The organism is Companilactobacillus farciminis KCTC 3681 = DSM 20184, from assembly GCF_002706745.1.
Taxonomy (GTDB): Bacteria; Bacillota; Bacilli; order Lactobacillales; family Lactobacillaceae; genus Companilactobacillus; species Companilactobacillus farciminis.
In genome coordinates this window covers 749,727-807,397 of record NZ_CP017702.1, presented here as the reverse complement: position 1 = coordinate 807,397, position 57,671 = coordinate 749,727, and the positions used below count along the sequence as shown (strand labels likewise).

The window sequence follows — 57,671 nt, the reverse complement described above, 5'->3', positions numbered from 1 at the left end:
CATACCAAAGACAACGGCCGTCAATAATCCTGGAGTAGCAGCTCGTAAAATAACCTTATGAATCGTTTGCCATCTAGTAGCCCCTAAAGCTAAAGAAGCTTCTCGATAATATCTTGGAACTGCTCTTAATGCATCGACTGACATCGAAGTAATCGTTGGCAAGATCATAACGAATAGAACAAATGATCCAGCTAAGATACCAAAACCACTACCACCAGCAATTTTTCTTACAAAAGGTACCACAATCGTCAAACCGATAAATCCATAAACAACTGAAGGGATACCTACTAATAATTCAATCACAGGTTGTAAAATTTTGCGCCCCCATTTAGGCGAAATTTCTGTCATAAACAAAGCAGCCGCAATCGCAAACGGCGTACCGATTAGAGCCGCAATCAAGGTTACTGCAAATGATCCGACAATCATCGGTGCAGCTCCTACAATTGGATGTCCAGCACTATCGAGCTTATTTGGAGCCCAAACAGAATGAGTTAGAAAATCAATTGGATTCACGCCGTCTTTAATAAAGATCAAAACCCCACGTGATGCGATAAAACCAATAATTGTAACCACTAATAAGACAATAACGGCAGTAAAACTGAAAGATATAATCTTACCGCGTGTTTCACGTTTAGCGGAAACAGACTTTTTCGTTAAGCTTTCTTTGATTGGATCTTTCAAATTACTTTACCCCCTTTGAAACGGGCGTAACATTGCCCTTATAATCCTTTTGATACTTCATTTCATTAATTGGAACATAGTTCATTTTCTTAACAACTTTATTTTGAATTTCATCTGTCATAATGAACTCAAGAAACTCTTTAGTCATAGCAGTTGGTTGACCATTCGTATACAAATGCTCGTATGACCAAATCTTCCACTTATTGTTTTCAATATTTTTAATCGTCGGCGCAATGCCATTGATATTGACAGTCTTAACCGCATCGTTTAAATAAGGCATAGCCAAATAACTGATTGAACCAGCCGTATTGTTGACGATTTGACGAACCATCCCGCTGGAATCTTGTTCTTGTGAGCGGACAAATGGTGCACCATTCATAACGTCACTTTCGAAGGCAGCTCTAGTCCCACTACCGTCAGCACGGTTGATAATCGTAATCTTCAAATCTTGACCACCAACTTGTTTCCAGTTAGTTATTTCACCAGAGAAAATCTCACGTAATTGCTTGATCGTCAGTGACTTAACTTTGACGTCTTTATTAACGATTGGAATCATTCCAACTGCAGCTATACGATGATCAACAAGTTTGCTAGCATCAATACCTTTTTTCTGTTCTGCATACAGATCAGAATTACCGATATTTACGGCACCTTGTTGAATCTGGCTGAGTCCTGTACCGGTTCCTCCACCTTGGACGTTAACGTATCTATTGGGGTTACTCTTTGAAAATTCTTCCCCCGCTAGTTCCACTAACGGTTGAGCAGCTGAAGAACCAACTGCTGTAATAGTCTCTTGGCTTGAAGTGCCTTTGCAACCACTCAAAACAAAAATAATTGGAATCATAATTGCAAATAATGCAACAAGTCTCTTTTTCAATGTTCTCACCTCTATCCGACTAGAATAATACACAATTGTATATTTTTTGTATAAAAAAAAGCTGTAACAAAATAAAATATTTTGTTGCAGCAATTTTATTAAAGTGGTACATCGACTGTAAACGTTGTCCCTAATCCCTTATTAGACTCGATTCTGATATCTCCGTCCAATGTATCAAGGGTCTCTTTAACGATAGCCAATCCTAACCCAGTTCCACCGGTTTCCAGACTTCTGGAACGATCAACTCGGTAAAATCTCTCAAAAATTCTACCTTGATCTTCTTCGGAGATTCCAATTCCGGTATCTTTGATCACGAATTTGATGCGATTTTCAATTTCATCGTGGTGAACTTCCAAATCAATCTCCCCATTTTCTTTATTGTAAGAAATAGCGTTCTTGATCAAGTTACGGAAGATGAGGTTGATTTTTTCTTTATTGATAGTTACTTCAGGGTTGCCGAAGTATTGTTGTTTAACGGTTAAATTGTGTTTCTTAATAGCAATTGACTGACAATCTAAAATTCTATCGATATCGTCATGCAAATTGATCGTATCAGCTTTTTGGGTGTCACGTTTGACCTTAGACAACGACAAGATATCTTGAATCAAATCTGACAAACGAACGCTTTCGCTGTGAATGATTTCCAAGAAATGCTCTAACTTCTTAGGATCATCTTTAGCACCGTTGAGCAGTGTCTCTGAGAAGCCTTCAATTGAAGTTACTGGTGTCTTCAATTCATGACTGACATTGTTAACGAAATCCACTTGCATGCGTTCTATCTGACGACTCTGTGTTAAATCGTACAAGATAACTAGGACTTGTTGTTCGTAGTCTTCTCGTGAGTGAACCAAACGAATAACATTGGCATCGACGAATTTTTGCGAATTACCAACTAATTGAATTTCACGATGGTGATTCTTATTTTTCTTCAATGTATGTTCAATCATTCGACTCAAGCTATAAGTCTTTACATCTTCAATGAATGGATGAATCTCATTAGAAATATTCTCGTCCAATAAGCTAGACATCGCTTGATTGTGCAATAAGACATCCCCTTGGGAATTCAACAGCATGACCCCAATTGGCAAATGTCCTACTAAACCACGAAAACGTCTCTCACGAAGTCTTACATCATCACGCAATTCATTGATATCCATACTGATCTTATTAGTTTGTTCAACCAAGCTGTACAATTCATCAGTTGGCGACAAAATCAAAGAAGACATTTCCTTATCTTTTCTAACTCGACGTAAATTCTCAGTCACATTTTGAATATCGGCACTCAATTGTTGACGTTTGCGGTAATAGAACAAAATTACTGAGTCAGTGATCAAGAAATACATCAACGTAACAATCACAAAAGTCATTGGACTTTGACTCCAAAAACGATTGTACGTCTTAGCTACAATGTGACGGCTTGAACTCGACATGAAATACATCGTTCTAGTGGAAAAAGTCTTATCCGTAACGTAATTCTTACCTGGTGTCGTACGACCGTTGTGGTACATGTCATAAGCCTTTTTTTGCATCGTCGTATTCTCTTGACTAGCATCGACATAATTCAAACCGGCAATTCTCGCTGCATCTGCGGGTTCGTGGTTTTTCTTGAGTTCTTTATAGGAGATGGTTTCTTCTGTAAACATATTGTTTTGAGAATCCGCCAAAATACTGTCGGAGAAAGTAACCAAAATCAAAAATATTGCAACAGAAATCAAAATGGCAACTATTGGTCCAATTCTTTTCTTCATATTGTCATACCTCTAAAATATAACCGAATCCATGCACGGTCTTTATTATTTGTGGGTTCTTTGTATCCTGTTCAATTTTATCACGAAGGTGGCTAATTTGAATATCGACCATTCTCATTTGTGAATTAGAGTTAATACCCCAGACATTATCGAAAATTTGTTCTCGAGAAACGACAATACCTTTGTTTCTAATCAAAAACTCCAATAGTTCGTATTCTTTTTTAGTTAGCGAGATTTCCTTGCCATCTAAAATAAGTCCTTTGACATCAGTATTCAATTCAAAGGTTTTACTCTTCTGCTCTCCTGAAGTTCGACGCAAAACTACTTCGATTCGAGCTAATAATTCCTTAATGCTAAAGGGTTTAGTGACGTAATCATCTGCACCACTGACTAACCCTTCAATCTTGTTATCTTCTGAATCTACAGCTGTTAAAAAAATAACTGGCGTTAGATTACCGGATTTACGCATTTTTTTCAAAACTTCAATTCCACTCATTTTGGGCAGCATTTGGTCTAATAGCATCAAATCAAAAGTTTGCTCATTCACTTTGTCAAAGGCTTCTTGACCGTCTTTTGCAGTGGATACTTGATAATCGTTACTTTCCAAGTTATATTCGATCAACTCTAAAATCGAAGGTTCATCATCGACAACTAAGATTTTTTTCTTCATTTTTATTTGGCTCCTTGTAATTTCCATTGGAGATAAGCATAAATAAATGGATCTAAATCACCATCCATAACGCCTTGACCATTGCTAGTGGAGTAATTTGAGCGATGATCTTTGACCATAGTATATGGATGAAATACATAAGAACGAATTTGTGAACCCCAACCAATATCTAGTTGTTCACCTTGAATCTCAGCATGTTTCTTAGCACGTTCTTCCTCTTCTCTTTGGAACAACTTAGCTTTCAACATGTTCATAGCTGTTTCTCTATTTTGCAATTGCGAACGTTGAGCTTGTGAACTGACGACGATTCCGGTTGGCAAATGAGTAATTCTAACCGCTGAAGAAGTCTTATTGATATGTTGACCACCAGCACCAGAGGATCTAAATACATCTACTCGTAAGTCATCATCATTAATATCAACGTGAATACTATCATCCAATTCAGGCATTACGTCAACTGATGCAAAAGAAGTGTGCCGACGACCAGCAGAATCGAACGGAGATATTCTAACTAATCGATGAACTCCTCGTTCAGAACGCAATAAGCCATAGGCATTCTTTCCACGGATCATCATAGAAACACTCTTGATTCCAGCTTCATCACCCGGCTGATAGTCTTCAATTTCAACAGAGAAATGGTGTTGCTCGGCCCATCTTTGATACATTCTCAAAAGCATTGAACCCCAATCTTGTGATTCGGTTCCACCAGCACCAGGATGAATTTCTAAGATTGCATTGTGAGAATCGTACGGTTCAGCTAATAACATCATTAACTCATAAGAACGCAACTTTTCGGCCAATTTAGACGAATCGTCTTCTAATTGTTGCATCAAATCGTCTTCTGGGTCTTCTTGATAAAGTTCGGCCAAAACTTGCAGATTTTCCAAACCTTCGCTTAATTCTTTAAAATTATCGAACTTATCTTTTAGAGAATTAGTTTCATCAATTAATTTTTGAGCTTTCTCATGATCATCCCAAAAACCATTCTCAGTCATCTGATGCTCATTATCAGCAATGCTTTCTTCAAGGTTCTCTAAGTCAAAGAGACCCCCTGAACTGCTTTATTTTGTCTTCCATCTCGGAAATTTTATTTTTAATTTCACCAAATTCCATAACGTCACCTATAAAAAAAGCCGGCCATTTGGCCCGCTTTTATCTTTCCATATTTTGTCTGATTTCGGCCTTCATGAATAGTCTTGTAACATCATATTCAATATCTGAAACCATTTCTTCAAACATACGATATCCTTCTTCTTGATACTCAACCAGAGGATTCAATTGTCCATAACCACGTAGACCAATTGATTGACGTAGTTGATCCATGGCATCGATATGATCAGTCCAATGTTCATCAACAACTCTAAGTATAACAACTTTTTCAAATTCTAGCATTTGTGAAGGATCACCAAGTTGTTGCTTCTTTTGTTCGTAATTCTTGTGAACAAAGTCCATCAAATACTTAACGATTTCTTCAGGTTTCTTAAGTTGTAAATCAACTACACTCATTTCCTTGTCGCTAACTAAAGCGGCTTTGGCAAAATCAGCGATAGCTTCTAGTTCCCAATCTTCTTCTTTTCCTTGAGTATGAACATCAACTTGTGCCTTGATAGTTCTTTCAATCATAGGAAGCAATACTCGATCAAGATCTTTGTCTTCGTTGATAACTTCCATACGCTCTTTATAGATAACTTCACGTTGTTCACGCATAACATCATCATATTGAAGAGTATTCTTACGTGTATCGTAGTTATTACCTTCAACACGTTTTTGAGCAGATTCAACTTGACGAGTCATCATCTTACTTTGGATAACAGCATCGTCATCTTCAATCTTCAAAGCCTTTAGAACACGCTTGATTCGATCAGAACCGAAACGCTTCATCAAGTCATCTTCTAGTGACATGTAGAATTGTGTTACACCAGGATCACCTTGACGACCAGAACGTCCACGCAACTGATTATCGATACGACGTGATTCGTGACGTTCAGTACCAATAACACATAGACCACCTAGTTCTCTAACGCCAGGTCCAAGTTTGATATCAGTACCACGACCAGCCATATTAGTAGCAATCGTAACGGCACCACGTTGACCAGCGTTCATAACGATTTCAGCTTCTTTGGCGTGGTTCTTCGCATTCAAGACAGCATGTGGAATACCTTCTTTATCCAATAACTTAGATAGGTATTCTGAAGATTCAACCGCAACAGTACCAACTAGTAGTGGTTGACCTTTGGCATGACGAGCTTTGATTTCACGAACAACTGCCGCAAACTTACTCTTCAATGTTGGATATAAGACATCTTCTTTATCGTCACGGATAACTGGTTTGTTAGTAGGAATTGAAATAACTTCCATGTTATAGATTTCTCTAAATTCTTCTGCTTCAGTCTTAGCAGTACCAGTCATACCAGCTAATTTGTCGTACATACGGAAGAAGTTTTGGTAAGTGATGTTGGCCATAGTCTTAGTTTCATCTTGGATCTCTACGCCTTCTTTAGCTTCAATAGCTTGGTGTAGTCCATCAGAATAACGACGACCATCCATTACACGACCAGTAAATTGATCAACGATTTTTACTTCGCCTTCTTGAACCACATAGTCGATGTTCAAACTCATAATGTAATTAGCACGCAAAGCTTGATCCAAATGGTGATTCAAAACGGTGTTATCAATATCATAAAGATTATCAAGACCGAAGTAATCTTCAGCTTTTCTAATTCCTGTTTCTGTCAAACTGATTGATTTAGTAGGCCAGTCGATCTTGTAATCATCTTTTTCAAGAGTTTTGGCAAAACGGTCAGCACGAACGTACATTGCAGTTGATTTTTCAGCCGCACCAGAAATGATCAAAGGAGTTCTTGCCTCATCAATTAAGATTGAATCAACTTCATCGACGATAGCATAGTGAAGTGGTCTTTGAACCATTTGTTCTTTGTAAACAACCATGTTGTCACGCAAATAATCAAAACCAAGTTCACTGTTAGTTGAATAAGTAATGTCACAGTTATAGGCATCACGTTTTTCTTCAGAACTCATACTGTTGATGTTTAAACCAACTGTTAAACCTAGCCAATTGTACAATTCACCCATTTGCTTAGCATCACGGCCAGACAAGTATTCGTTAACTGTAACAACGTGTACACCTTTACCTTCAAGGGCATTCAAGTATACAGGCAATGTAGCTGTCAAAGTTTTACCTTCACCAGTTTTCATTTCAGCAATATTACCTTCATGCAAAGTAATACCACCAATCAATTGAACTCTAAATGGATAGAGTCCTAAAACTCTTTTAGCACCTTCACGGGCAGTAGCAAAAGCTTCAGGTAAAATATCATCTAGTGTTTCACCTTTAGCTAGTCTTTCTTTGAATTGTGGAGTCTTAGCTTTTAGATCGTCATCTGATAGCTTGCTGTATTCATCAGCGTAGCTTTCAATCTTATCGGCAATCTTGCCCATACGTTTGACTTCTCTTTTATCACTTTCGACCCATTTTCTTAGTGGATTTGCCATATTAATATATCTCTCCTAAGTGTTATAAACATACTCTTAATAGTAGCATTAATTTTTAAACTTTTAAACTTAATATCAATTAAACAGACTTTTCAGGATTACAATGATACACCATTTATGGACCTTTTTGTGTTAAGAAAGCTTTACAATTCAACTGAAGGCAACAAAAAAGCCGAGATGTCAATTCACCTCAGCTTAAAAATTATTTTTATTCGTTAGTTTCAATTAGACCATATTTACCATCGTTACGTTTATAAACGATGCTTGCCCCATTTGTTTCTGAATCCTCAAAGATAAAGAATTCATGGCCTAACATTTCCATTTGTAGAACAGCTTCTTCAGCATCCATTGGTTTCAATGATAAACGCTTTGTTCTAACAATTTGTGATTTGTCCTCTTCTGTATCCTTTGGTGTAATGTCATCTAAAGGAAGATCCTTCAAACTGCCGCCCTCGCGACTCTTGCGATTTACACGTGTCTTGAATTTCTTTACTTGTCTTTCTAGCTTGTCGACAACTAAATCGATTCCGGCATACAAATCATCATTTACTTCCTCAGCTCTCAATGTGATGTATGGTAGTGGAATTGTTACTTCAACCTTTGTACCTTTTGAAGGGTATGTTTTCAAGTTTACATGAGCAATTGGGTTGCTTCCATCACTAAAGTATTTTTCCATTTTGGAAAGTCTTTTTTCGACATATTCGCGAATTGATGAAGTTACTTCGATATTTTCACCACGTACATTAATAGTTAACATAATAATCTCTCCTTCCGACGATAGGAAATTAAAGAGTGTCCTTACATCTCTTTAATGTAATTATAATATTCTTACGCCTATATGACAACGTTTTCACTACCTAGATAATGAAAATGTTGAAATATTCGTAAAGCCAGCTTGCAAAAACATATCATGACTATGCATTAAAGTCCGTCCAGTCGTATAGATATCATCTAGTATCAAGATACTTTGATTTCTTTGAATCTGTTCTAATGCTGGTAAAGGATAAAAAGTCTGTGGAGTCTGCAGCCTCTCCAAACGATTTTTTTGTGCTTGTGGTTTGTCAGCATCTACTTTTGCAAAAAGTTTTTTCAAATCAAAAATATCTTTATATAATTCATAAACTGGATCAAAACCTCGGGCTTGAAGATGACTCGGGCTAGCAGGAATGTATGTAACTACATCAAAAGAGTGTTGCAAAGACCATCTCTTTATATCTTGATAAAATAATCGTGCTAACAAGACATCTCCATATCTCTTATACAGCTTGAAGTAGCTGTGTATGAACTGATTATACTCGAACAAAGCTTGATGGCAATTGATTATCCGATATTTCTTTTCCCACATCAGACAATCGCGACAAATTGTCCCAATATCGGGCTTATCACAACGTGGACAGTTATTGCGTCCTATTAGTGGTGCCAGCTGACTTCGACATAGTTGACAAATATAATTTGGTATCTTAGCTTTAAACAAAAATATTTCTGATATTTTTAAATTATTATTTATTTCCAAACCACAATTAAGGCATTTCATTTCTTAGCCTGCCAATTTAAGTATTTGATTTCTCTACAAGCCAAACGAATCTGTTCTGTATAGTATTGATAGTAAAAATGAACTTCATCGTCGTAGGAATCCTTTCCTCGTCCAGCCCGTCCAGCTATTTGAATCAAAGTCGTCTTGGTAAATTCTTTTGCCTGTGCTTCTAAAACTATCACGGTAATTTTTTTGAAAGTAACTCCTCGCTCCAAAATTGTCGTTGTCAAAATTGCTTGAACCTTTTGGTCACGAAATTGTTGAACTTTTTCCAAACGTTGTTTATCCTTGGAACTCACATCGACAAAGGTTAATGTTGGATATAATTTCTTTAATTGTTTCGCAAAGGATTTCATAATTGGAATTTGTGGAAAAAATAACATAAAACGTTGTTTATTATGAATCATTTGATTTATTTTATAACGCAGTTGTGGATTAATACCTAAAAAATTTATTTTTTTGAATAATAAATGACACTGTGGCTCTGGGAGTGGATGACCGTGAAATCTTTGATACAATTTACTCAAGGTGATCTTTTCTTGGCGGACATCCTGCAATAATTCTTTGGGTGGCGTGGCTGACAAATAAACGATCATACCGTCAGTTTTTTTAGCTTTATAGATGGCCTTATGAAGCATTTCATTACCTGCCAAGGGATACGAATCCACTTCATCGATTATCAAAACGTCAAAACCTTGCTCAAAACGGATCAACTGATGAACTGTCATAATGGCAATTTGCGTCAAATGATACTTCTCCGCACTTTTACCGTGAAAAAGACCTACTGAAGTATTAGGAAAAACTGCTTGGATCCGTGGAAACAATTCAATACAAACATCAACTCGAGGTGAACACATCGCTACTCGCTGGCCTGCTATTAACACTTGCTCAATCAAAGGAAAAATCATTTCCATTTTGCCAGCACCAGTTACTGCCCAAACTAAATGATCTTGTTTATTTTGAAAAGCAATTAAAAGCTCTCTAACGCCTTTTCGTTGATTTGCAGTTAATTGTCCATTCCATTGCAGATATTGATTCTGAGCTGGATAAGAGATGTCTGTCGGGGTAATTATCAGCTTATCGTCTACCTGAATTTTTCCTAAATTAATGCAATGCCGACAGTACTGAAAATCAATTGGCAATTTTTTGATTCCCATCAGGCAACGTCGACAAAATAATTTATTGTCCTTTCTAAAAGTTGCATCACATAACTTACCACCTAGTGTTTGTAACTCGTTTAAGTCTTCATTATTCAAACTAGTCGTATTGAGTACACGACCACCTAAGTATTCATTTATTTTATTCATACAAAAAATTACGCAAAGGAGTCACTATTTTTGGAAAATTATAAAACAATCGCCCAAACTGGCAGTCACGAAAAAGATATCAAAAAATCACGTTTCATCGCCCACATTGCACAAGTCTTTTCTGAAGCCGAGGCCAATGAATTTATCAAAAAAATTCGTCAACAAGAAGCGGGTGCTACTCACAACTGTACAGCCTTTATCGTCAAAGAAAATGTCCTGATCGAACGGATGTCTGATGATGGTGAACCTAGTGGTACTGCCGGTTCTCCTATCTTGAATGTTCTTCAGCAACAAAACTTACAAAATGTGGCTGTTGTCGTCACAAGATACTTCGGTGGTATTAAATTAGGTGCTGGTGGCTTAATCAGAGCCTACTCTTCAACCACTGCTGAAGCAGTCAAAGAAATTGGATTAGTCGAAAATCGCATTCAACAAGGTTTTGAATTAACAATTCCTTATCATTTGTTCGACAAGTTTGATAACTACGCTAAAAATGAGAAAATCAATTTGGAAAACAATCAATTCACAGCTGACGTTAAATGCGAAATATATTTGGATTTGAACATTGTTGAAGAAGCTGTTCAAAACATCAAAGACTTATTCCAAAATCAAATTCAACTAAAAGAAACTCAAAAGACTTACAAACAAGTTCCAATTGAAGCCAACTAAAAATCCGATTCGAGTAAATTTCGAATCGGATTTTTTTAATATTTTCCTGTTTGAACGGTAAAAACTGGACTGTCATTACCCTTTCCTTGATAATCCTTTTGACCTTCTTTGTACATCTGATACATTTGTCGATATTCACTATAATCTTGGAACATATTATTTCGAATAGACTTAGGTATCGAATCCCAATCGACAAAGTTAATTTTTGAAACGTAACTACCGCGATGTCTTACCATTGCATAAGTTTTGTCCTTAGGTGCCAAGCCACCGTAAAAAGTCAAAAACGATGAATTTCCCCAAGCATCATCAGTCACGACCATATTTTTGTATGGTGAACCTAAAATCTTTTTGGTTTTACCATGAGAATCCTTCATGGTCTCATAATCCGAAGCAATGGCAGTCTTTTCAGTCGGCAAAGCTGCATAACCTATTTTAGTTTCTAACAGAGGGTTAAATCGGTCAACCGTAGCATTTTTGTATTGATACGTTGATAGAAAAAATCCACCACCTATCAAGATGACTCCCACCACTAAAACAGCAATCAACCATTTTTTGTAAACTCGCTTTAACTTTAAATCCTTATCAATTTTCTCCACCGTTTCAAAGTCTCCTTTTAAAAATTCATCTAAGGAAATTTCCAAAATGGAGCTTAAATTGATCAACAACGAAATATCCGGATAAGTTCTCCCCGTTTCCCAACTTGAGATCGTCTTGTCGGAAACATTTAATTTCAAGGCTAATTCTCGTTGCGTTAAATTCTTTTGCTTGCGATACTTCTTTAATTGTTCACTTAATTCCATTTTGAATTCTCCTCGGTTTCAATTTAAAGGGATATAAGTATATATACTACCTACAAGCGGTGGAACTCAATCTTTATCGGGTCTTTGATTTGTGGAAATACTCTAGAGACAAAAAAAGCAGGCGCTATAACGGCGCTTGCTAATCTTTCTTTTCCATTCGTTTAACAAATCTTTGAATTGCTCGTAACAATGGCTGGCGATCATCACCAAGTAATCCAATCGATTCAATAAATAATTCCAAACCAATCAAAACGCCTATCGTCAATAAAATACTTCCCCACAAGGTTGATAGTGGATAAAGCAATGATATAAAGGCGAAAACTAATGATAATCCATAAATTACCAAAACAGTTTGACGATGCGACAATCCCAATTGCATCAAACGGTGGTGCAAATGGTGCTTATCAGCTTGCATAATTGGCTTTTTATTCAATAATCTTCTTAAAATTGCATAAACAGTATCTGTAATTGGCACACCCATAATAACGACTGGCATCAGCAAACTAATAAAAGTTACGTTTTTTAATCCCTTTAAAGAGAATACCGCCATCATAAAACCAATAAAGAGTGAACCAGTATCACCTAGAAAAATACTGGCCGGATGGAAATTATGAGGCAAGAAACCAATCAATGCCGCTACCATCGCAAAAATCCAAATTGCTACGTAGACGTTAGTCATATTCAAGAAGAAATATGCCATAACTCCCATAGTAAACAGCGCAATGATTGAAACCCCCGTCGCCAAACCATCCAGTCCATCAATTAAGTTGACCGCATTAGTGATGGCAATAATCCAAATGATAGTAATTGGCAAACTCCACCAACCCAATTGGAATGAGCCAAAAATCGGTAACGTGACCTCATTCATTCTGATTCCAGCTAAGAAGTAAATCACTAAAGCAGCAGCCAGTATTCCAGCCAACTTGGCCTTAGGTGATAATTCTCTGATATCATCAATGATCCCCGTCAAAATAATGATACATTCAGCTAAGAAAACGCTAAACAACTCATGAGTAGGAAATTGTTCGCGCAATAACACAAACGTCGAGAAATTAAACGCAATAAAAATAGCCAGTCCACCCATCGTGGGCATTGGCTTAATATTTACTCGCCGAGCATTTGGTTTATCCACAGCTCCTAAAATATAGGCTAATTTCACTACGAAAGGAGTTATTGCAGCCGATAGGATCATCGTCAAAAATAATTTTACTATTACATTAAACATAACCGACATTTTAGAAAAACTCACTTTCCATTAATAGAACAATTATACAATACCAGACCCACAATCTAAAAGAAAATAAAAAAAGAGCGTATCTTTTGATACACCCCTCAATAATTATTATTTTGCTAATTCAACTTTTCTGACTTCACGAACAACTGTAACTTTAATATGTCCTGGATATTCAAGGTTATCTTCAATCTCACCTTTAATATCTCGAGCCAAAATTGCAGCTTGGTCGTCAGAAATTTGTTCAGGTTTGACCATGACACGAATCTCGTGACCAGCCTGAATGGCATAACTGTGATCAACACCTTCATGCTTATCGGAAATTTCTTCCAATTTTTCAAGACGGTGAATGTAATTTTCCATCGATTCTGATCTAGCACCAGGACGCGATGCGGAAATTGCATCAGCCGCTGCAACGATTGTTGCAATTAATGATGTTGGTTCAACATCCCCATGATGTGAAGCAATCGTATTAACGACTACTTCTGGCTCTTTATACTTAGTTGCGATATCCACACCTATTTCTACGTGGGAACCGTCAACTTCACGATCGATAGCTTTACCGATATCGTGTAATAAACCTGCTCGTTTTGCTAACATAACATCTTCACCCAATTCTGAAGCCATTACAGCGGATAATTTAGCGACTTCAATTGAGTGATTCAAAACATTTTGACCATAACTTGTACGATATTCCATACGTCCAATAATCTTGATTAAATCAGGATTCATCGAGCTGATGCCCAAACTATAAACCGTTTGTTCACCGACTTCACGAATGTGATCATCCATTTCTTTTCTAGCTTTATCGACCATTTCTTCGATACGAGCTGGATGAATTCTTCCATCTTCAATCAATTTCTCCAAGGCCATACGAGCAATTTCTCGTCTGACCGGATCATAAGCACTTAATGCAACTGCTTCTGGAGTATCGTCAATTATCAAGTCAACCCCCGTTAACGCTTCGATAGTCCGGATATTTCTACCCTCGCGACCGATGATTCTCCCCTTCATGTCTTCATTAGGCAATGTAACGGTTGTAACGGTCGATTCTGAGACAGTATCAGCTGCACTTCTTTGAATTGCCGCAACGATCAAAGCTTTAGCATCCTTTTCTGAAGTTTGCTTAGCTTGTTCGTCACTTTCCTTAATCATTTTGGCACGTTCATGAACCAATTCTTTATTTAATTTATCAAGAATGATTTTTCTCGCTTGTTCACGAGTCAAGTTACTTACTCTTACCAGCTCCGCTTGCTGTTCTTCAAGAGTTTTAGTCAATTGTTTAGCTTTTTCATCAAGTTTTTGTTGGCGCGCTGTAAGATTATTCTCATTATGCTCGATATTGTCCTCACGTTTTTCAAGCGTTTGGTCTTTTTTATCCAAAATGTCTTGTCTTTCAAGCACACGATTCTCTTGTTTCTGAATATCTTTACGACGTTCCTTCAATTCATCTTCTTGTTTCTCACGATATTGATGAATTTCATCTTTTGCTTCAAGCAATGTTTCTTTCTTCAAAGACTTAGCGGCCTTTTTAGCATCAGAAACAATGTCTTCAGCAGTTTGTTTAGCTTGTGAAAGTTTTTTCTCATAGGAGTCTTTACAGAGAGCATATCCGAAAAGGACACCCACAATTAATGTTACTAGAGCGAAAGAGAAGGTTATGATAGCAGGATACATGCCATCACCTCCATATTTGCTTTTAAAAATGTGTTTGTAAAAATTTTAAATGTTGCAGATTATTACATACAACTTAATATTATAGAATAAATATCGCCTGTCAACCAACTAAAAAGAAAAAAAGAGACACAATTGGCCTCTTTCTCTTATTTATTTTCTTTTTTATCAGTGTCGAGATTCAAATCTAGAGCTTCGTCACCTTTTTTGGTCGACTTCTCATCTTTTTTTGAATCTTTACTCTTATCGTCTTTGGCATCGTCAGAAGTTTCTTCATCCTCTGGCTTGCCATCCATACCATAAGCGGCACGAACCTTTTGCTTGATTTCTTCCATCTTGTCAGGATTATTTGCTAGATAAGTCTTGGCATTTTCACGACCTTGGCCGATTCGTTCATCACCGTATGAGTACCATGAACCACTCTTATCGATAATGTCCTTATCAACAGCCATGTCGACTAACTCACCAGTTTGAGAAATACCATGACCATACATAATATCTACCAAAGCAATCTTGAATGGTGGAGCAACCTTGTTCTTAACAACTTTGATCTTAGTACGGTTACCAATTACATCTGTACCGTCTTTAATCTGTTCAGCACGACGTACTTCTAGTCTAATCGTTGAATAAAACTTCAAAGCACGACCACCAGGAGTAGTTTCTGGATTACCGAACATAATACCAACTTTTTCACGGATTTGATTAATGAAAAGTGCAATCGTCTTAGTCTTGTTGATTGAACCAGACAATTTACGCAAAGCTTGTGACATCAATCGAGCTTGAAGACCAACGTGGGAATCTCCCATTTCACCTTCAATTTCAGCACGTGGAACCAAAGCAGCAACTGAATCGACAACGACGATATCGACCGCACCACTAGATACCAAAGCATCAGCAATCTCTAATCCTTGTTCACCTGTATCGGGTTGTGACAACAATAGGTCATCAATATTAACACCCAAGGCAGTTGCATAAGCGGGGTCCATGGCATTTTCAGCATCAATATATGCTGCAGTACCACCTTGCTTTTGAACTTCAGCAACGGCATGTAATGCAACGGTTGTTTTACCAGAACTTTCAGGTCCATAAATTTCTACGATTCTTCCGCGTGGGAAGCCACCGACACCCAATGCATTATCAAGTGCAAGTGAACCACTAGAAACAGTTGAGATCTGAGTATTTAAATCGTCACCCATTCTCATAATGGCACCCTTACCAAAATCCTTTTCAATCTTCTTTAAGGCTACATCCAAAGCCTTTTGTCGTTCATCTTTAGCCAAATTGCTTTCCTCCTAATGCATTCATCACTAGTTATATTATTAGTAATTCATCAAAAAAGCAAGAAAAAAGCGAACAAATGTTTGTTCGTTATATTATTTCTTGAACGAGAGCAAATCCGCAAAGGACTGACTTTTCACGGATTGCTTGACGCGACCCAGAAAAATGAAATTCTTTAACAATTTTTTCGTTATTTGTACGATTATAAGCACTAATAAAGACTGTTCCCACGGGGTTTCCCTCCAATGGATCAGGACCGGCAACACCTGTGAAACCGACACCGATATCAGCTTCGACTTTTTCTGCAGACAATTTGGCCATTGCCAAAGCTACTGGTCCGCTGACGACGGTATTATCTTCAATCAATTGCGGATCCATCCCCAATAACTTCACCTTGATAGAATCAGCATAAGTGACGAAGCCACCATCGAAGACGTTCGAAGCACCTGGAATTGTCGCAACAGTCGCTTGAAACATTCCAGCGGTTAAACTTTCTGCCGCAGTAATCTTCAAATGAGTCTGCTTCAACAAATTAACCGTCTGCTTAGGAAAGTCTTTAAAGTCTTCTGGAATTCCCTCTTCAAAGTCTAATTGTTCAATCGTCTTTAAAAAATCTATCTCTTTTTTCATTGCTCTCTCTTTCAAATTACGTATTAAGATTTGAAAATATCTTTACTTTGAATAAAGTAATCAGCACCTGAATAAATAGTGAAAATCAAACAGATATATAAGAAAATTTCTCCAATTGGAATATTGATAGCGGAGAAGAAAATATTGTGCATCAATAAGAAAATGATAGCTAACATTTGAGTTGTAGTCTTGATCTTACCAGGCATTTGAGCAGCCATGACCTTACCACCAACTTCCAAAACGATAGTTCTTAAACCAGTAACAGCCAATTCACGACAAACGATAATCGCAACGACCCAAGCTGGAGCCATTTTGAAGCTAACTAAGAAAATAAATGCTGTCATAACGAGCATTTTGTCAGCTAAGGTATCGGCAAACTTACCGAAGTTGGATACTAAATGATACTTACGAGCAATCTTACCATCCAACAAGTCTGTCAATGAGGCAACGATGAAGACAACCGTTGCTAAAACATGATTGACTGGAATCAAATCATTGGCGACGTAAATATCACCTAAGCCGCTCCAATTAAAGGCTAATAAAATAATAAAGACCGGAATTAAAATAATCCGTAACATGGTTAATTTATTTGGTACATTCCAAACCATTGAAAAATCCTCCAAGAATACTAATTTTGACAAAATAATGGTGCCTACCCATAAAGATTAGACACCATTATTTTATTTTTCAATATTAAATGTCAAAGTTTTAACGATTGTGTCGCCACTTTGTGATTTAGACAAGTCAACGTCCTTACCATCGATCGTAACCTTAGTATTATTAACGTTACCCGTTTGAATAGTGAAAGTCGTTGTGTCGCTAGGAACAGTAGTTTCTTTCTTTTCATCAGCACTAAGAGCTTGTTGCCAAGTAGTGTTGTCGCCTTCCTTGAATTGAATCCAAGCTTGACCGTTGCTACCTTCAACAACAACTTTTAGTCCATCACTTGGGGCGTTTGTGATCGTATATGTCCCTTCAGTGTCAGACTCCTTAACAGCTGTCTCTTTAGACTTAGTTTCAGTCTTCTTAGCAGCCTTCTTCTTAGTTGTCTTCTTGGCTTTTTTAGTTGTTTGTTCAGTATTATCCTTTGGAATCGTTACACTTGATGAGCTTTGGTTTCTGTGAATCATACCAAAAGCGATTACCCCAATAATAACGACAACTATAATACCAACGACAATTTGAGGAATATAGTTACCCAAGTTAGAGAAGAAAGAATTTGATTCTTCCTTGATACTTCTAGTCTTAGTCTCTTCAGGAGCAGTTTCTTGCGTAGGTTGTGCATTAGGAATATCAGACTTGTATTCTTCCAACAAGTCATCACTTGAAATACCAACAGCATCAGAATATTGCTTGATGAAAGCTCTGACATAGAAATCACCAGGAAGATGATCAAATTGACCTTCTTCAATAGCAATCAAATACCTTTTTTGAATTTTTGTGATTTGTTGTAAATCATCAATTGTGTATCCTTTTTTGATACGAGCATTTCTTAATTTTTGGCCAATTTCGTCCATTATTTACCACCGATTAACTAATTTTTCTAAGTATAACATATATTATTATCTAACTACTAGCGAGCTTACAGCAACCAACCGCCTGCAAAATAAATTGTTTGTCCCGTTAAATAATTTGATTTGATATTAACCAAATAACTAACCAAATCAGCTATTTCATCAGGATTTGCTAATCTATCTGCTGGAATTTCATCTTTAACGTTTTCAAGATCCTCGTTAGAAAATTCTTGAGTATTCATTTTTGTATTGACGGCACCAGGAGCAACGACATTTACGGAAATCCCTAAGGAAGCTACTTCTTTAGCATACGCATCCGCAAATGACGACATCGCTCCTTTGACGGTACTATATACCACTTCCATCGCCGAACCAATTTTTCCATAAATTGACCCAATAAAAACGATTCGTCCATGATGTGTCTTTGCTAACTTGTCTTGTAATGCCTGCAAAATCAAGATAGGCAACTTCACATGGATATTCCACAAAGAATCGATTTCTTTTTCGGAAATATCAACTAACAGCTTATAGTAAGTATTACCTTGAGCAAAGACTATCGCATCCAGTCCAAAAATCTGACTAGTCAATTGTTCAACTGAATCTTGTTCCATATTGAACTTAATAGGAATAAAATCCTGTTTTGGATATTTTTCCACAAGCTCGGTGCGTAACTTTTCAATCCGTTCGCGGTTTTTGTTGTAGTGCAAATATAATGACCAGCCTTTTTGAGCTAGCTTCTTAGCACTACTTGCGCCAATGTCACCGGAACTTCCCATAACTAATGCATACATAGTTTACTTCCTACTTGGTAAAAGATTGTAATAAGTGCTGTTATTATCTTTTAAAAATTTCTCTGCAATCATTAAGACATCATCTTTTTTGATTGAATCAATCAAATTGATCAATTCTAAATAATCGACGTCATAAAAATAAAGTTCAGCCATCTGATTAGCAATCGCCTCAGGTGAGTTTTGAGCAAACAAGTAAGAACCGATCGCATCACGTTTAATTCTTTCAAATTTGGTATCTGTTAGAACTTCTTTTAATGAGTTATAAGATAAGTGATTACGTAGATATGCTTGAAATTTTTCAGGATCATTATTTGACCCACTAATTATGATAAAACAATAGTTATTTTCTGCAACTACATTATAAGAAAAACTATCATCAATTAGACCTGAATTACTCATTTCTTGATAATTTTTAGAAGATTCCCCTATCAAAGTCTCCATAATCATATTTAATTCAAATTGTTTCTTTACTAAATCGTACCCAGACATTTCTGTATCGATTCTGATTCCATAGGCGCTACGGGCTTGACTAATGTCCATCGTCTCAAAGCCACCTTGACCAATTGGTTGAAATTGACGATTAACTTTTTGCAACGGCGTATCGATTTGATGAAAATTAGAATTCTCAACAATCTTTTCAACTTTTTCAAAATCTACATCACCAACTAAAACTAAGTTCATATTATCCGGACGATAATTTTGTTGATATGTAGCTAATAAGTTTTCACGATTGATTTGTTGCAATGACTCGCTTGATCCGGCAATGTCTTCTGCAATCGGATCATTGGGATATAGTTGGCCAAGAATCCTTTGTTCTAGGACCCATTCGGGCATATCGAGATACATTTGAATTTCTTGATCAATGATGCCACGCTCAGAAGCAACATTTTTATCGGTAAAGTATGGATTCTGAATTAAATCTAACAAGATTTTCAAATTATCATAAGGATTGTCTAAGGTTTGGAACAAATAAGCAGTCTTTGTGTAACTAGTGTAGGCATTGGAATTAGCACCATATTGGGCAAATTTTTCCGACACGTCATAGTTAGGCTTAGCAAACAATTTATGTTCAATAAAATGAGCAATCCCAGCTGGCAATGTTCCCTGCTTCGTTTTCGTATCTACTGATCCAAAATTGGCCATCGCCAAACCATAAACTTGGTTAAAGCCAGACATTGGTACGACAGTAATCTGTAAACCATTATTTAATTTCTTTGTTTGTTTTTCTAACTTCTCAGTCATTTGAATCTCCAATCAACTGATATTGTGCAATAGCATGCAAATTGTTGGCTACGCTAGCAATATGTTCACGATCTAAATTATCTAATTCCGTTTGAAATTGTTCATCGCTCAAAAGTGTTTTAGGATAAACAGTTTCCCAAATACTGCGCATGATGTAGTACTGAATCGAATCAGTTGCTATCTTTCGTCTTGTCACCATGACTTTTTGGGCGTGTTCAACTTGATTATCGCTAAACTTACCATTTTTAATGAACTCAATTTGCTGGTTGATCAAGTCCAACGCCTTTTGAACTGAATCAGCATCTAATCCAGCTTGAATCGTAACCAAATGACTCAAAGGCTGATAGGTACTGGAGACCGAATAAGCTAAACTATTTTTTTCTCGGACTTGTTGGAACAATTGTGATTGATCATCGCCACCCAAAATCAAGTTCATGATCTGAGGTGCCAAACGATTGAACTTTTTAGATACACCTTCAGTTGCGTAGGCTAAAGCAATTCGACTCTGATTAAGATGCTTATGTTCAATTTTTTCAGCTGGATTGGTAATTAATTGATTGAACTTATCGAATTCAATTTTCAAATCTAGACGTTCATTATTCATTTGAGTATAAAAGCCACTAGTTAAAATATCTTCAGCAAATTTTTCTTCATCGACATTTCCAACAACATTGATCACAACGGTATCGTTTTTAATCACATCTCGATACATTTTTAACAATTGTTCATTAGTTAAAGCATTCAATTGGTCAATATTTCCAAAAATTGGTACCTGACGATCAGGATTGTTTTGATAAATCAACTTAGTTAATCCAAGTGTACTGACTAAATCCTGATTATCTTGAATAGAAACCAAATTAGACATCAAATTGCGTTTTTCTGTGTCAAAGGCAATTTGATCAAACTTCTGTCCCATTAAATTTAGTTTAAAAATTATTTCATTCAACAATTCTAGGTTGTCTTTAATTTGTGTTTGACCATCAATCAAAAACTTAGGATCAGCAAATTCAATGCTGAAAGCTAAGTCATTAAAATTCAACAGATTACGCGTAAAGACATTGATCTCTGAACCATACAACTCCATCTCACGGTCATTTATCGATCGAAAACTAGGATAATTAGCCGTTGAATTGGACATAACGTTAGCCAATAGACGACGACTAGTAGTTTCTTCTTTCTTCAAAGGACGAAGAAAATCAACTTGAATTTTAATAGTTCGGAATTTTTTGATTGGATTTATGTTTAAGAAAATATTCTTTGCTAATGTTTTTCTCAATTTTTCACCTGATTTTTTCTTATTGTTTCTAATTGTTCGGGAGTAATCAATACCTTCCGTGGCTTACTACCCTCTGAAGGCCCCACGATGCCCTTATTTTCCATCTCATCGACCATTCTTGCAGCTCGATTATAACCGATAGCGAATCTTCTTTGAAGCATGGAAACACTGGCTGACTGTCCTTTAACTATCATATCGACTGCATCATCCCAGTATTCATCTTCTGGCTTATCACTGTCGCTAGCACCTTCTTCGATATCAGTAGGAATCATTTCTTCATCATAGTGCGCTTCTTGTTGTTCACTAACAAATTTCACAACATTTTCAACCTCTGATTCGGAAATATAAGCTCCCTGAAGTCGAACTGGCTTACTCTTCCCGATTGGTTGGAAAAGCATATCGCCACGTCCTAAGAGCTTCTCTGCCCCCACTGAGTCCAAAATAGTTCTAGAGTCGACCCCACTGGAAACGGCAAAGGCCATTCTTGATGGAATATTAGCTTTGATCAGACCAGTAATAACATCAACTGACGGACGTTGCGTAGCGATAATGATATGCAATCCAGCCGCACGTGCCATTTGAGCTAAACGAACGATTGCAGCTTCAACTTCATGTCCAGCTACCATCATCAAGTCAGACAATTCATCAACGATAACGACAATAAACGGTAATCGTTCCATCTTGTCTTCGTCAGCTGCTGTTTCATTGAACTTATCAACGTCGGCGTTATACTCGCCAATATTACGATGACTAGTTTCCGCAAACAATTTATAACGGCGTTCCATTTCTTTAACAGCTTTTTGTAACGCTCCAGCAGCTCGTCTAGCATCAGTAACTACTGGAATTAATAAATGCGGAATACCGTTATAAACGTTTAATTCAACCATCTTCGGATCAATCAAAATCAATTTAACTTCGTTGGGTTTAGCCTTCATCAAAATACCCGTAATAATCGTATTGATAGCTACAGACTTACCACTACCAGTGGAACCGGCAATCAACAAATGGGGCATTTTAGTAATATTTGCTTCAATAATGTTACCAGAAACATCCTTACCAAGTGGAACAACTAACGGATGCGTTTTATCCTTTTGATTCTCGGTAATATCTTTAAAGGAAACTGTTGAAATCGTCTTATTAGGTACTTCGATACCAACAAATGGTTTCCCGGGGATTGGCGCTTCAATACGAATATCTTTGGCAGCCAAGGCTAAAGCTAAGTCATCTGCTAAATTGACAATTTTACTTACCTTAACGCCGACTGCTGGTTGAACTTCATATTTTGTAATAGTTGGTCCCAAACTAGCTTTCTTAACTTCAACATCGACTCCAAAACTCTTGAAAGTCTGACGTAACTTGTCTTTATTTTCTTCAATCAAATGAACTTCTGAAGTCTGATCAGTCTGTGGTACTTGTTTCAACAAATCGACTGAAGGCAACACGTAGCCGTCATTATTAACTGACTCAGCTTTCTTGTAACCGACTGGATCTGGCAAATCTTTATCCTTCGTGCCATCGATTCCATATGGTTTCGAGACTACTGTAGCTTCTGAAACTGGTTTTGTTGGAGGCTTTGGTGCCCCTTCAATTTCAAAGTCATCTGGCAGATCTTCTTTTTTATCCTCAGCAAAACTATTGAAGCCATCCTCAGTTTTATTGTCATCTCTTACTATTGGAGTAGGCTTTTTAGGCTTATCAGAGTTAAGCGAAACCTTCTGGGTCTTCTTTTGATCAACATAATTACTGTAATGACCAACTAAAACATCCTTAATTTTTAGAGCCAGATGCTTTAAAGAAACTAAAATATCAGTCGTTACAACCGAAACTTGTTTCATCGTAACGTTTAATAACATCAAAATTCCAATAAAAATAATTAAAGCAGTAACAAAATACGTTCCCACACTTGAAAACATCGGCATGAAGAAACTGTATAGATACGAACCTATCATCCCTCCACCGACTGATCCATCGACATCAACTTGCGTTATATCGGCGGACAAAGTATTCCATGTGACGAGATTATAATTGTGATATAGCGACATACTGGAAAAGAAAATGCCGTGTAAAATTATTAATGTTCCTAAATAAACAAACAAAAAACCAAAATTTCGTTTGGGCGACAACAATGGGAATCGCCCAGTAGCAATGATGAACGCCGCTACAACGATACTGATAATCAATAATACTGGATAACTATCCCCGACAAAAATCCGATAAATATTATCGAAAGTCTTACCAACGAGACCAAACTTGAATAAGCCTAGAATCGCCAAGATTATCCACACTAAACTGACTAGAGATCTAATCAGCCGTGAATTATCAACGGTTTTTTTACTCTTTCTAGGCCTTGAACTTGCCTTTTTTTTAACCATAAGTACCTCACATGAATTTAAAAGTAATCATCTAAAATTATACCTTTTTTGAACATTAAAAAAAACAGCCCGCAAGGACTGTTTATTTATCTTCTTCATTATTAGGCTTGATTTCAGCATCTTTAGTAAAGTTCAATGAAACACCATGGTTCAACGTTACGCTAGTAACTTGATAAGTTAATGTTTCAATGTACTCAACTGCTGAACGAGAAATCTGTTGAACTTGCTTGCCATCTAGGTCTTCTGCTTCACCGTGGAAACCTACTGGTTGAACTACTTGTCCGACTAATCCTGAAACCTTAAAAGGAGCATCTTTCATATGAATTTCAAAAGGAATAACAACTTGGAAAATCTTTCCTTCGTCCTCATTCATAGGTTGCCCGTTCTCATCTTTAAATTCAGGATGCTCAATACTAATATTTAAAGTACTCTTCTCATCAGCACTTGGTGATTCAACATCGTAATGAAATGCTTGAACACTAACTGCACCTTTATTAATTTTCATAGCTTTTCTCCTAATCTAATTTATCATGTTCATAATGATGACTTAATTCTAAACCAGCAAAATGTTGTTGACGTACGGCTTCGTAAATAACCAAAGCTGCACTGTTAGATAAGTTCAATGCACGAATATTATCACTCATCGGAATTCTCAAACATTTTTCAGGATTACGACGCATGAAATCCTCTGGCAAACCAGTTGTTTCTTTACCGAACAAGAAATAATGGTCAACTGAAGTATCTGAAAAATCTTGATCACTGTAAATCTTATCTGAGAACTTTGTAATTAAGTATAGATACTTATCATCAGGAATTGATTGCAAAAAATCATCTAAATCATCGTGATAAGTAATGTCAACCTTTTCCCAGTAATCTAAACCAGCACGTTTCATGTGAGCATCGTCAGTATTGAAACCTAAAGGTCTGATCAAATGTAATTTAGTGTTAGTTCCTGCACAAGTTCTAGCGATGTTACCAGTATTAGCTGGCATCAATGGTTCGTAAAGCGCAATATGGTTCGTCATTATTTAATCTCCTTTTACATAAACAAAAAGCGCATGACCTCGGTGAACATCACAGCAAGGACATGCGCTAGTATAGCCTCTTGTTTACTTGCTTTTGTCAAAATCACTTCTGAGAAAAACAAATAACCCCAAAACTCATAAAACATTATATACGATTTGTACGGTCTAGACAATGGTTTTTGAATTATTTGTGATTTTTCTTCGAAGTTTCTGTATCTTTTGCAGGTGTCGTTTCATCAAGTGGTTCAACATCTTCTTCATCGTACCAAGAAGAATTACGTTTGAACCAATTGAAGATTCTTGTACAAATAATCTTTAAAATAGCAAAGATTGGTATACCAGCAATCATCCCTATTAAACCGTACAATCCAGCTGAAACTAATAAAACTAGAATTGTCGTTACAGGATGCATTTGCATCTTATTACCAACAATAATCGGTGAAATAACACGTGTTTCTATCGTCTGCTCGACAGCAAAGACGATCAATACTTTTATAACCATTGATGGAGCAATGAAAGCCGCAATGACCAGTGATGGAATCAATGCTAGAGCTGAACCAATATAAGGAATCAAGTTTAAAATTCCGGCAACGATACCTAAAATCAAGGCATATCGCTGACCAATGATCAGATACCCAACAAAGAACATGACCGCAACCCAGAAGGCTACCGTCAACTGACCAGTAATGTAGGAACTCAAAGCCTGACTGATTTCTGAAAGCATATCGCTAACTGACTTCTTCAAACGATTAGGAACGAATTTAACGACTGACACTTTAAACTTCTTATCGTCCTTTAACATAAAGAACAAGATAAATGGCGCCGTCAATAAAATCATGACAACATTCGTCAAGACACTTACTGCTGAACTTAAGTTATTCATCGTTTGTGGCAAAACATGACTCATAGACTTCTCAAAATTCTTCGTGATACTGGCATTAGTTGCAGCTAAACGTTCCTTAACCAGGTGAAGCTTAGGGTCAGAGAACATATTCTGCAAACTCTTATTCAATGAATCCCAGTACTGTGGCCAATTTTTGACTAATGAATCAATTTGGCTTTGTACGAAGGGAATCAGAGACATAACGCCCCAAATCAATAATGCCAAAATAATAATAAAAACAAAGGCAATTGAAATAATCCGATTAACGTGAAGTTTATTTTCCAAAACATTGATCAGCGGATTAATCAAATAATACAATACCAAGGCCAAGATGACCGGTGGCATAATAATTCCCAAAATTTGTCCGACTGGTTGGAAAACGAAACTGATTTTTGAAAATAAAAATATAATCAAAAATACTAAAAAAATATTAATCAAAATCACCGTCAATTGGTTGTTTAAGAACCATTTATAAAACCAACTTTTATTTTTTTCCGGTGTTTCTCGCATAGATTGCTCCCCAAAAATTTTATACAAAGATTATACTGTATATTATAATACTATACATTATTTGGAGGAATTGTAATGATTGAAAAGCTTCTTTTAAGCGGTTACACAAAAAAGACAGGTAAAGGTGTCTATTCTGCTGACTTCGACTCAGAAACTGGCGAAATGACTACACCTAAAGTTTTGGTCGAATTAAATGGACCTACTTATGTCGATGTAACTAATGATATGAAATTGATTGCTTTAGCTAAAAAAGACGATCGTGGTGGTATTGTTGTTTACGATATCAACAACGAGCCTAAATTATTGGATGAGGATTTCTCAGAGGAAACTTCCCCCTCTTACGTTAAATTTGACCCTAGTCGCAATTTGATTTTCAGTGCCTACTTCCACTTGAGCAAAGTAAAGATCGACCATTTAACTGACGATGGCAAAATCGAACACTATTCAGAAGTTAAATTTGAAGGTCATGGTCCACGTGCCGAACAAGATCAATCAAAGCCTCACTTCAGTGCTTTAACTCCCGATGGCAAATTGATTATTTGTGATTACGGTGCTGACCGTATTTATATTTACAACATTGACGACCCTAAAGAACCAAAACTAATGAACAACTACATTGCTCCAGCTGGATACGCTCCAAGACACCTAGTCTTCCACCCAACAAAACCTATCGTTTACGTTGCCTGCGAATTAGCTTCAAAAGTTTTAGTTATGGAATACGATGCAGAAACTGCTGGTTTGACATTAGTTGATGAAGTTGATGCTGCTAAAGATGAACAAAAGAACACTACTGCTGCTATCCGTATCTCAAAAGACGGTAAATTCTTATATGTTTCAACTCGTGGTGCTGATACCATTGCTACTTTCAGTGTTGATAAGAATGGTGACCGCCTAAAGAAACTCAACACAGTTTCAACTAACGGTAAAGGACCTCGTGATTTTGAATTAGATCCTTCTGAAAAATATTTGTTAGCTGCTAACCAAGACAGTGACGATTTGACAATTTTCAAACGTAATCCTAACAAAGGAAATCTAACACCTTTAGAAAATAAAATTTCCATTCCTGAGTGTGTTTGTGTACACTTTATCTAGTTCCAAATTTAACTCAGGAGAATATTATTAATCATGTTCATTGAAATTATTAAAACCATCATTTTGGGTATTATCGAAGGTTTTACAGAATTTCTACCTATCAGTTCAACTGGACACTTGTATTTAGCTGATGAATTCATCAAATTAAATGAATCTACAGCTTTTATCAATATGTTCATGGTAGTTATTCAATTCGGGGCAATCTTAGCGGTTATCCTCATTTACTTCCACAAGTTGAACCCTTTCTCACCTAAAAAAAATCACCGTGAGAAAAATCAAACTTGGAGTATCTGGTTCAAAGTTTTGGTTGCTATCATACCTTCAGTAGTTATTGGACTTCCTTTAAACGACTGGATGGATGCTCATCTTACTAGCTGGCAAGTTATTTCTGCCACATTGTTAATTTATGGTATTTTATTCATTGTCGTCGAAAATTGGTTGAAGAATAAACGTCCTCAAGTTGAAGACCTTGATCAGCTTTCATACAAAACTGCTTTTACAATTGGTCTTTTCCAAGTCTTATCATTAGTTCCTGGTACTTCTCGTTCTGGAGCAACTATTTTGGGTGGTATGACAGTTGGTACTTCTCGTTTTGTCGCAACTGAGTTCTCATTCTTCTTAGCTATTCCAACTATGTTTGGTGCTAGTCTTTTGAAGATTGGTAAGTATTTCATGAAGGGCAATACTTTCACCGGAGACCAAACTATTATCCTACTTGTTGGTACATTAGTTTCATTCATCGTTGCTTACGCTTCTATCAAGTTCTTGCTTGATTATATCAAACGTAACGACTTCAAAGCCTTTGGTTGGTATCGTATCGTCTTGGCAATCATTGTCATCGCATACTTTGGAATCAAAAGTTTTGTATAACATATTGGACGTCTTCGGACGTTCTTTTTTTGTTCAAAATTGTTAGAATAAAGATACTGAAAAAAAGAGGGGTTGAACATTATTTATAAAGAAGTTGCTGTAGAAAATTTCACTAAGATTCCTGCTGCTGTTTTAAAGGGTGCTAATCGAATTGAATTAAATGATAATCTAGCTGTTGGAGGTACTACTCCAAGTTTTGGCGTTTTACAAGAAGCTACTAAATATCTTCAAGAAAAATCCGTTCCTGTTGTTGAAATGATCCGTCCTCGTGGTGGAGATTTTGTATATAACGATTTAGAGATTAAGATGATGGAAGCTGATTTATTTCAAGCTCAAAAATTGGGTGTTGACGGCGTAGCATTTGGAGCTTTGACTAAGGATGGAGATTTGGACGAGGATGCTATGGAACAATTGATTGCTGCTTCCAGTGGTATGCAAATTGTCTTTCACATGGCCTTTGATGCTTTGGCAGAGGATAGTAAAAAGTCAGCCATTGATTGGTTAGTTGATCACGATGTTGACCGAATCTTGACTCATGGTGGACCATTAACTACTCCAATTGACCAAACTCTAAACAACATCAAAAAATACATAGATTATGCTGATGGCAGAATCGCTATTTTGCCTGGCGGCGGTGTTAATTTTGAAAACTGTGACGCGATTGCAAAAGAATTAAACGTTAGAGAGTTACATGGAACCAAGATCATTGACGGCATAAACAACTAAAAAATAGCCTTGTTAGAATGAATTTCACTTCACTCTGACAAGGCTATTTTTGTAAATTCACACTTTGATAAAGTATTGCATGAACACTCCAGCAATACTGAAATAAATTAAAACACTAGTTAAATCACTTAAAGTTGAAATAAATGGACCACTGGCAACCGCTGGATCAAATCCGAAACTAGACATCAGCATTGGAATAAAACTACCAGCTAAGTTGGCTACTGTAATAGCAGCACACATAGCTAATCCAATGACCATCCCTAGGACAAAGTTATGTTTCCAAATCCCTACTAATAGCAAGACTGCAATACCTGTTACTAATCCTGTTACAAAACCTGTGACCAATTCTTTGATCAATAGTTTTAAGAATTCATGGCGATTAATTTCTTCAACTGCTAAACGCCTAACCGCCACAGCCAAACTTTGCGTACCAGCATTACCAGCTGTACCAGTAATAGTCGAAATAAAGACGGCTAAAATACTAGCTTCGGCCAATAAATTTTCATAGTGGTTGATCAAAGTAGCGGTGATCATACTCAACAATAACAATGTGATCAACCAAGGCAAACGCTTGGAAGCAGCTTTGAAAGGACCATCATTGTTGGTCTCATCCATACTAACACCGGCCAAACCAGAGTAGTCTTGTTGGGCTTCGTCATCAATAACTTCAATAACATCATCAACTGTAACGATACCCACTAATTTATTCGAATGGTCAACAACGGGAACGGCTAAGAACTCGTAATCTCTGAAGACTTGGGCAACTTCAGCCTGTTCAGCATCAACGTTGACCGTAATAATATCACTATTCATCTTTTCACTTAAAGTATCGGTATCTTCAAGCAAAATTAAATCACGCAATGACATAACACCAACTAAATCATCATGGTGATCCAAAATATAAATATAGTAAATCGTTTCAGCAGTCTTGGCGAACTTTTTCAAAGCTTTGATTGCTTCGGCTGCTGTTTCTTCCTCATGAAACTCAACGTAGTCGGTCGTCATGATACCACCGGCAGTTTCAGTGTCATAATGCAATAGTCCACGCAAATTGTTGGCATCGTTACGTGGCATTTGACCTAGAAACCGATCAACGTCAATTTTGTCCAAATGTTCCAAAACATCGGCGGCGTTATCATCGTACATATCATTCAACATTTTAGAAGCATAATTAAGATCCATTTCCTTCAACAATTCAGGAATCTTAGGATCATCATCTTCAATGGTATCGAACATATCTCCCATTTCGTCCGGTTCCAAAATTGAATAAAGCGTCATTCTTTCAGGCTTATTCAACGTGAGGTAAAAAGTACTCTGGTCATAAAAGTGCATGTCCAAATAAGTTTTTCGAAATCGCTTTTTATCACCTTCATCAAGATAACCTTTCAATTGTGAAAACTTATCTTGGAGTCTTTTTTCATTTTCATCCATTCTTCTCACCCCTTAACACACTCTTTAACATTACCATATCTTTAGGCAGTGGCGCGGTTAATTTTAACAACTTTTTAGTAACAGGATGAACGATTTCTAAACAATAACAATGTAAAGCTTGACGGTCCATTCGAGGGTCAATTTTTTTACTATACATATCGTCTCCAATAATTGGATGACCAATTGCTGTTAAATGAACCCGAATTTGATGAGTTCTCCCCGTCAACAATTTCAGTTTTAACAAGCTAGCATCGTCAAACTTCTCAACTGTCTCATACAAAGTTTGCGACGGCTTGCCAAGATCATGATCGATATTTCGCATATAAAAAGCCTTAGGATCAATTCCAATTGGCAAATCTATCAAACCTTTTTCTGGTGATACTTGACCATAAACCATTGCCAAATAAAACTTTTTAAAGTCTTCCGTGTGTAAAATTCGATCCAACAGTGAATGGGCATAAGAAGTTTTAGCAAAAACCATCAGACCAGAGGTATTTCGATCTAAGCGAGTGACTAAATGAATTGAACTATTCTCTTTTTTATCGATCAAATACGACTTGACCACATTAGCCATCGTCTTACTGTCTTTGGCTTTGGCAGGCAAACTAGCAATCCCAGGCGGTTTATTGACAACTAATAAATAATCATCTTCGAACACGACATCTACTTTACCCGGCATTGGCTCAATCAAATCTGAGGGTTCTTCTGTATTAAGGACTATCAAAATTTGATCACCCTTTTTTAACGGATAATTAAAATGACGTTGCTTATGATTCACAAAAATTTGTCCACCCTTATTTTTTAAGTTGTGTAATTGACTAGAGGAAAATTTGCGTTGAACTAAAAATTTGCGGACTATTTTTTTGTCATCGTCACCAATCGTAAATTTTAAAAAGCGATTATTTTGGTTCATCTTGTCCTAAGAAAGCTGTCTCTACTCTAGTCCAGAAGTGTCGATGTCGATATTGGGCAAATTGGGCTCGTTGATAATTTAGCTTGATCGTAATTCGACGTACGTTTTTCAATTTTGTAGTAATTCCATCGCAGCTGATCACATAGTCATCGGCAGTTTGTGGATAAAGATCAACTCTTTGATTGTGAGGAATGATAATTGGCGAAGAAATTGTCCGATAAACTCGGTTATTGATCGAAGCAATTTCAATCATTTGAAAGACACTGATTTTAGGATGAATCAAAGCTCCACCGATAGATTTAGAATAGGCCGTGGACCCAGTAGGCGTTGCAAAACACAAGCCATCCCCACGAAAGTTTTCGAAAAATTCTTTATCCAAATCTACTCGAGTTTTCATAGTTAAGGATGATAAACGTCTAACTACTATTTCATTGATAGCAATTCCATGGAACAATGAACCTTCTTTATTCTCAACCATGACATCCAAAAGTGGATAACTCGTGGAAGGAATATTGTCTTGGCATTTGATAATCAAATCAGCCAATTCGTCAATTTCTTTGTCAGTCCAATCTGAATAAAAGCCCAAATGTCCTGTATGCAAAGCTAAGAATTTCACTCTATCTAAATGTGCAGCATAGGCATGAAAAGTACTCAATAGCGTTCCATCGCCACCGACACTGATAACTAATTGTGGGTCGCGTCGATCCAAAGTTAATCCAGCATCTAGCAATTTACTGCGTAGTTTATTAGCTGCTGCAACTGATTGCTCTTTACTATTATTATTAATCCATAATTTCATTATTTATTGTGCTCCGTAGGGTTATTTAGATCGCGTTTTCGATCGGTAAAGTATTGTTGTGCATCTTGAATCTCTTCTCTGATTTTGGACATTTCTTCATCCAACATGAATGAAGCTTCTGCAGCACGTTTGAGTCGCTCATTGATCTCTTCAGGAAAATCTCCTTGATATTTGTAATTCAAAGAGTGCTCGATTGTAGACCAGAAATTCATTGCCAAAGTTCTAATCTGAATTTCTGCCAAAATATTTTTTTGACCAGAAGCAGTTTGAATTGGATATTCGATCACAACGTGATAAGAACGATAACCACTAGGCTTACTGTTAGCAATGTAGTCACGTTCTTCAATAACACGCATGTCTTCACGAATATGCAATAGCTTAGCTACATCATAAATATCTTCAACAAATTGACATTGTATTCTGATTCCAGCGATATCTTGCATATCTTGTTCCAAAAGGTCTTCTTTGATAAAGCGACGACGCATCTTTTCTTTAATGCTATCTACTGTTTTAACACGCCCCGTTACGAACTCAATTGGAGAATGCTCATTTTTTTCTAAAAATTCCTTGCGAAGATTTCTAAATTTAATTTTTAACTCATCGACTGCCTGTGAATAAGGTATCAAAAATTCATTCCATTTGATTTCTGACATAATAACCTCGCTTTACTTACTTTAATATATCGTACATTTAAGAAAGATTCACTTAATTCTCAATATTAGTGCTTGAGTTTATAATTTTACCTTTTGAATAATTGTTGGTAGAATGACTATGCAATAGAGAGATGGAGGGAAACACAATGTGGGAAGTATTCTTATATATTAATCCCTTATGTTCGTATTGTTTGAAGGTGGAACAAGCAATTATCGATTTCACCAGAAAGCATGACATAGACACACAATATCATTTCGTAACGAACTATAATATGGCAACAATTAATGATTATATGAAATTACAAGGCTGCAAAATTACCGATATTGAGGAACGTAACACTGCATCACAACAAGTCGTAGAAGCAGCGAAACTTTACAAAGCCGCTTCTTGCCAAGGCAATAAAAAAGCTCGTAACTTTTTAATGAATCTTCAAGAACAAGTAAATATTTTGAACAATCCCTTTGATGATAACACTATCAAACGCGCAATTAATAATAGTGGGCTTGATTACAAATCCATCATGGCTGATAAAGAAAGTACTTGCGTAGTTCAAGGTTTGAAACGTGATCAACAGTTATCAATGGAAATGAATGTTGTAAAAGCACCAACAGCGATTGTATTCGACTGTGAAGATGAAGAAAAACCAGGTGTTATGATCGATAACTTTGGTGATTCAACTTCTCAAGAAAGCATCAGTAAGAACGTCAATGCTATGTTGGAACGTGAACTTCCTCATACTCAGAATTTTGCTCGCAATGATACCGTCATTAGTCTGGATAAATTCAGAAGATAATTAAACAATATGACAAGGATTAACCCTACACTGACAAAGTGCAGGGCTTTTTTTATTTCTAAATTTATAGAAGATTATTGATTTTTATATATTTTTGTGCAAATTTATAAACAAATAATTTGACAAATTGACTATTTCTCTTCCTAAAAAATAATTTGTCCGTTATACTTGGAATTGGTTTAGACCACAAGTTGAGGAGGACATTTATGAAAACAATATTATTACTATTGAAATTCGTTCTACCATTGATTTTAGCGACTTGTTTATTGTTAATTACCAATCCAGAAGTTTCATTAGCTGACGGTACTGCTGGTGTTTCTACCGATAATTATTCCAATGGTTTGCCAAGCGGCTTTTTCCAACCCACAGGTGGTCCAAGGTTAGTTGTTCCACTCTTTCCAATCGGTAGCTTGCCATACCGTAGACCCGGATTTACACAAGAACCTTATCAACAGATTGTTGATAAAGGCCAAAAAGATGTTCAACTAGAAGCCATTTTAACTCGTACCAAATATACACCGGATTCTAATTGGCTTTTTTCAGATGGAATAACGCCTGCAGAAAGCCTTACTAATTCAAGTGATCCAAAAATTACTGTTCCAACTGATAAAGTAGGAACCTTTTACTATCAATATCATGTTCATACCTCTCATAAATCCTTCATGGGCAAAGTAATAAATGATAATTATTATTCCAAAGTTGCCAAAGTAATCGTAAATGAAAAACATATTGATGCAACTAGTTTGACCATCAATAATGATACAAAATATTTATTCAATGAACCAACCGATTTCTTCCAAACTAGTTCCCAAATACTAAATACTAAAGAACCCTCTAACGCTTCCGGAGCTATTAAATGGTCTATTTCTGATCCTAATCTTGCTACGATTGATCAGAACGGTGTTTTAAAAGCTAATCAAAATAGAAATTCTGGTATTGTTACTGTCCAAGCTAGAATTGATAATGAAAATGGTAAAGTCATAAAAAGTAATCCACTTGATATTTTGATTGGTGGTGGTCTAAAAAATGTGACCGTTAAAGAAGGAGAAAAGGCTACTTTTAAGATTGCAAATACTGAAGCCGAAGCACGTGATGAAGGCGGTTTAAAAACTGAATGGTATAAAGTAGATTCAAAAGGTGTTGTTCAAAAATTACCGCAAAGTAAGGATTCTAACCCTTTCCAATATTCTTTTGATGCTAATCTCAAAGATGATGACAGTAAATATTTTGTAAAAGTCTTTGCCACCGAAAACAACAAAACTACTTTGGATTTACAAACTAACCAAGCCACATTAAATGTGGTCCCCAACAAGAACATCGAGAATCTAAATATCAATAATGAAATCAAAAATAATACCTATGCCTCCCACAATAATTACGATGAGCTTTTCAACGTAGCCAGAAACGATACTGTTTTTATCAACTCTGAGATTGAAAATAAAAATTCTACGGACCTTACTAATTCCAAGCTCGTCCTCACCCTACCGCCTTCATTAGCCGTTCAAGAAGTTGATACTAAGCCCTCTACGCTTGATTCTCACAAGCATCCTATTGACCCTAGTAATTATTCTATTTCCAAAGATACTAATGAATTGACGATTCGACTTGGCACAATAAATAAAGAATCAACCGAAAAAGTCTTCGTCAAATCTCTTATGAACGAAAAAAGCCTACAACAATCTGCCTTTATCCGACCTTATTTAAAAGGAATGGCTGAGCAATCCATATTCCTCAAAAATGGTAATCCTCTAAAACTAAATTTTAGTGAGAATCTTTTGCACGTTGCTTTTAAAAATATCCACTTTCATCCTATTTCACAATTTCAAAAAGGATTCATCGATACTCGTACCGATGACACTAATGCTCCTAATGCCATTATGAACGTTGACGACCAACGCAGAAGTAAGAATGCCCAGACAATTTCAGTCAAGCAAATAAGCAGTTTCCCTAATGTAGGTTCACTGCCTTTTGCACAATTGATGTTAAAAAAGAAAGATGGCCTAATCCCTATCAACCAATTAACAGAGGTTGCCAATTCTGAAGACGATTCCCCCGTCACACCAATTATTTGGTCAAAGAATGAAGGGCTCTTCTTAAGAGTCAACACTAACACGCCACCACCAGGAAAATATTCAGTCGACCTCCAGTGGACAATAACGGATTCAGTTCAAAAGTCTTCCTAATCAGGAGGCTTTTTTCTTGTCTTAAATTTCAACAAAGGCTGCCGCAACAACCTCTTACTCTGTCCACAAGCCATTTGCCAAGCTGGATAAAAGTAAATTGGCGCAATTGGAACGAAATAACGATTATCCAAATAATCCTCGACTGTAATGTGATGACGCTGAAAAAAATCCAGTTTTACTTGTTGAGAGTTATGATCATTTTTTTGTCGCAAACGTCTGATAAAATGTTGATTCATCAAAACTGGATTCAGGCGATATCCTTGTGGTTCAAAATCTAACACCTCAGCCAAATGCCGTTCTTGAAAAATTTGCCGTTGAAAAAAGATATGATTGAAAGGCCCGATAAATTTAATATGATGAAAAACTGTAAAAATTTGCCTTTTTGAATCTAGCATAATGATGTAATAACCCAATCTATCACTATAGTTGAGGAATTTAAGATGTTTTTTCTGAATTTGGTCATCTAAATAATTACCACCTAGTATCCAAATACTTTTAATGCCCAACTGGTGATATCCTAAAACCCTTTCTTCTAGCAAGTTGATTTTTAAGAGTGCACATTGATACTCAATTGCAATCTTCTGCTCAGTTAAAAAGATATCTGGACGCTGTTGAATCGTTGGCAAAAAGAATTCCGTTTTGACATTAGAAAACTCTTTTAATAAATTCAAAATTATTTTCTTACCAGTCAAATGTATTTCTCGTTCATTAATATCATTATTAATTTTATTTAAATGGCGAAAATATTTTCGTGCTTTTGTCGTGATCAATTTAACTGGTTTCTCACAACGACAACAAAAATATTTGCCTTTTTCCTTTGCATTTTGGGCGTAAATCAAAGTTCCCGATTCGTTCAAAGCAGCATACATTTTAATCACCTCGAACAAAATTACGCAAAAAAAAATCAACCCTAAGGTTGATCTACTTAATTACCAAAATAATATCTCGTCAATTCAAGCGCCGTCTTCGACATGATCTCTTGACCATATTCAGATAAAACAGCCGCCGTAACTTTAGTCTTGAAACTATATTCACTAAGTAATGCCAAAACATCGCTATAAGTCATTTCGTGCATTTCATCAGTAAAGAGAATCAATTGTAAGTAGTACTTGTCGTTGTACTCGAACAAATTAGAAATTCCGCTCTCTAAGTGTAACAAATTAGCCAATTGGACATAATCTTCAAAGTCTTTGAATTCAACAATAACAGTCTTAGTAGGTGTATCAGGATCATTCAAATATGGCGCTGTATCACTGTCATATTCTTCAGTTCCAACCTTATCCAAATTATTGTTTTCACTTGCGCCGACTGAATTTTGTAGCCCATTTAATGGCAATGAACCTGAACCTTCAGAATCATCACTCTTACTAATCAACAATTCCAAACCTTCTTTGTTTGGCATTATTTGGAAAGTAACAGGCTCATTGTTCGTGAAGACATGATTCTTATCGACCTCATCCAAAATACTATAAAAGAACGTCTCAATTTGTTTCTTGTTACCTAACAAGTCTAAAACTGTTACGCCTCGTTCTTGCAAATCCTCTGTACTAAGAATGACTCTGATCGTGTTCTCATTAAGTCGATCCATTTCCATCATAGTCACCTCAATTCTGTATCTACATTTTAACAGTCTGAAAAACTATTTCAACTATCGTATATCGATATTTAAAGTCATTCGAATAATATACTAAATGTCGTAGATAACGTCAAAGAAAATGCATTTTTTAAAGGCTATTCGTAATGGTCCAATTTAAAACCGAACTATAACTTCCACTTACTGCATGAGGTTCGTTCTTCATATTTAACAATACGCCATCCTTTTCGTCCCATTCAATTGAACTAATTCCAGAAGGAAAATTTCCCACATAAATTTGAATAGGGTTATCCGATAATATCTGATCACTCTTTCCTTTTTCTCGATAAATCAAAACATTGTTCATCGTGTTCAACCCATTTGAACTTGTCAGTGGTTTTGCCAGAGAAATCGTTAGATTGGATTGAATATTTTCAATAGGATAATTATTATTATCTATTTCGATAGCAAAACCTTTATTCTTTCTTTGAACAATTTGAGAACCATTGTTAATAGTTCCAAAGTCAATATCAGGAACTTTTATTGAAAAGTCATTTTTAAGCTGCTGTTGCCAAACATAGGTAGTAACTGGATTGCCCGTTGTTGAATATTTTTTTACTATTTCGTCATTTGACAATAATTCTCCTACCGGTTGATGGTCACTTCCTCCACTCTTTTCATCAACCTCTTGCCACATATTACTGATAGCCTTGTATGAAGAATCACCTATGGAAGTTCCTGGTTTTGGAATTGGAAAATTGGTCCCCTTGCTTGATCCCACCTCTTCTTGCATCAAAACTTTTGGACCCAATGTTATCTTCCAAAGATTATTATTACCACCGAAGAAATAGTTTAAATTAGTTGCATGAGTCGTATCAAATCCCGAAATATCCAGGGTCTCTAAATTCTGCATAGTATTGAAAATAGTATAGAAATTAGTAACTTTAGACGTATGCCATTTAGATAGATCTAGATGTTTTAATGCGTAACTGTAGAAGAATAGTTCTGACATATTAGTAGCACTAGAAACATCCCAATTCTCGATTGGCAAAGTTTCAAAATAATTTTTTTGAAAAGTATCTTGAAACTTAGTGACTTGTGAAACATCCCAATCTTTTATGCCTGATATATCCTTAGCAATCGTATTTTGAAAAGCACCACTCAAATTTGTGACCGACGACGTATTCCAATTTTTTAAGAAATCAAAATTAAGGACTTTACTTATCGAAAAGATATTACTCAGATTAGTAACACTTGATATATCCCACTCATCAATATTTAATTCTTCGAAGTTTTCAATGCCTGAACTCGCAAACATCCCACTTAAATCAGTCGCTGAACTAGTGTCAAAGTTTCCTATAATTTTCTTCAAACTTTTAGTACTTCTGAATAAATCAGCAAAATTTGTAACGTTTGAAGTATCATATTGTGATAAATCTATCACTTCAAAATCTGTTCCTTGATACATTCCATTGATAAGTTTCGCATTGCTTTTTACCAACGACTCATAACCTATTAAAGTATTCTCATTTAGTAACCTATCGTTGTAAAACATCCTACCGAATTTTTCTGCTTTGTTTTCTTTAAAATTAGACAAATTCAATCTTTCCAAGTTTTTACATCCCGAAAACATAGCAGTAAAACTATTAGCATTAGAAATATCCCAATTATTTATCACTGAAATATCCGTATCAGTCACATTTTGAAAAGTACAGGTAAAATCAACTACGTTACTCGTATTCCAACCAGATAAGCCCTTTATTTGGTTGATATTACTATCACCTTCAAACAAATAAGACATATCAGTTACATTCCCTGTATCCCAGTTACTCAAATCCAATTCCTCAAATTTAGTACCTTCAAATAATTTATTCATATTTGTAACTTTTGAAACATCCCAATTAGCAATATCACTTGGATCATTCTTTGTAAAATCGGTCTTCGCAAACACCCCAGTTAAATCAGTAATTCGACTCGTATCAAAATCTTTCAATCCTATAATCTTACCAGGAACTCCATTAAACATACTCACCATGTGCTGAAGTCTGGACATATCAAAATTCGACAAATCTAATTCTTCTAGCGACGTACAATTCATGAACATTGATCCCATACTTTCAACTTTACTAGTCTCAAAATTCGACAAATCCAATTTTTGAAGATCATTATCATTGTAAAACATGGAAGACATCCAAACGCACTTTGAGGTATCCCATGTTTCTATACCAATTATTTGTTTTAATTTAGGATCTTTCTGAAACATTGCACCAAGATGATTAGCATTAGAAACATCCAAATTAGTCACATCAATCGTTATCACATTAGGCAAATCAGAAAACACACTATTTCTACCTCCATCATCCAAAGTGGCAGAATTAACAAAAACACCTTCCTCTACATAGACACTTTTAATAGAACTAGCATATGGACTCCAATTACCAGTTCCATATGCTAGTGTTCCTGAATGGATCGTTAATAATCCATTATCATCAATATCCCAACTAGCCGTTCCATTTATCCCACTTTTATAAATCGAATCGATTGAACGTGGAAGCAAATTATTAGTTTTTTCTGATATAGAATTATTAATAACACCGTTTACATCTATGCTAGAAAGTTGCCCTATATCATTATTTTCAGCTGCCTGAGCACTTAGATTATTTCCAAAAATAAAAGTTAAATACATCAATAAAATAATTATCATTGATTCACTTAGCTTTTGAGATTTCTTTGGTATATTATTTTTCACTAACATTTATTTTCCCCAGAAATGTGTTTCTTTAACATTATATAAAAATATTATTCATATAATAAATATGATTTGTGGAATTTTCTAATTTAATAATCCTCTTACAAAAATTTCTATACCCATTAGCATAGCACAATATAGTACTAAAAGCGTTCCCATAACTCTCTCTAAGCGGCTTAGCCGCAATACATTGGAATACCAACGCTAAGGCGTTCCCATAACTCTCTCTAAGCGGCTTAGCCGCAAAGAGAGAGTAAAAAAAAAAGACCACCTTCCAAAAATGGAAAGTGATCTGGTAATTTTTTTATAAGCCAGCCATAAGTTGAGCCTTTTGAAGTTCCATAGTTCTGACACTTCTAGGCAAGAATCTTCTGATTTCATCTTCATTGAAACCAACTTGAAGACGTTTATCATCCATGATGATAGGACGTTTCAAGAGACCTGGGTTTGTTTGAACCAAATCTAACAATTGATCAATTGTTAAATCATCCAAATTTACCTTAAGGTTTTGGAATGCCTTTGAACGAGTAGAAATAATTTCTTCTGTCCCGTTTTCAGTCATTTGAAGTACTTGTTTGATTTCTTGCTTATTTAAAGGTTCTGAGTAAATGTTTCTTTCTTTGTAAGGAATATCATGTTGTTCAAGCCAAGCCTTGGCTTTACGACATGAGGTGCAACTTGGAGATGTATAAATGGTAACCATATATAATCTCTCCTTTCCTGTGTAGTATCAAACTCTTTAAACACATTAATATTGTAACTTAAACGTATAATAAAATCTATAGGTTTTCACGAAAAAGTTACGAATATTTGTTCTTAAAATATTTGTTTGTGAAAACATGTACCCGACAAATAGCCATCTATATAATCCTTTCACAAATTACATAGATATTAGTTTATTTATTCCATTAGTTATAATTAATACTACTTTCATTGAAAACCTAAAGCCTATTCCTAAGCCTTACACTTCAACTTCCAAACCTTGGAATGCATGAATTACTGGAACATCTTCAGCATATTTTTGTGATTGCTTTAACATAACGTCAGCATCAACGGTCTGTGGTAAGTGACTGATCATCAAACGTTTAACATTGCTTTCTTTAGCTAACGTTCCTGCCTCTTTTGTATTAAGATGGGCTTTGCGACCAGTAACGTCTTCTGGGAAGTTAGTGTCCGCAATCAATAAGTCGGCATCTTTTGCAAAATCAACTAAACCATCAAAGTAAGTTGTATCAGCGGTATAAACGATTACCTTACCATCCTTATCAGTGATACGCATTGCATATGCTGGAACTGGATGAACGGTTCTCATGAACTCAAACTTCAAGTCATCGATTTGAGTTGGTTCATAATCGTTATAAGCAATTCCTTTAGTGGCGTTATCGACTGACAATTGCGCAAAGTTGACAAAATCTTGAGTATGACCATAAATAGGTAATAGATTCTCTTTTTTAGCTGCAAGCCATTCGTACTGCAAAACACCAACATCTGCGGTATGATCATGGTGATAATGTGATAAGATGACACCATCTAGATCAGTTGGTTTCATATAACTTGCTAGTGAATTCAAAACACCACTACCGCAATCGATCAAGTAGTTCTTATCGCCATCCCTTAATAGGTAACCAGATGTTCCGATTCCCTTATAAGGGTAACCACCATAAAAACCTAAAACTGTAACTAACATAGAAAACCTCCAAAAAATTTTATAATTGAAAGGATTTCAATAACTATGAACATAACATTAAAGCTAGGCACATATCTCTTTTTGAAGAGTCAGATGTCACCATCCGATACTTTATTAAAACCCTTATTTCATGCCAATGCAGACCATCTTTTGATAAAAAATTTATCAACATTTGCACAATATCGCGGTATCAGTGGGGTTTACGAACCTTTGAATAGTCTATATTCCTTGACTTATTTAAAATTAAATCCTGATCAAGCCAAATTATTCGAGGAAAAACTATTCAGTACCCACTCATACTCTTTTAATTCTACATCAACCGCCGTCTTGCAAAAAAGGGAAAGTCCCAGAGAATATTTAATTATTAGAACTTTTGACACAACTTCACAAATTAAAGTCTGGCAAACACTACTTCAAGAAGAAATTCAAAAACAAATTCAAGGTTCCAACCAAGAAGATTTCGGTTTCTTCTCAAAAGCTTACGTAGTTACAGACGAAACTTCTGCTTAATACTACGCCAGGAAACTTGATAACTGATGAAACCAAACAATCCATACAAGACGATATAACCGCCGAAGATCAATATGATATTTTTAGAAATATGTCGTCCACTATCAAACATTGCTATAGCAGTATATGATTGCACTAAGGCAAAGACGATTGGAATCAAGAACGTCCAAGTGTTTTCTCGTAAAATAATCCGCTTGATTTCTTTTTCTTCGACACCGATTTTTTGCAAAGTTCGTAATTGTCTGGATTGATAATCATCTCGCAATAAAATTCTCAAAGTCAAAACGCTCCCCAAAGCTATCAATAAAGCTACGCTGAATAAGGCTACGATATACAAATAAAAACCGCCACCTTGTTTGAAACGTTTTTTAATATTACCCTCACGCAAATATCCTACCTGTGTATATACAGAGGCATCATATTGCTTGGGGGCTTTTTTGATGACTTCTATTGTCGAATCTTTTAAAGAAGACTTGAGATTTACCTTCAAATAGTAGGCATATCGATAGTTTTTTAAACGTTCAGCTTGAGACTTCTGCAGTTGGTCTCCCTTTTTGAAATTCCATCCATAAAAAGTATCATTGATTTCAGCTGGCATATTTTGATAATACTTATCTGGCACAATCATCATTGGACCAAAATGCATTGAACCACCATAAGGAAAGGCTCGGCCGGCTTTAGCTTTAGCAATCATTGGTGCGCCCTTAACGGCGATGTTATATTCTGTCTCTTGATCTTGATACATGATTCCGGTGGGAGTATCAATTTTCATAAATTCATTCGAATTAATTTTACTGTTACCTTTACGCATCTGTTTAGGTAATGATTTATACGATGAATAAGACATGAAAGTCATTGGTTGCTTCATATAGGTGGAACTTTTTTTATTATAGTAAGATGTTAAATTTATTTTGACGTTAGTTTTATATTTTCTTTTTATCTTTGCATCAGTCTGTTTGAGCTCTTTTCTAATAAAATGAGCCGTATCTTTATTGGCTGCCAACTCAAAAGGATAAGAGCTATCGTAACTTTCATGAACAGCTTGATACCCGAAATAGCAAAACGTCAGTAAAGCCAAGGCTAAAGCTGATAATTCCGTTACGAACCACAAAATAGAAATATTTTGAAAAAGTCGTTCTTTTAAATATTTAAATGAAAAAAGATTCAAACCTGAATAGGAAATTGCATGAATTTTCTGCAATAAATTTAGAATTGTTGGTAAAAAACCATAGTAAACCAAATACGTTCCAAAAATATAAGCTAACAAAATGAAAAAGATCTCATTCAATGGCTTAGCAGAATAACTAATCATTCGAATATCGGTGAACAACGACCAGGTACAAACTTGAGCACTGAATAAAAGTGCAATCCCAAAGACTCCCGCAGGTATTCGCAACCACCAACGAGTCTTGACGTTAATTTTCCGCTGCTTTTTTCGTAAGATTCGGATCGTCTTGATTGCATTCAGTAGACTTAAAATAATCGTTGAGAATAAGAACGTCCAAAACATCATCAACAGCGTATCTCCACCAAAGCTAGTCGCAAAATTGTAACGAATTTGCATTAAATAAAACAGCAACATTCCCATAAACTTTTGAAAAATCACCATCAGTAACAGACCAACTAGCCACGCGACTATTTGCACGATAGCGGTCTGGAAGAAACTTATCATCACGATGACCCAACGTGACATCCCCAGCTTCTCAAAAGTCAAAAATTCATTTTTTTGTCGTTGTATAAAAAATCCACCTACATAAATCATATAAATAAAGGCAAAAAAGGCGAACAACCCACTCATAAAAGTAGAAATTTCATAGATAAACGAATTCCACCAGTGCAATGCCGCATGAACTGAAGGGCTATCCCCCATTGACAGCAAAATCCCAAAAACGCCAATGGCAAAACTGCAGGCTAAGATATAAATCAAATAGCTGTCGCGCATATTTGAAAGACTACGTTTAATAATTTTGCGATACATTGAAATAATTTCCTCCACCAATCGTTCGTTGCATGTTGATTATTTGCTCGAAGAACTTGTCACGGTCTCCTGGATTAACTACCTCTGAAAAAACTACCCCATCTTTGATAAAAACTACCCGCGTACAATAACTGGCTGTGAAGGCGTCATGAGTTGCCATCAAAATAGTGGTTTTTTCTTTTTGGTTGATCAGCTGCATATAATTCAACAAAATAGTCGCCGACTTAGAATCCAAACTACCAGTTGGTTCATCCGCAAATAAGATTTCTGGTTTATTGATCAAAGCTCTGGCAGCTGCCACCATTTGACGTTGTCCTAGCGATAATTCGTCAATTTCACGTTGAGCTAGTTTTTCGATATTCAACAAATTCATCATATATTGAAATCTTTCTTCGATAATCTTTTTATTAGCTCGACTCAAAGCCAATGGCAAAATAACATTTTCCTTAACATTCAAGGAATCTAGTAATTCGAAACTTTGATAAATAAAGCCCATTTTATTACGACGGTATTTTGCTAAATCACGATCATGCAACTGGGTTAAATCTAAGCCATCGATGATTATCTGTCCGTGATCGGGTCGTTCGTTAGTTGAAATCATGTTTAACAGCGTCGTCTTCCCAGCTCCAGAAGGTCCCATGATTCCTAATAGCTCTCCATGTTCAACTTCTAAGGTGATATCCTTAATAGCATGAACAGCATTTTTCTTCTTCCCAAAATCTTTTGAAATATTCTTTACAGCAATTTGCACAGTAAACTCTCCAAAATTAATTATTTATTGTTATCATACTATATAGTGTCTTTATTCTAGCACGGAGGATTTTTTTAAATGGTTAAAATTATGATTATTGAGGATGATTTCTCCATCGCCAAGCTGATCAGTGAAAATCTGGCAAAATGGCAAATGGACTCCTACATTACTAAAGATTTCGACAATATTATCGAACAATTCAAAGATTATCAACCCGATTTAGTGCTACTAGATATCAATTTACCGGTCTATGACGGCTATTATTGGAATCAAGAGATTCGTAAGATTTCTAAACTACCTATTATCATCATTTCTTCACGTAATTCTAATATGGATCAAATCATGGCTATGAATATGGGAGCAGATGATTTCGTTGAAAAGCCTTTCTCAGTCGATATTCTAGTTGCCAAAATAAATGCTCTATTGCGTCGAACTTATGATTTTTCAAAGAGTTCCAGCGATACAATCGAACACAATGGGTTAAAACTCAATTTATCCAGCGGGACCGTTGAAATTGGAGACGAAAAAATTGACCTCTCCAAAAACGAATACAAATTATTGCAACGTCTATTAAAAGATCAAGGCAAAATCGTTACTCGTGAGCAACTATTGAATTTCATGTGGGACGATGAACGATTCGTCGACGACAACACTTTGACAGTTAACATCAATCGTCTTCGTGGCAAAATCGAAAAATTTGGCTTAAAGAATTACATCGTTACTAAAGTCGGTCAAGGGTACATTATTCCTTAGCGAGGTTAAAGATGACATTTTTTAAATATTTGCGCGATCACATTTACTCAATTTTGATTGTCCTAGTGGGAATGACCTTCGTCGAATTAGTTTTATTCCTCGATCCTAGAGTTCATTTTCACCTAGGGACACTCGTTTATACTTGGATTCTGGCGGTAATTTTTTTGGTCGTCAATTTATCAGTTTCTTATTTGCACAAAAAGAGCTGGTATGAACAGCTATCAAACTATCAAGACGATCTTTCCAAAGAACTATTTGGAGCTAGAAATAACGAGCAGCAATTCATCCAAGACAAGATCAACAACATTTCACTGCAATATCGCAACGAATTAACAGAGTTATACCAGAATCAAAAGGATCAACGAGAGTATACCGAATCATGGGTACATGACATTAAAGTTCCTTTAGCGGCTTTAAAATTGTCACAAGATGACGATCTGGACCGAGAATTAATCGCCCAAGAATTGGAAGAAATTGATTATTTAGTCGACCAAGCACTGTACTTTGCTCGCTTGAATAACTTCTCCAATGACTATCTGATTCAAGAACAAGACTTAAACGACATCGTTAAATCTTGTATCAGAACCAACAAACGTCTCTTTATCAGCAAACGAATCGGCATTCACTTCGAGATCACCGACAAAAAAGTTTTGACTGATGAAAAATGGCTAAGCTTTATTATTAACCAAATTCTCTCCAACAGCTTAAAATACACCGCAACTGGCGGTAAGATCAACATCTTCTCGACTACCCATGATGGAAATATTGAATTACACCTTAAAGACAACGGTATTGGTATCAAAAATCAAGATATCAGCCGTGTTTTCAATAAAGGTTTTACTGGTACTAACGGTCGCAAGAGTGGTAGTAAATCGACTGGTATGGGACTGTATTTGGTTAAAAAGATGGTCGACAAACTCGGTCACACTATCCAAATCAAATCTCAGGAAAATCAAGGTACAGAAACAATTATTACCTTCTTAGATTTGCCTTATTATAAATAAATGCGCGTAAGCTTTTTAACTTACGCGCATTTATTCTTTATCGTTATTTCTTGGACTTAACAATAGCTGCTCATCTCTTTTTCCAGAGCATCGAGAGAAACATCTTGAGGATTATCTTTGAATTCTCGTTCAGCCTTCTCACAGAGCTCTCTGTCGATTTCGTCTTCAATTTTTTCGACTGCAGCAGAACGAAGAAAGGCTGAAACGCTCAAATTTTTAGATTTAGCGTAATTCTTAATCATTCGTTCGTCACGTCCGTCTATGTATACTGAAATAGTTGCCATTTTCGTCACCACCCCTATGTCGCCCCTAGTGTATATTGTTCGACCAAATTTTTCAATAGTTATGCTATTCACAACTTAATATTATATAAAAAATATTCTATAATTTGATTATGCAGTATTCTTCTAAAAAATACCATGACTATATACAGATTGTTTTAATTACGCTTGTAGACTGGGTTTGTGAACAAGACCACTTTCTAAACAAAGAGCCAACTCATTGATTTGAGTTGGCTCTTTTCTATTAATTATAAGAATTTGAACGTTTATTTACATTTTTAAAGTCAAAGCATTCAAAGCTACGACGACGGTTGAAAGTGACATTACTACCGCACCAACAGCTGGGCTCAAAACGAAACCAATCCCTGCTAAAATACCGGCAGCTAGTGGAATAGCAATAATATTGTATCCAGCACCCCACCAAAGATTCTCCACAGTCTTCTTGTAAGTATTATGCGATAATTTCAAGAATTTGATGATATCGCTAGGATCACTGTTATACAAGACTACATCTGCAGAATCAATTGCGACGTCAGTTCCGGCTCCAATAGCAACACCGATAGTGGCTGAAGCTAAACTAGGAGCATCATTGATTCCATCACCGACCATCAAAACGTGATGACCGCTAAGTTCCAATTGTTTAATGACTTGATGCTTGTCTTCTGGCAATAACTCAGCACGAAATTCATCGATGCCCATTTGCTTAGCCATAATAGCAGCTGCTTCTTTATTATCACCGGTCAACATAATAGGCGTAATATTTCTAGCTTTTAATTCTTTGATAAATTCAATGGTATTCTTCTTGATTCGATCGCCTAAAGCTACGAACCCAAGTACCTTTTTATCGGCTACTAAATAACTAATCGTATTACCTTTGTCTAAATATGTTTGAACTAATTTCTTATCTAGTGAAATTTCATGTTCACTCAAGTATTTCATATTAACTAAATAATATTGACGGTTATCAAAACTAGCACTCATCCCATAACCTTTTAGAGCTTGGATATTGTCGATAGCAGCTGGTTGGATTTCTTTATCTTTCGCGTAACTGACAATACTACTTGCAATTGGGTGACTAGATCCACCTTCGATTCCGGCAATAATCGCTAATAGGTTCTTATTATCGATTGATTTATCAAGACTTTGCAAACCATTAACCGTGAACTTTCCTTCTGTCAAAGTACCAGTTTTATCCATGGCTACATAATCAATCTTACGACTATTTTCCATTGCTTGATTGTCACGAATAATCAAACCATTTGTTGCAGCAATTGAAGTACTACGTGACATAACCAAAGGAATTGCCAAACCTAAAGCATGCGGACAAGCGATAACCAAAACAGCCACTAATCTATTTAAGGCTGTATTCATATCGCCAAAAATCAACCAATAAACAAAAGCAATGATTCCTACTGACAAAGCAGCATAGAACAGCCAGCTAGATACCTTATCGGCTAACATTTGCGTCTTAGAACGATTATTTTGTGCATCAGATACTAGTTTACTGATTTGAGACAAGTAGCCCTCATTGGCAGATTTATCAACTTTTACACGAATCGTACCCTCACCGTTGATTGATCCGCCGACTACCTTGCTACCGACTTCTTTTTTGACCGCTTTAGATTCCCCGGTGATCAAAGATTCATTGATATAACTAGAACCACTGATAATATGTCCATCGAGTGGAACCGATTCACCAGCACGTACCTCAATAACATTGCCGGCCTTAACCATTGAAATATCATGATCCATTGTTTGATCATCGTGAACCATATGTACCTTGCTTGGTACTAATGAAGCAATTTTTTGTAAAGCATTGCCGGCACTCATCGTCGACTTCATTTCAATCCAGTGACCTAGCAGCATGATGACGATCAAAGATGCCAGTTCCCAGAAAAAGTCCATGATGTGCGTTGAAGAATGTAATAAATTGTTCTCAACAAAAGCATATAGACTGTAAATATAAGCAACACTGATACCCATAGTGATCAAAGTCATCATTGCAGGCTGCTTGGACATTAATTCTCCTTTGGCACCACTGATAAATGGTTTGCCACCATAGAAGAAAAGGATTGTTGCTAGTGCTAAAACTATCCAATCAGATCCTGGAAATTGAACTTGGAATGGCAAATTCAAGCCCATAAATGGTGAAAGGATAAATACTGGTATTGCTAAAACAAGTGAGATCCAAAATTTCTGTCTCAAGTCCCCCATATCCATCATATGACCACCGTGCATCATCATATGACTTCCCGACATGCCCATAGTTGAATGATCCATATCCATATTTTTCATATCGTGCATCTCTTCATTATTCATTCAAATCACTCTCCAAACAATCACATTCAACAACTTCTGGAGCTGTCGCTTTTTTTTGATTGAGGGTTTCAATAATTGCTGAGATATCACTCTTAGATATTTCAGAATTATCGATCAAATCTTTGATAGCATACCCTTTTCTCATGCAACAAAGATTATCGAATAAGTCATTGACACTATCATGAATCGCTTCATCTTCTGAAATCAATGGCCGGTATACATAAGGACGTTTAGTTTCTTCAGCTTGTAAAAAATTCTTCTTTTGTAGACGACCTATCAAAGTCTTAATTGTGGCAGCCTTCCAATCAGTCTTTTTCTCCAAAAAATCAATTACTTGCTTGCTAGTGGCTTGACCCAAAGTCCAAATGATCCTCATTACCTGCCATTCAGCACGGCTCATGGATTCAACTTCTTTCATGTCGATTCCTCCTTTTCGGTTTACAATTGTAATCTTTCTCAACAAAATACAGTTTACAACTGTAAACGTTAGAAGTAAAGTCAAACGCTCAACAAAAAAACTCACCAATCATCTGATCAGTGAGTTATTGATTATTATCTAATTGGACAAGCGCCACCAGCACAATCTGATTGATCGACTAGCTCGATGTCTTTCTTGTCATGATTATCATTTTGTTTAGCAAAAACCGCAGCGACGTTTTCGTCAACTTCTGATTCACGTTCTTGATAGACTCTCTTATTGATTGGTTCTTTAGGAGCTTGCTTGAAGCCTGAACCAGTATATGGCAAGAGTGATGTTGACTTAGTTACATTTCTGTATTGGTACATCAATGGAGCAATTTGGTCGCCTTCTTCTGGTTGGAAGGTAATCGTACAACTAACCGCATTGTCTGACCAATAAGTTTGTAAGAAAGCTTGTGTAGCGAATTGTTCAGCAATAGAAACTGATCCGGCTGATGCAAAGTTAGGATCATCAGCATTTTCAGCTTTAACTGGGAATTCAACACACATTGTATGTTTTGTATAAATATCAGGTTCGATCTTGTATCCACAAGCTTTCAAAGCTGGTAGCAATGGATCTGAGTCTTGGAATCTGATTCTTTGAATTAAGTAACCTGCATAGTGGAAATGCATACCTTCAGACACACCAGCAAGCTTAGCAACTGTACCGGATGGCTTAACAGTTGTGTGCTTGATAGATGCCTTACATCCTAATGCGTTTGAGTACTCCTTGTCAGCCTTAACAACAGTCTTGTACAAGTCATCAAACTTGTCAGCAACACGTTGATCATAAATAGGTTTTTGAACTGTTTCACCTGTTTCAGGATCTGTGGTAGGTTCAAAACCAGTCACAACACGATTACCAAATGTTGTCAAAATCCAGTCTTGAATACCAGACATTGAAACACCGATACGACGGTTCTTTTGAATAACTTTACGAGAAACTTCCCAATCGTAATTACTGAATGTAACACGTTTTGTATAACGAGCAGCTAATGAGAAAGCTTCTTCCAAACTCCAACCTTGTTCACTAGCAATCAATGGAAAGACTTCAAACAAGTTACATGGTTCACCATTGCTTAGAGAAATTTCTCCACAAGGATTAGTTCCTTCAACGCCATCATCGATACCTGGTTGATAGCCATCGATTGCACGACCATAATTACGTGACAATTCAAGGTTAACAATTCCTGGTTCACCATTATGAGTGATTGAATCAGCAATAGGCGCATACTTATTAAATTTGGTATCAACTGCCACACTGTTATTTGAAGCCCAACGGTGGTGATATAACTTTTCTTGATCTTGTTTCATAGTAATAAAGTTATCATCAGTAGCGCCACCTAAAGCAAGCTCTGCAGAGCGACGAACATTACCAGCAACAACGGTCTTACCAATCAAGTTACCCATGTCAGTACAGTCAACAGAAGTCAACTTTCTGCCAACGGCATTGTTCAAAACTTCATTGATGTCAAAGAACATTTCAATCAATGGTACAGGACCTGAAGCAGTACCACCAAAACCTTTGATCTTTTCACCTTTAGCACGGATATCAGTAATATCTAATACTACATCGTTCAAGCCATCATTTGTGTCGTTGAAGTGAGCATCGATCATATTGGCGTTACCAATAACCCAGCCTTCACGCGTATCTGGCAATTCATAGTGACGTTTGTTGTCATAAGAATTATTAGCTAACCATTCGTCACGATCTACAGCACCAGCAGCGATTGAATCTTTATAAGAAGCACTTTCTTTGCCGATCAATACTGTCAACTTAACCTTTTCGTCAACAACTGGCATCAACTTCATATTTGATGGGACAACGGAAAAACCAACGCCGCCACCCTTCATCAATTGATCAAACATGAATGAAAATGGCATTGAAACAGCCAATTGATCCTTTTGTAGATATGAAGGAACGATATGACTTTCACCATATTTTTGTGGTCTAACAGCAATAAACCAACAATTGTTCAAAGCATCCCCATTACGGTGTTGATACTCTGTTCCAGAGATCCAAAGGTTTCTACCTGAAGGAGTGGCAGCTAATCCATAGATCAACTTATAAAGTTCTTGGGCTTCTTTAACTAAGCCATTATATTGTTCATCGGTTAAATCATCATTTTGTAAACGAGGGTCCAAGTTGATATTGCCTTCAACCACACGTTTAACAGTTTCAGACCAGTTTTCAGTCCGGCCTAATTCGTCAATAAAACGAGCATAGGTACGTTTATATGTAACCCAGCCCAATTCACCCCAGTGGGGTTTAACTGTCTTTTTTACTTCGTCAACGAAGTCATCTGATAAAATAATTTTATTAATAGTGTTCATTAACATTCACTCCACAACTTTTTGATAACACAATATATAGTACCCCGATTTGATTTGAATAACAACATCTTGTATTTAAATTTATTTGGCGAATAAATTAGCACTAAATCTTGTGGTTGTCATTTCGGCATTTGCAATCAAAAAAAGGACTACTCGTAATTTAATAAATTCCTAAGAATTTTAAGCGAAAAATCTAAGGTCGCAATTACTATTCTAATATCGAATCGAAAGACTTAGCAATGATTTTTTTAATTTAAACTTTGGACCGAAATTCAAGTGGATAACGCCAAATTTTATCCTTGACACGAACATATGGTTGTCACGTCAGGTGTTCCACAAGAAAAATAATTTTAGAACGAAAAAAAGCCTTTCAATTCATAACGAATCAAAAGACTTCTCTGCTACCTTGCCTTAAAATACTTTCTTGTAACGCTGATTAATTAGATATTCCAACCTTTTAACCGACTTATAACGGCGTCTTCATAACGTGATATCTATAAATTTACTTGATCAATGCGAGATGTAACTTGTGAATTATATTGTGAGAATAAACCAATTTGATGATCTTTTCGATAATGATCCCAATCCATCTTCCGAACCTAAATTTTATCGCTACCAGCTCTAGTTTCAGAGACTAATACTTTCGAATGACTGAAAGGATAAACAACGATCAATAACAATGAAATCAGATAACCCTTTGTGAAAAATAAACAGCCAATTATCATCATGAACGTTATAACGTCCAAAACGGTTAATCTTCGATAATATATTTTTGATTGGTCCAAAGTTTGCATCGCAAATTCCTCCTATCACATTTTCAAGCTCATTATAATCCCGTCCAAAAAGTTAAATTTAAATTCAATCGAAGCTTAACAATATCTTAGCTATTTTGGCATACGAAGAAAAATATTTTTTTAATGCCTTACTTTCTCTGTGCATTTGGCTCTTGTCATAGTTTGGTTATTTAAAAATGTAGAAGAGTTCTATTATTCACTATATATGATTTCATTTTTTTGAATTAAACGAGATAAATAATAAAACTAGGATCCAGTCTGGAGCACAAGTTCTGTGATGGCTCAGCCGCCAAATTTTTTGTTAGTGCTTTAGCACTTACAAAAAGGCCTAGTTTTGAGATTTTGCGTCTTTGGGGCCATGCAAAAGCTCAAAATAGTGCCGGCAGCGTTCCAGCCAATCACAGGACTTGTGTGGAAGACGGCATTTTACATTAACCAAATTTTTTTAAGAACCCATTTGGAATAGTAACTAAAAAAAGTAACACTGCTATGGTAATATTACTTATGTTATTTAAAGCTAGGGAGAAATATTTCCAATCTCAAAATATCTTTTAGGAATTAAATAATGTAGGGAACACATCCAACGATTAATAATATAGGGGGGAATCTCTTATTCTTAAAATGCAAAACTTTATTAGTAAGGCCATCCTAGCTTGTGTAGGTATTTTTACAACTGCTGTCTTGTTATTGATGGCTTTATATTATTATCAAGAATTTTTATTTAAAAATCCGCTTCGTAACATTATCGTTTTATTTATAGCTTTAATAGTTATCGCCGTGGCCGGATTCAGCTTGATGAAAATCAGAACCGATGATAAAAATATCAATCGATTAGTTTTATTCTCAATGATTATTTTCTTCATGGTCATCGCTTTGATCTGGATATCATTAGTACCGAAAACACAAGTCAGCGATTACGGTAATTTCTGGTTGAGGCTTTATCATTACGATATTGGCGATCCACTCTACCAAACCGACAATGATTATTTTTCTAAATATGCTTATCAAACCGGTTTTATGTATTATGCTTATCTAGTTTCAAAGGTTTTTGGATACAACATCTTCGCTATTCAATTTCTAAATGTCATTTATCAAGGTCTAACCTTACTATTTACTTATTTACTTGTTGATAAAATTTTCAACAACATCAAAATGGCTCGTTTATCGGTCCTTCTATTGATGATTGACTTAGATTGGTTCGCATTAAACGCTGAGACAAGTAACCAATATTTAGGTTCACTACTCTATTTGATAACTTTCTATTTAATCATTCAAAATAAGACTTGGACTTATGCTCTTGCTGGAGTTACGCTGACTGCCGGTTGTCTGATTCGACCTATCGGTCCTGTAATAATCGCCGGAATCGTTGTCTTTACACTGATCTATCTCCTATGGAAACAACGTAATTACAAAGCATCTTTGAAAGTTTTAATGACCTTGATCATTTACTTTGTGCTCTTTAGTTTAGCCGGTTGGGGAATCAAAGCATCTGGTATGAACGAATACGGTTTGGCCAACAATGACCCCGAATGGAAATTCGTTACTGGTTTGAACTATCAGTCAGTTGGTACTTACTCACCTGATATGGAACGTTTGATTGATGCCAGCAAATCAAGAGCCACAATGAGTAAAGTTGAAAAGGCTGCTTTAAAAGACGAAATAACTTATCTCAATGAAAATCACGCTTGGATCAAATTATTCATTAAGAAGACGCAATTGCTTTGGTCATCCCGAACACTTGCAACTGATGGAGCTAATTTCTCCATGAATCACAATCAAAAGACTGTCGATTTAGTCAACTACATTTCTTATCTTGGTTCGGTTGTCTTGATAGTCTTCTCCTGGATCGGTTCGATGTCATTATTTAAAACTAAGTTTGACGACAACCTTTATTTACTATTATTGCCACTGATGACTTTTGCAGTCGTGCAGCTGATCATTGAAGTACAAGGTCGCTACCGAATTGAATTTTTGCCAATAATTTCTGTTATGGCAAGTTTAGGTATTTACAACACGATTAAAGTTTTAAGTGGTTCTAAATTAAAACAAAAGAAATCATTCAATATTGATCAAATAGATTAAAAAAAATCCTCATTAGAATTTTTACATTCTAGTGAGGATTTTTTTGATTAGGCTAAACTACTTGCTTTAACCCATTCATTTGTAGCAACTTGATAATAAGTTTCACCTTTTAGATCCATCTTATTAGCTGTTTGCCACTTACTATTAGGTCCTAAAGCACGACTAGTAATTGCTTGACCATCTTTAGTGTACAATTGAGCAACACTGCCACCGATTGTAACAACGCCCTTAGCAGGTGTAACTCCAGTAGTGTCATTATTAACTGTTACGTCACTTGCTTTGACCCATTCATTTGTAGCAACTTGGTAATAAGTTTCGTCATTTAGAACTAATTTATTAGCAGTCTTCCAACTTGAATTAGCATTCAAAGCACGACCAGTAACTGCTTGACCATCTTTAGTATAAACTTTAGTAATAGCATCCTTAGTTGTTACAGTATTGTCAAATGGTGTGACATTGCTTGTTGTAGCTTCAGCAGATACATCGCTTGCTTTGACCCATTCATTTGTAGCAACACGGTAGTATGTTTCACCCTTGATAGTCTTTGATTCATAGTATTTCCATGAACTATTGGCTGCCAATGTACGACCACTGATAGTATTACCGTAGTTTGTATATAGTTGAGCTGTTTGGTCTTTAACTGTTACGACACCAGTTGGTTGTTCGGAATCAGCATTCTTTGTTACGGTAACGATTTGTGTATTGTTGTCGCTTTGCAAAGTTACTGATTTAGTAGTTGTTGTATAACCACTAGGAATTTGGCTGTCAGTTAAATCAACTGTGTCCCCAACATTTTGGCTGTAGATTTCAGCACGACCAACTTCTGTATTGTCAGCAGTCTTGAAAATCACTGTATTGAAGACTTGTTTGTTAACTTTGATATTGTATTCTTTACCATTTTCCAAGGTAATTGTCTTGTCAGCATCGTTCAACAAGGTAGTACCAGCTGGAATATCAGTCAAAGTATACTTATTGCCGTCTCCTCCATTAACAACTTCAGAATTAACTAAGTTATTGTTTTGATCAACGTAATTAACCTTTGCAGAAATCATCTTAGTTACGTTAACAGTAACGTTAGCACCATCTTTTTGGAAGTTTGCGATACTACCAGAATAAATATAACCATCTGGATAGTAACCTAATGGTTGGCCTTCAGTTCCTTGTAAAGTCTTTTGACCAACTTTTTCTCCATTGTATTCATAAGTAACGTTATTAGTTACACTAGCAGCGGCTTGAGTAGTAACTTTATCAGCAGCTTGAACAGTCTGTGTCATTGGAAGTGTACCAAGAACCATACCAGAAACTAGCAATCCACTAAATAGTAATGATGTACTCTTTTTCAATATAAACCCCTCCATACTTTTAATATATATGAATTTATATCATATATACTTCAATTATAAAGGGATGGCATATTTTATTCGGTTTTCGCAAAATATTTAAAACTTACTTAAAGTTTATTAAAAATTTTGATTGAAATATTTGGTAATTTTAAAAATATTCGTATACTTTGACTGATTTTTGGCTTGATAGAAGGCTGGATTATTCAAACGATATTTACCATTTTTTTTAATCCAAAAAGTGACTTCTGGATTATTTATTGTATAAAAGTTCTCCGTCAATCCCATTTTCTGATACATTTTTTCTTGATGTTCATTGATGGCACGAAATTTATTTAATCCTAAAATCACCGTTTGACCGATTTTGGGCATTGGCTTTGTCAAAGTTTGTCCGTACACTAGCGTTTGTGGATCTTTAACTCCAAATTGTTCACCAGTATATTGACCTTCAACATTCACCAAATAATTTTGAGCACGAATCAAACCTCCCGAAAATTCCGTTTTAACCGTTGAATTATTCAAAGACTTGTCTCCTTGAATAACCTTATCAATATAGATTGATGCTTTAGTCTCCGGTGTTAAGACACGTGTTGGTTCTGGCTCTAGATTAATGACCCTAGCTTTAACGACCAATTGACTGCCACTTTTGAAACGTGCCAACGACATATCTTCATCGTTATAGCCTGAAGGTACGGAAATAATTTTTTCACCTGGAAATTTTATTACTTGAGTTTTTTTCAGCTTGTTATTCCATGCCTTTTTATTTTTCTGAATCAATTTAGTCTGTTCTTTTGTATCTCGGGGTTGTTTTTGAGAACTACACCCCGCCAAAACTAGCGTCAACAACGCCAGCAAACCAAGGAGTTTTTTCATCGATGGTCTCCTTTTTTAAACTGATTTCCAATAAATATTGTAATTGCCGTGAAAAACAACGCCATAATTGCAAAAATCACTAGTGAAGTCCAATTGGTGTATCCAAAATAACTACTGTTTATCACCGTATACACAAAGAAAATCACAAAATCTATACTTGAAATAACTTTTTTGCTCAAAGCAGTTGTCAATTGAAGCAGCGACAATAGGAAAATAAGATAAACTTCCCAAGGAAGATGAGTCCAAAAACTTCTCCCATGCAACAAATTCAATCCGACAACGATAATCGTCCAAAAAAATAAGAACATTACAAAGTTCTTAATGACTCGATTTTTCATAGATACCCCCTGTAAATATGATTTAAGGTTAACATAATTTCTAATTACAAAAAAAGAGAACATTTTCAGAATACAGTTCCTTCTTAAGTTAGGTTACCGTTAAATGTCGTCGTCCGTTCTGCTTTGTGGATGCTGGAACGTACTGGGCGCAACTTGAAGC

Annotated in this window: 52 protein-coding genes (1 of these 52 only partly in view); 10 read left to right on the top strand and 42 right to left on the bottom strand. The window is 36.0% G+C overall.

Annotated features, from left to right (window positions below; translation table 11 throughout):
* The 9 genes from pstC to LF20184_RS03760 all read right to left on the bottom strand — a co-directional run.
* On the bottom strand, positions 1 to 681 hold the 5' portion of the coding sequence (gene pstC / locus LF20184_RS03800; RefSeq protein ID WP_010020539.1) for a phosphate ABC transporter permease subunit PstC. 240 nt of this gene lie to the left of the window's left edge; 681 of the gene's 921 nt are visible here — the first part of the coding sequence; the start codon lies at positions 679 to 681; its stop codon lies off the left edge, out of view.
* Between the two features lies 1 nt (position 682).
* Positions 683 to 1,558 carry a phosphate ABC transporter substrate-binding protein PstS family protein gene (locus LF20184_RS03795; RefSeq protein WP_010020541.1) on the bottom strand — a complete coding sequence of 292 codons (876 nt, stop codon included), beginning with the start codon at positions 1,556 to 1,558 and terminating at the stop codon, positions 683 to 685.
* Positions 1,559 to 1,656: 98 nt separating this feature from the next.
* A complete protein-coding gene (locus tag LF20184_RS03790) occupies positions 1,657 to 3,306 on the bottom strand; it encodes a sensor histidine kinase (RefSeq protein ID WP_010020542.1) in 1,650 nt (549 codons plus the stop codon).
* A gap of 4 nt (positions 3,307 to 3,310) precedes the next feature.
* On the bottom strand, positions 3,311 to 3,976 hold the full coding sequence (locus tag LF20184_RS03785) for a response regulator transcription factor (RefSeq protein ID WP_010020543.1): 666 nt from the start codon (positions 3,974 to 3,976) through the stop codon (positions 3,311 to 3,313).
* 2 nt (positions 3,977 to 3,978) lie between these two features.
* Positions 3,979 to 5,089 (bottom strand): peptide chain release factor 2 gene (gene prfB, locus LF20184_RS03780; protein WP_235699482.1). Its coding sequence is split into 2 segments (ribosomal slippage): positions 3,979 to 5,016 and positions 5,018 to 5,089, totalling 1,110 coding nucleotides; the frame shifts between segments, so codons are not numbered across the junction.
* A gap of 39 nt (positions 5,090 to 5,128) precedes the next feature.
* A complete protein-coding gene (gene secA / locus LF20184_RS03775) occupies positions 5,129 to 7,489 on the bottom strand; it encodes a preprotein translocase subunit SecA (RefSeq protein WP_010020546.1) in 2,361 nt (786 codons plus the stop codon).
* Positions 7,490 to 7,697: 208 nt separating this feature from the next.
* A complete protein-coding gene (hpf, locus tag LF20184_RS03770) occupies positions 7,698 to 8,246 on the bottom strand; it encodes a ribosome hibernation-promoting factor, HPF/YfiA family (protein WP_010020547.1) in 549 nt (182 codons plus the stop codon).
* A 96-nt stretch (positions 8,247 to 8,342) separates the two neighbouring features.
* Positions 8,343 to 8,729, bottom strand: coding sequence for a ComF family protein (locus tag LF20184_RS12690; RefSeq protein WP_133278259.1), 387 nt, complete (start codon positions 8,727 to 8,729; stop codon positions 8,343 to 8,345).
* A 290-nt stretch (positions 8,730 to 9,019) separates the two neighbouring features.
* Positions 9,020 to 10,330, bottom strand: a complete 1,311-nt coding sequence (locus tag LF20184_RS03760) for a DNA/RNA helicase (RefSeq protein ID WP_010020550.1) — start codon at positions 10,328 to 10,330, stop codon at positions 9,020 to 9,022.
* A 30-nt stretch (positions 10,331 to 10,360) separates the two neighbouring features.
* On the opposite strand from LF20184_RS03760, the gene LF20184_RS03755 reads away from it, so the two are divergent.
* Entirely contained in the window at positions 10,361 to 10,999 is a 639-nt protein-coding gene (locus LF20184_RS03755) for a YigZ family protein (protein WP_010020551.1), read from the top strand.
* Between the two features lie 35 nt (positions 11,000 to 11,034).
* Here the strand turns inward: LF20184_RS03755 and LF20184_RS03750 are convergent, their stop codons facing one another.
* The 14 genes from LF20184_RS03750 to LF20184_RS03685 form a co-directional block, all read right to left on the bottom strand.
* The gene (locus tag LF20184_RS03750) at positions 11,035 to 11,799 is read right to left on the bottom strand and encodes a helix-turn-helix domain-containing protein (protein WP_010020552.1); all 765 of its coding nucleotides are present in this window, start codon (positions 11,797 to 11,799) and stop codon (positions 11,035 to 11,037) included.
* A gap of 139 nt (positions 11,800 to 11,938) precedes the next feature.
* A complete protein-coding gene (locus LF20184_RS03745) occupies positions 11,939 to 13,024 on the bottom strand; it encodes a glycosyltransferase family 4 protein (RefSeq protein ID WP_029606563.1) in 1,086 nt (361 codons plus the stop codon).
* A gap of 117 nt (positions 13,025 to 13,141) precedes the next feature.
* Positions 13,142 to 14,707: a ribonuclease Y gene (gene rny, locus LF20184_RS03740; protein ID WP_010020554.1), complete on the bottom strand. Its 1,566-nt coding sequence runs from the start codon at positions 14,705 to 14,707 to the stop codon at positions 13,142 to 13,144.
* Between the two features lie 146 nt (positions 14,708 to 14,853).
* Positions 14,854 to 15,984: a recombinase RecA gene (gene recA, locus LF20184_RS03735; RefSeq protein WP_010020556.1), complete on the bottom strand. Its 1,131-nt coding sequence runs from the start codon at positions 15,982 to 15,984 to the stop codon at positions 14,854 to 14,856.
* Positions 15,985 to 16,072: 88 nt separating this feature from the next.
* Positions 16,073 to 16,612 (bottom strand): CinA family protein, encoded by a 540-nt coding sequence (locus LF20184_RS03730; RefSeq protein ID WP_010020558.1) that lies wholly within the window; start codon positions 16,610 to 16,612, stop codon positions 16,073 to 16,075.
* 23 nt (positions 16,613 to 16,635) lie between these two features.
* Positions 16,636 to 17,220 carry a CDP-diacylglycerol--glycerol-3-phosphate 3-phosphatidyltransferase gene (pgsA, locus tag LF20184_RS03725; protein WP_010020559.1) on the bottom strand — a complete coding sequence of 195 codons (585 nt, stop codon included), beginning with the start codon at positions 17,218 to 17,220 and terminating at the stop codon, positions 16,636 to 16,638.
* 72 nt (positions 17,221 to 17,292) lie between these two features.
* A complete protein-coding gene (locus LF20184_RS03720) occupies positions 17,293 to 18,129 on the bottom strand; it encodes a helix-turn-helix domain-containing protein (RefSeq protein WP_010020560.1) in 837 nt (278 codons plus the stop codon).
* Positions 18,130 to 18,194: 65 nt separating this feature from the next.
* Entirely contained in the window at positions 18,195 to 18,917 is a 723-nt protein-coding gene (gene ymfI, locus LF20184_RS03715; protein ID WP_010020562.1) for an elongation factor P 5-aminopentanone reductase, read from the bottom strand.
* Positions 18,918 to 18,920: 3 nt separating this feature from the next.
* On the bottom strand, positions 18,921 to 20,159 hold the full coding sequence (gene yfmH / locus LF20184_RS03710) for an EF-P 5-aminopentanol modification-associated protein YfmH (RefSeq protein ID WP_010020564.1): 1,239 nt from the start codon (positions 20,157 to 20,159) through the stop codon (positions 18,921 to 18,923).
* Positions 20,152 to 21,435 (bottom strand): EF-P 5-aminopentanol modification-associated protein YfmF, encoded by a 1,284-nt coding sequence (yfmF, locus tag LF20184_RS03705; protein WP_010020565.1) that lies wholly within the window; start codon positions 21,433 to 21,435, stop codon positions 20,152 to 20,154. The genes yfmH and yfmF overlap by 8 nt, the downstream gene beginning before the upstream one ends.
* On the bottom strand, positions 21,432 to 23,807 hold the full coding sequence (locus tag LF20184_RS03700; RefSeq protein WP_010020567.1) for a DNA translocase FtsK: 2,376 nt from the start codon (positions 23,805 to 23,807) through the stop codon (positions 21,432 to 21,434). The genes yfmF and LF20184_RS03700 overlap by 4 nt, the downstream gene beginning before the upstream one ends.
* An 82-nt stretch (positions 23,808 to 23,889) precedes the next feature.
* Positions 23,890 to 24,312 carry a DUF1149 family protein gene (locus LF20184_RS03695; RefSeq protein ID WP_010020569.1) on the bottom strand — a complete coding sequence of 141 codons (423 nt, stop codon included), beginning with the start codon at positions 24,310 to 24,312 and terminating at the stop codon, positions 23,890 to 23,892.
* Between the two features lie 10 nt (positions 24,313 to 24,322).
* Complete coding sequence (gene trmL, locus LF20184_RS03690; RefSeq protein WP_010020570.1) at positions 24,323 to 24,832, bottom strand: tRNA (uridine(34)/cytosine(34)/5-carboxymethylaminomethyluridine(34)-2'-O)-methyltransferase TrmL; 510 nt, start codon at positions 24,830 to 24,832, stop codon at positions 24,323 to 24,325.
* 184 nt (positions 24,833 to 25,016) lie between these two features.
* Positions 25,017 to 26,225: an AI-2E family transporter gene (locus tag LF20184_RS03685; protein WP_010020571.1), complete on the bottom strand. Its 1,209-nt coding sequence runs from the start codon at positions 26,223 to 26,225 to the stop codon at positions 25,017 to 25,019.
* A 75-nt stretch (positions 26,226 to 26,300) separates the two neighbouring features.
* Here LF20184_RS03685 and LF20184_RS03680 point away from each other — a divergent pair, with 75 nt between their 5' ends.
* From LF20184_RS03680 to LF20184_RS03670, 3 genes are all read left to right on the top strand, one after another.
* On the top strand, positions 26,301 to 27,317 hold the full coding sequence (locus LF20184_RS03680) for a lactonase family protein (protein ID WP_010020572.1): 1,017 nt from the start codon (positions 26,301 to 26,303) through the stop codon (positions 27,315 to 27,317).
* Positions 27,318 to 27,350: 33 nt separating this feature from the next.
* Positions 27,351 to 28,187 carry an undecaprenyl-diphosphate phosphatase gene (locus LF20184_RS03675; RefSeq protein ID WP_010020575.1) on the top strand — a complete coding sequence of 279 codons (837 nt, stop codon included), beginning with the start codon at positions 27,351 to 27,353 and terminating at the stop codon, positions 28,185 to 28,187.
* 81 nt (positions 28,188 to 28,268) lie between these two features.
* Positions 28,269 to 28,913 carry a copper homeostasis protein CutC gene (locus LF20184_RS03670; protein WP_029606564.1) on the top strand — a complete coding sequence of 215 codons (645 nt, stop codon included), beginning with the start codon at positions 28,269 to 28,271 and terminating at the stop codon, positions 28,911 to 28,913.
* Between the two features lie 57 nt (positions 28,914 to 28,970).
* Here the strand turns inward: LF20184_RS03670 and mgtE are convergent, their stop codons facing one another.
* The 4 genes from mgtE to yjbM are packed head-to-tail and all read right to left on the bottom strand — an operon-like array spanning position 28,971 to position 32,709.
* Positions 28,971 to 30,344, bottom strand: a complete 1,374-nt coding sequence (gene mgtE / locus LF20184_RS03665) for a magnesium transporter (protein ID WP_010020577.1) — start codon at positions 30,342 to 30,344, stop codon at positions 28,971 to 28,973.
* Positions 30,337 to 31,257, bottom strand: coding sequence for an RluA family pseudouridine synthase (locus LF20184_RS03660; protein WP_010020578.1), 921 nt, complete (start codon positions 31,255 to 31,257; stop codon positions 30,337 to 30,339). Before LF20184_RS03660 ends, mgtE begins: the two co-directional genes overlap by 8 nt.
* Positions 31,244 to 32,056, bottom strand: coding sequence for an NAD kinase (locus LF20184_RS03655; RefSeq protein ID WP_010020580.1), 813 nt, complete (start codon positions 32,054 to 32,056; stop codon positions 31,244 to 31,246). The genes LF20184_RS03660 and LF20184_RS03655 overlap by 14 nt, the downstream gene beginning before the upstream one ends.
* Positions 32,056 to 32,709 (bottom strand): GTP diphosphokinase, encoded by a 654-nt coding sequence (gene yjbM / locus LF20184_RS03650; protein WP_010020581.1) that lies wholly within the window; start codon positions 32,707 to 32,709, stop codon positions 32,056 to 32,058. The genes LF20184_RS03655 and yjbM overlap by 1 nt, the downstream gene beginning before the upstream one ends.
* 131 nt (positions 32,710 to 32,840) lie before the next feature.
* Between yjbM and LF20184_RS03645 the strand changes: the two genes are divergently transcribed.
* Complete coding sequence (locus LF20184_RS03645; protein ID WP_099240447.1) at positions 32,841 to 33,503, top strand: DsbA family protein; 663 nt, start codon at positions 32,841 to 32,843, stop codon at positions 33,501 to 33,503.
* 206 nt (positions 33,504 to 33,709) lie between these two features.
* Positions 33,710 to 35,686 (top strand): cell surface SD repeat-containing protein, encoded by a 1,977-nt coding sequence (locus LF20184_RS03640; protein WP_010020583.1) that lies wholly within the window; start codon positions 33,710 to 33,712, stop codon positions 35,684 to 35,686.
* Here the strand turns inward: LF20184_RS03640 and LF20184_RS03635 are convergent.
* The 5 genes from LF20184_RS03635 to LF20184_RS03615 form a co-directional block, all read right to left on the bottom strand.
* Complete coding sequence (locus LF20184_RS03635) at positions 35,683 to 36,555, bottom strand: competence protein CoiA (RefSeq protein ID WP_010020584.1); 873 nt, start codon at positions 36,553 to 36,555, stop codon at positions 35,683 to 35,685. The genes LF20184_RS03640 and LF20184_RS03635 overlap by 4 nt on opposite strands.
* A gap of 56 nt (positions 36,556 to 36,611) precedes the next feature.
* Entirely contained in the window at positions 36,612 to 37,280 is a 669-nt protein-coding gene (locus LF20184_RS03630) for an adaptor protein MecA (RefSeq protein ID WP_010020585.1), read from the bottom strand.
* A gap of 130 nt (positions 37,281 to 37,410) precedes the next feature.
* The gene (locus tag LF20184_RS03625; RefSeq protein WP_010020586.1) at positions 37,411 to 40,014 is read right to left on the bottom strand and encodes a BspA family leucine-rich repeat surface protein; all 2,604 of its coding nucleotides are present in this window, start codon (positions 40,012 to 40,014) and stop codon (positions 37,411 to 37,413) included.
* A 298-nt stretch (positions 40,015 to 40,312) separates the two neighbouring features.
* Positions 40,313 to 40,711, bottom strand: coding sequence for a transcriptional regulator SpxA (gene spxA, locus LF20184_RS03620; RefSeq protein ID WP_010020587.1), 399 nt, complete (start codon positions 40,709 to 40,711; stop codon positions 40,313 to 40,315).
* Between the two features lie 258 nt (positions 40,712 to 40,969).
* Positions 40,970 to 41,695, bottom strand: coding sequence for an MBL fold metallo-hydrolase (locus LF20184_RS03615; RefSeq protein WP_010020588.1), 726 nt, complete (start codon positions 41,693 to 41,695; stop codon positions 40,970 to 40,972).
* 45 nt (positions 41,696 to 41,740) lie between these two features.
* Between LF20184_RS03615 and LF20184_RS03610 the strand changes: the two genes are divergently transcribed.
* The gene (locus LF20184_RS03610; protein WP_133278258.1) at positions 41,741 to 42,205 is read left to right on the top strand and encodes a hypothetical protein; all 465 of its coding nucleotides are present in this window, start codon (positions 41,741 to 41,743) and stop codon (positions 42,203 to 42,205) included.
* Here the strand turns inward: LF20184_RS03610 and LF20184_RS03605 are convergent.
* Both LF20184_RS03605 and LF20184_RS03600 read right to left on the bottom strand, forming a co-directional pair.
* On the bottom strand, positions 42,183 to 44,183 hold the full coding sequence (locus tag LF20184_RS03605) for an FtsX-like permease family protein (RefSeq protein ID WP_010020590.1): 2,001 nt from the start codon (positions 44,181 to 44,183) through the stop codon (positions 42,183 to 42,185). The two genes, LF20184_RS03610 and LF20184_RS03605, sit on opposite strands and share 23 nt — an antisense overlap.
* The gene (locus tag LF20184_RS03600; protein WP_010020591.1) at positions 44,164 to 44,934 is read right to left on the bottom strand and encodes an ABC transporter ATP-binding protein; all 771 of its coding nucleotides are present in this window, start codon (positions 44,932 to 44,934) and stop codon (positions 44,164 to 44,166) included. The genes LF20184_RS03605 and LF20184_RS03600 overlap by 20 nt, the downstream gene beginning before the upstream one ends.
* A gap of 78 nt (positions 44,935 to 45,012) precedes the next feature.
* On the opposite strand from LF20184_RS03600, the gene LF20184_RS03595 reads away from it, so the two are divergent.
* Both LF20184_RS03595 and LF20184_RS03590 read left to right on the top strand, forming a co-directional pair.
* Positions 45,013 to 45,687, top strand: a complete 675-nt coding sequence (locus LF20184_RS03595) for a response regulator transcription factor (RefSeq protein WP_010020592.1) — start codon at positions 45,013 to 45,015, stop codon at positions 45,685 to 45,687.
* 11 nt (positions 45,688 to 45,698) lie between these two features.
* The gene (locus LF20184_RS03590; RefSeq protein ID WP_010020593.1) at positions 45,699 to 46,691 is read left to right on the top strand and encodes a sensor histidine kinase; all 993 of its coding nucleotides are present in this window, start codon (positions 45,699 to 45,701) and stop codon (positions 46,689 to 46,691) included.
* Between the two features lie 56 nt (positions 46,692 to 46,747).
* Here the strand turns inward: LF20184_RS03590 and relB are convergent, their stop codons facing one another.
* From relB to LF20184_RS03565, 5 genes are all read right to left on the bottom strand, one after another.
* Positions 46,748 to 46,975: a type II toxin-antitoxin system RelB family antitoxin gene (gene relB, locus LF20184_RS03585; protein WP_010020596.1), complete on the bottom strand. Its 228-nt coding sequence runs from the start codon at positions 46,973 to 46,975 to the stop codon at positions 46,748 to 46,750.
* A 267-nt stretch (positions 46,976 to 47,242) separates the two neighbouring features.
* Positions 47,243 to 49,291: a heavy metal translocating P-type ATPase gene (locus LF20184_RS03580; protein WP_010020597.1), complete on the bottom strand. Its 2,049-nt coding sequence runs from the start codon at positions 49,289 to 49,291 to the stop codon at positions 47,243 to 47,245.
* Positions 49,284 to 49,709, bottom strand: a complete 426-nt coding sequence (locus LF20184_RS03575) for a CopY/TcrY family copper transport repressor (protein WP_010020599.1) — start codon at positions 49,707 to 49,709, stop codon at positions 49,284 to 49,286. Before LF20184_RS03575 ends, LF20184_RS03580 begins: the two co-directional genes overlap by 8 nt.
* A gap of 134 nt (positions 49,710 to 49,843) precedes the next feature.
* Complete coding sequence (gene nrdJ, locus LF20184_RS03570) at positions 49,844 to 52,084, bottom strand: ribonucleoside-triphosphate reductase, adenosylcobalamin-dependent (protein WP_010020600.1); 2,241 nt, start codon at positions 52,082 to 52,084, stop codon at positions 49,844 to 49,846.
* A 599-nt stretch (positions 52,085 to 52,683) separates the two neighbouring features.
* The gene (locus LF20184_RS03565; protein WP_010020601.1) at positions 52,684 to 52,878 is read right to left on the bottom strand and encodes a hypothetical protein; all 195 of its coding nucleotides are present in this window, start codon (positions 52,876 to 52,878) and stop codon (positions 52,684 to 52,686) included.
* Positions 52,879 to 53,499: 621 nt separating this feature from the next.
* Between LF20184_RS03565 and LF20184_RS03555 the strand changes: the two genes are divergently transcribed.
* The gene (locus LF20184_RS03555; RefSeq protein WP_010020603.1) at positions 53,500 to 54,960 is read left to right on the top strand and encodes an ArnT family glycosyltransferase; all 1,461 of its coding nucleotides are present in this window, start codon (positions 53,500 to 53,502) and stop codon (positions 54,958 to 54,960) included.
* A gap of 47 nt (positions 54,961 to 55,007) precedes the next feature.
* Here the strand turns inward: LF20184_RS03555 and LF20184_RS03550 are convergent, their stop codons facing one another.
* The 3 genes from LF20184_RS03550 to LF20184_RS03540 all read right to left on the bottom strand — a co-directional run bounded on the left by LF20184_RS03550 (position 55,008) and on the right by LF20184_RS03540 (position 57,511).
* Positions 55,008 to 56,303 (bottom strand): SLAP domain-containing protein, encoded by a 1,296-nt coding sequence (locus tag LF20184_RS03550; protein ID WP_010020605.1) that lies wholly within the window; start codon positions 56,301 to 56,303, stop codon positions 55,008 to 55,010.
* Between the two features lie 117 nt (positions 56,304 to 56,420).
* Positions 56,421 to 57,173 (bottom strand): hypothetical protein, encoded by a 753-nt coding sequence (locus tag LF20184_RS03545; RefSeq protein WP_010020607.1) that lies wholly within the window; start codon positions 57,171 to 57,173, stop codon positions 56,421 to 56,423.
* On the bottom strand, positions 57,170 to 57,511 hold the full coding sequence (locus LF20184_RS03540) for a hypothetical protein (RefSeq protein WP_010020609.1): 342 nt from the start codon (positions 57,509 to 57,511) through the stop codon (positions 57,170 to 57,172). Before LF20184_RS03540 ends, LF20184_RS03545 begins: the two co-directional genes overlap by 4 nt.
* Between the last annotated feature and the right edge of the window lie 160 nt (positions 57,512 to 57,671).

Bases quoted from the DNA above. Each gene is read 5' to 3' on its own strand.
- LF20184_RS03790 (WP_010020542.1), bottom strand. From the start codon at position 3,306: ATGAAGAAAAGAATTGGACCAATAGTTGCCATTTTGATTTCTGTTGCA.
- LF20184_RS03785 (WP_010020543.1), bottom strand. From the start codon at position 3,976: ATGAAGAAAAAAATCTTAGTTGTCGATGATGAACCTTCGATTTTAGAG.
- secA (WP_010020546.1), bottom strand. From the start codon at position 7,489: ATGGCAAATCCACTAAGAAAATGGGTCGAAAGTGATAAAAGAGAAGTC.
- hpf (WP_010020547.1), bottom strand. From the start codon at position 8,246: ATGTTAACTATTAATGTACGTGGTGAAAATATCGAAGTAACTTCATCA.
- LF20184_RS03760 (WP_010020550.1), bottom strand. From the start codon at position 10,330: ATGAATAAAATAAATGAATACTTAGGTGGTCGTGTACTCAATACGACT.
- LF20184_RS03750 (WP_010020552.1), bottom strand. From the start codon at position 11,799: ATGGAATTAAGTGAACAATTAAAGAAGTATCGCAAGCAAAAGAATTTA.
- LF20184_RS03745 (WP_029606563.1), bottom strand. From the start codon at position 13,024: ATGTTTAATGTAATAGTAAAATTATTTTTGACGATGATCCTATCGGCT.
- rny (WP_010020554.1), bottom strand. From the start codon at position 14,707: ATGTATCCTGCTATCATAACCTTCTCTTTCGCTCTAGTAACATTAATT.
- LF20184_RS03730 (WP_010020558.1), bottom strand. From the start codon at position 16,612: ATGAAAAAAGAGATAGATTTTTTAAAGACGATTGAACAATTAGACTTT.
- pgsA (WP_010020559.1), bottom strand. From the start codon at position 17,220: ATGGTTTGGAATGTACCAAATAAATTAACCATGTTACGGATTATTTTA.
- LF20184_RS03720 (WP_010020560.1), bottom strand. From the start codon at position 18,129: ATGGACGAAATTGGCCAAAAATTAAGAAATGCTCGTATCAAAAAAGGA.
- ymfI (WP_010020562.1), bottom strand. From the start codon at position 18,917: ATGTATGCATTAGTTATGGGAAGTTCCGGTGACATTGGCGCAAGTAGT.
- yfmH (WP_010020564.1), bottom strand. From the start codon at position 20,159: ATGACTGAGAAGTTAGAAAAACAAACAAAGAAATTAAATAATGGTTTA.
- LF20184_RS03700 (WP_010020567.1), bottom strand. From the start codon at position 23,807: ATGGTTAAAAAAAAGGCAAGTTCAAGGCCTAGAAAGAGTAAAAAAACC.
- LF20184_RS03695 (WP_010020569.1), bottom strand. From the start codon at position 24,312: ATGAAAATTAATAAAGGTGCAGTTAGTGTTCAAGCATTTCATTACGAT.
- trmL (WP_010020570.1), bottom strand. From the start codon at position 24,832: ATGACGAACCATATTGCGCTTTACGAACCATTGATGCCAGCTAATACT.
- LF20184_RS03685 (WP_010020571.1), bottom strand. From the start codon at position 26,225: ATGCGAGAAACACCGGAAAAAAATAAAAGTTGGTTTTATAAATGGTTC.
- LF20184_RS03680 (WP_010020572.1), top strand. From the start codon at position 26,301: ATGATTGAAAAGCTTCTTTTAAGCGGTTACACAAAAAAGACAGGTAAA.
- LF20184_RS03675 (WP_010020575.1), top strand. From the start codon at position 27,351: ATGTTCATTGAAATTATTAAAACCATCATTTTGGGTATTATCGAAGGT.
- mgtE (WP_010020577.1), bottom strand. From the start codon at position 30,344: ATGGATGAAAATGAAAAAAGACTCCAAGATAAGTTTTCACAATTGAAA.
- LF20184_RS03660 (WP_010020578.1), bottom strand. From the start codon at position 31,257: ATGAACCAAAATAATCGCTTTTTAAAATTTACGATTGGTGACGATGAC.
- LF20184_RS03655 (WP_010020580.1), bottom strand. From the start codon at position 32,056: ATGAAATTATGGATTAATAATAATAGTAAAGAGCAATCAGTTGCAGCA.
- yjbM (WP_010020581.1), bottom strand. From the start codon at position 32,709: ATGTCAGAAATCAAATGGAATGAATTTTTGATACCTTATTCACAGGCA.
- LF20184_RS03645 (WP_099240447.1), top strand. From the start codon at position 32,841: ATGGAGGGAAACACAATGTGGGAAGTATTCTTATATATTAATCCCTTA.
- LF20184_RS03640 (WP_010020583.1), top strand. From the start codon at position 33,710: ATGAAAACAATATTATTACTATTGAAATTCGTTCTACCATTGATTTTA.
- LF20184_RS03635 (WP_010020584.1), bottom strand. From the start codon at position 36,555: ATGTATGCTGCTTTGAACGAATCGGGAACTTTGATTTACGCCCAAAAT.
- LF20184_RS03630 (WP_010020585.1), bottom strand. From the start codon at position 37,280: ATGGAAATGGATCGACTTAATGAGAACACGATCAGAGTCATTCTTAGT.
- LF20184_RS03625 (WP_010020586.1), bottom strand. From the start codon at position 40,014: ATGTTAGTGAAAAATAATATACCAAAGAAATCTCAAAAGCTAAGTGAA.
- spxA (WP_010020587.1), bottom strand. From the start codon at position 40,711: ATGGTTACCATTTATACATCTCCAAGTTGCACCTCATGTCGTAAAGCC.
- LF20184_RS03615 (WP_010020588.1), bottom strand. From the start codon at position 41,695: ATGTTAGTTACAGTTTTAGGTTTTTATGGTGGTTACCCTTATAAGGGA.
- LF20184_RS03610 (WP_133278258.1), top strand. From the start codon at position 41,741: ATGAACATAACATTAAAGCTAGGCACATATCTCTTTTTGAAGAGTCAG.
- LF20184_RS03605 (WP_010020590.1), bottom strand. From the start codon at position 44,183: ATGTATCGCAAAATTATTAAACGTAGTCTTTCAAATATGCGCGACAGC.
- LF20184_RS03595 (WP_010020592.1), top strand. From the start codon at position 45,013: ATGGTTAAAATTATGATTATTGAGGATGATTTCTCCATCGCCAAGCTG.
- LF20184_RS03590 (WP_010020593.1), top strand. From the start codon at position 45,699: ATGACATTTTTTAAATATTTGCGCGATCACATTTACTCAATTTTGATT.
- relB (WP_010020596.1), bottom strand. From the start codon at position 46,975: ATGGCAACTATTTCAGTATACATAGACGGACGTGACGAACGAATGATT.
- LF20184_RS03580 (WP_010020597.1), bottom strand. From the start codon at position 49,291: ATGAATAATGAAGAGATGCACGATATGAAAAATATGGATATGGATCAT.
- LF20184_RS03575 (WP_010020599.1), bottom strand. From the start codon at position 49,709: ATGAAAGAAGTTGAATCCATGAGCCGTGCTGAATGGCAGGTAATGAGG.
- nrdJ (WP_010020600.1), bottom strand. From the start codon at position 52,084: ATGAACACTATTAATAAAATTATTTTATCAGATGACTTCGTTGACGAA.
- LF20184_RS03565 (WP_010020601.1), bottom strand. From the start codon at position 52,878: ATGCAAACTTTGGACCAATCAAAAATATATTATCGAAGATTAACCGTT.
- LF20184_RS03555 (WP_010020603.1), top strand. From the start codon at position 53,500: ATGCAAAACTTTATTAGTAAGGCCATCCTAGCTTGTGTAGGTATTTTT.
- LF20184_RS03545 (WP_010020607.1), bottom strand. From the start codon at position 57,173: ATGAAAAAACTCCTTGGTTTGCTGGCGTTGTTGACGCTAGTTTTGGCG.
- LF20184_RS03540 (WP_010020609.1), bottom strand. From the start codon at position 57,511: ATGAAAAATCGAGTCATTAAGAACTTTGTAATGTTCTTATTTTTTTGG.